General features: G+C 59.9%; 46 protein-coding genes, 2 tRNA genes and 4 rRNA genes (2 of these 52 cut by a window edge). 27 read left to right on the top strand and 25 right to left on the bottom strand.

The window, feature by feature from the left end; translation table 11 throughout:
- From JOE32_RS17995 to JOE32_RS17970, 6 genes are all read right to left on the bottom strand, one after another.
- A protein-coding gene (locus tag JOE32_RS17995) for an HlyD family secretion protein (RefSeq protein ID WP_209986991.1) crosses the window boundary here: on the bottom strand, positions 1–627 show its 5' portion. Its footprint begins 432 nt before the window's first position; 627 of the gene's 1,059 nt are visible here — the first part of the coding sequence; its start codon is at positions 625–627; its stop codon lies beyond the left edge, outside the window.
- A gap of 15 nt (positions 628–642) precedes the next feature.
- Complete coding sequence (locus JOE32_RS17990) at positions 643–2,178, bottom strand: MFS transporter (RefSeq protein WP_209986987.1); 1,536 nt, start codon at positions 2,176–2,178, stop codon at positions 643–645.
- A 143-nt stretch (positions 2,179–2,321) separates the two neighbouring features.
- Positions 2,322–3,242, bottom strand: a complete 921-nt coding sequence (locus JOE32_RS17985; RefSeq protein ID WP_209986984.1) for a LysR family transcriptional regulator — start codon at positions 3,240–3,242, stop codon at positions 2,322–2,324.
- A 60-nt stretch (positions 3,243–3,302) separates the two neighbouring features.
- On the bottom strand, positions 3,303–4,151 hold the full coding sequence (locus JOE32_RS17980; RefSeq protein ID WP_209986981.1) for an ABC transporter permease: 849 nt from the start codon (positions 4,149–4,151) through the stop codon (positions 3,303–3,305).
- 11 nt (positions 4,152–4,162) lie between these two features.
- The gene (locus JOE32_RS17975) at positions 4,163–5,014 is read right to left on the bottom strand and encodes an ABC transporter ATP-binding protein (RefSeq protein WP_209986978.1); all 852 of its coding nucleotides are present in this window, start codon (positions 5,012–5,014) and stop codon (positions 4,163–4,165) included.
- Positions 5,015–5,036: 22 nt separating this feature from the next.
- A complete protein-coding gene (locus JOE32_RS17970) occupies positions 5,037–5,930 on the bottom strand; it encodes a TauD/TfdA family dioxygenase (protein WP_209986975.1) in 894 nt (297 codons plus the stop codon).
- 323 nt (positions 5,931–6,253) lie between these two features.
- On the opposite strand from JOE32_RS17970, the gene JOE32_RS17965 reads away from it, so the two are divergent.
- From JOE32_RS17965 to JOE32_RS17945, 5 genes are all read left to right on the top strand, one after another.
- Positions 6,254–6,952, top strand: a complete 699-nt coding sequence (locus JOE32_RS17965) for a GntR family transcriptional regulator (protein ID WP_209986971.1) — start codon at positions 6,254–6,256, stop codon at positions 6,950–6,952.
- Positions 6,953–7,295: 343 nt separating this feature from the next.
- Positions 7,296–8,054 carry a DUF3050 domain-containing protein gene (locus JOE32_RS17960; protein ID WP_209986968.1) on the top strand — a complete coding sequence of 253 codons (759 nt, stop codon included), beginning with the start codon at positions 7,296–7,298 and terminating at the stop codon, positions 8,052–8,054.
- Positions 8,051–8,998 carry a diiron oxygenase gene (locus JOE32_RS17955; RefSeq protein WP_209986965.1) on the top strand — a complete coding sequence of 316 codons (948 nt, stop codon included), beginning with the start codon at positions 8,051–8,053 and terminating at the stop codon, positions 8,996–8,998. The genes JOE32_RS17960 and JOE32_RS17955 overlap by 4 nt, the downstream gene beginning before the upstream one ends.
- The gene (locus tag JOE32_RS17950) at positions 8,995–12,366 is read left to right on the top strand and encodes an amino acid adenylation domain-containing protein (RefSeq protein ID WP_209986961.1); all 3,372 of its coding nucleotides are present in this window, start codon (positions 8,995–8,997) and stop codon (positions 12,364–12,366) included. Before JOE32_RS17955 ends, JOE32_RS17950 begins: the two co-directional genes overlap by 4 nt.
- A gap of 22 nt (positions 12,367–12,388) precedes the next feature.
- Positions 12,389–12,847 carry an SRPBCC family protein gene (locus tag JOE32_RS17945; protein ID WP_209986959.1) on the top strand — a complete coding sequence of 153 codons (459 nt, stop codon included), beginning with the start codon at positions 12,389–12,391 and terminating at the stop codon, positions 12,845–12,847.
- A gap of 42 nt (positions 12,848–12,889) precedes the next feature.
- On the opposite strand, the gene JOE32_RS17940 is transcribed toward JOE32_RS17945, so the two are convergent.
- The 9 genes from JOE32_RS17940 to JOE32_RS17900 form a co-directional block, all read right to left on the bottom strand.
- Positions 12,890–14,770, bottom strand: a complete 1,881-nt coding sequence (locus JOE32_RS17940; protein ID WP_209986956.1) for a methyl-accepting chemotaxis protein — start codon at positions 14,768–14,770, stop codon at positions 12,890–12,892.
- Positions 14,771–15,068: 298 nt separating this feature from the next.
- Positions 15,069–15,184 (bottom strand): 5S ribosomal RNA (rrf, locus tag JOE32_RS17935).
- 108 nt (positions 15,185–15,292) lie between these two features.
- Positions 15,293–15,408 (bottom strand): 5S ribosomal RNA (gene rrf / locus JOE32_RS17930).
- A gap of 172 nt (positions 15,409–15,580) precedes the next feature.
- Positions 15,581–18,472, bottom strand: a 23S ribosomal RNA gene (locus JOE32_RS17925).
- A gap of 247 nt (positions 18,473–18,719) precedes the next feature.
- Positions 18,720–18,795 (bottom strand) — tRNA-Ala (locus tag JOE32_RS17920).
- Positions 18,796–18,825: 30 nt separating this feature from the next.
- Positions 18,826–18,902 (bottom strand) — tRNA-Ile (locus JOE32_RS17915).
- A gap of 82 nt (positions 18,903–18,984) precedes the next feature.
- Positions 18,985–20,521: ribosomal RNA gene (locus JOE32_RS17910) — 16S ribosomal RNA — on the bottom strand.
- Together the 16S, 23S and 5S rRNA genes with 2 tRNA genes alongside form the textbook arrangement of a ribosomal RNA operon.
- 621 nt (positions 20,522–21,142) lie before the next feature.
- The gene (locus JOE32_RS17905; protein WP_209986953.1) at positions 21,143–22,363 is read right to left on the bottom strand and encodes a CaiB/BaiF CoA-transferase family protein; all 1,221 of its coding nucleotides are present in this window, start codon (positions 22,361–22,363) and stop codon (positions 21,143–21,145) included.
- Between the two features lie 13 nt (positions 22,364–22,376).
- Complete coding sequence (locus tag JOE32_RS17900) at positions 22,377–23,558, bottom strand: acyl-CoA dehydrogenase (protein WP_209986950.1); 1,182 nt, start codon at positions 23,556–23,558, stop codon at positions 22,377–22,379.
- A 157-nt stretch (positions 23,559–23,715) separates the two neighbouring features.
- Between JOE32_RS17900 and JOE32_RS17895 the strand changes: the two genes are divergently transcribed.
- The 19 genes from JOE32_RS17895 to JOE32_RS17805 all read left to right on the top strand — a co-directional run bounded on the left by JOE32_RS17895 (position 23,716) and on the right by JOE32_RS17805 (position 43,965).
- A complete protein-coding gene (locus JOE32_RS17895) occupies positions 23,716–24,615 on the top strand; it encodes a LysR family transcriptional regulator (protein WP_209986947.1) in 900 nt (299 codons plus the stop codon).
- A gap of 451 nt (positions 24,616–25,066) precedes the next feature.
- A complete protein-coding gene (locus tag JOE32_RS17890) occupies positions 25,067–26,188 on the top strand; it encodes a Re/Si-specific NAD(P)(+) transhydrogenase subunit alpha (protein ID WP_209986943.1) in 1,122 nt (373 codons plus the stop codon).
- A gap of 15 nt (positions 26,189–26,203) precedes the next feature.
- Entirely contained in the window at positions 26,204–26,524 is a 321-nt protein-coding gene (locus tag JOE32_RS17885; RefSeq protein ID WP_209986941.1) for an NAD(P) transhydrogenase subunit alpha, read from the top strand.
- Positions 26,524–27,960 (top strand): NAD(P)(+) transhydrogenase (Re/Si-specific) subunit beta, encoded by a 1,437-nt coding sequence (locus tag JOE32_RS17880; RefSeq protein ID WP_209986938.1) that lies wholly within the window; start codon positions 26,524–26,526, stop codon positions 27,958–27,960. Before JOE32_RS17885 ends, JOE32_RS17880 begins: the two co-directional genes overlap by 1 nt.
- Before the next feature lie 177 nt (positions 27,961–28,137).
- On the top strand, positions 28,138–29,631 hold the full coding sequence (locus JOE32_RS17875; protein ID WP_209986935.1) for an acetyl-CoA hydrolase/transferase family protein: 1,494 nt from the start codon (positions 28,138–28,140) through the stop codon (positions 29,629–29,631).
- Positions 29,632–29,949: 318 nt separating this feature from the next.
- Entirely contained in the window at positions 29,950–30,165 is a 216-nt protein-coding gene (locus tag JOE32_RS17870; RefSeq protein ID WP_003233780.1) for a DUF1127 domain-containing protein, read from the top strand.
- A 337-nt stretch (positions 30,166–30,502) separates the two neighbouring features.
- On the top strand, positions 30,503–30,823 hold the full coding sequence (locus tag JOE32_RS17865; RefSeq protein WP_057006161.1) for a DUF2388 domain-containing protein: 321 nt from the start codon (positions 30,503–30,505) through the stop codon (positions 30,821–30,823).
- 109 nt (positions 30,824–30,932) lie between these two features.
- A complete protein-coding gene (locus JOE32_RS17860; RefSeq protein ID WP_209986932.1) occupies positions 30,933–31,250 on the top strand; it encodes a DUF2388 domain-containing protein in 318 nt (105 codons plus the stop codon).
- Positions 31,251–31,267: 17 nt separating this feature from the next.
- Complete coding sequence (locus tag JOE32_RS17855; RefSeq protein ID WP_209986930.1) at positions 31,268–31,588, top strand: DUF2388 domain-containing protein; 321 nt, start codon at positions 31,268–31,270, stop codon at positions 31,586–31,588.
- Positions 31,585–33,546 carry a DUF4105 domain-containing protein gene (locus tag JOE32_RS17850; RefSeq protein ID WP_209986927.1) on the top strand — a complete coding sequence of 654 codons (1,962 nt, stop codon included), beginning with the start codon at positions 31,585–31,587 and terminating at the stop codon, positions 33,544–33,546. The genes JOE32_RS17855 and JOE32_RS17850 overlap by 4 nt, the downstream gene beginning before the upstream one ends.
- Positions 33,547–33,869: 323 nt before the next feature.
- Positions 33,870–35,177 carry a CitMHS family transporter gene (locus JOE32_RS17845; RefSeq protein ID WP_209986922.1) on the top strand — a complete coding sequence of 436 codons (1,308 nt, stop codon included), beginning with the start codon at positions 33,870–33,872 and terminating at the stop codon, positions 35,175–35,177.
- 68 nt (positions 35,178–35,245) lie between these two features.
- Complete coding sequence (locus JOE32_RS17840; protein ID WP_057006164.1) at positions 35,246–36,013, top strand: TerC family protein; 768 nt, start codon at positions 35,246–35,248, stop codon at positions 36,011–36,013.
- Positions 36,014–36,210: 197 nt separating this feature from the next.
- Positions 36,211–37,869, top strand: coding sequence for a Na/Pi cotransporter family protein (locus JOE32_RS17835; RefSeq protein ID WP_209986919.1), 1,659 nt, complete (start codon positions 36,211–36,213; stop codon positions 37,867–37,869).
- 57 nt (positions 37,870–37,926) lie between these two features.
- Positions 37,927–39,312 carry a pitrilysin family protein gene (locus JOE32_RS17830; RefSeq protein WP_209986916.1) on the top strand — a complete coding sequence of 462 codons (1,386 nt, stop codon included), beginning with the start codon at positions 37,927–37,929 and terminating at the stop codon, positions 39,310–39,312.
- Between the two features lie 70 nt (positions 39,313–39,382).
- Entirely contained in the window at positions 39,383–40,414 is a 1,032-nt protein-coding gene (locus JOE32_RS17825; protein ID WP_209986913.1) for a DUF5924 family protein, read from the top strand.
- 54 nt (positions 40,415–40,468) lie between these two features.
- A complete protein-coding gene (locus JOE32_RS17820) occupies positions 40,469–41,617 on the top strand; it encodes an ABC transporter permease (protein WP_209986910.1) in 1,149 nt (382 codons plus the stop codon).
- The gene (locus tag JOE32_RS17815) at positions 41,614–42,417 is read left to right on the top strand and encodes an ABC transporter ATP-binding protein (RefSeq protein ID WP_209986907.1); all 804 of its coding nucleotides are present in this window, start codon (positions 41,614–41,616) and stop codon (positions 42,415–42,417) included. Before JOE32_RS17820 ends, JOE32_RS17815 begins: the two co-directional genes overlap by 4 nt.
- Position 42,418: 1 nt before the next feature.
- The gene (locus JOE32_RS17810) at positions 42,419–43,357 is read left to right on the top strand and encodes an MlaD family protein (RefSeq protein WP_209986904.1); all 939 of its coding nucleotides are present in this window, start codon (positions 42,419–42,421) and stop codon (positions 43,355–43,357) included.
- On the top strand, positions 43,354–43,965 hold the full coding sequence (locus JOE32_RS17805) for an ABC-type transport auxiliary lipoprotein family protein (protein ID WP_209986901.1): 612 nt from the start codon (positions 43,354–43,356) through the stop codon (positions 43,963–43,965). The genes JOE32_RS17810 and JOE32_RS17805 overlap by 4 nt, the downstream gene beginning before the upstream one ends.
- A gap of 94 nt (positions 43,966–44,059) precedes the next feature.
- Here the strand turns inward: JOE32_RS17805 and JOE32_RS17800 are convergent, their stop codons facing one another.
- The 5 genes from JOE32_RS17800 to JOE32_RS17780 all read right to left on the bottom strand — a co-directional run bounded on the left by JOE32_RS17800 (position 44,060) and on the right by JOE32_RS17780 (position 48,450).
- Positions 44,060–45,289, bottom strand: coding sequence for a spore maturation protein (locus JOE32_RS17800; RefSeq protein ID WP_209986898.1), 1,230 nt, complete (start codon positions 45,287–45,289; stop codon positions 44,060–44,062).
- 98 nt (positions 45,290–45,387) lie between these two features.
- Entirely contained in the window at positions 45,388–46,719 is a 1,332-nt protein-coding gene (gene gltP / locus JOE32_RS17795) for a glutamate/aspartate:proton symporter GltP (protein ID WP_209986893.1), read from the bottom strand.
- Between the two features lie 729 nt (positions 46,720–47,448).
- Positions 47,449–47,919 carry an inhibitor of vertebrate lysozyme family protein gene (locus JOE32_RS17790; RefSeq protein ID WP_057006174.1) on the bottom strand — a complete coding sequence of 157 codons (471 nt, stop codon included), beginning with the start codon at positions 47,917–47,919 and terminating at the stop codon, positions 47,449–47,451.
- Between the two features lie 2 nt (positions 47,920–47,921).
- Entirely contained in the window at positions 47,922–48,086 is a 165-nt protein-coding gene (locus JOE32_RS17785; protein ID WP_003187386.1) for a DUF1328 domain-containing protein, read from the bottom strand.
- A 79-nt stretch (positions 48,087–48,165) separates the two neighbouring features.
- Entirely contained in the window at positions 48,166–48,450 is a 285-nt protein-coding gene (locus tag JOE32_RS17780) for a hypothetical protein (protein ID WP_209986891.1), read from the bottom strand.
- A gap of 393 nt (positions 48,451–48,843) precedes the next feature.
- Here JOE32_RS17780 and algB point away from each other — a divergent pair, with 393 nt between their 5' ends.
- Entirely contained in the window at positions 48,844–50,190 is a 1,347-nt protein-coding gene (gene algB, locus JOE32_RS17775) for a sigma-54-dependent response regulator transcription factor AlgB (protein WP_003233753.1), read from the top strand.
- 10 nt (positions 50,191–50,200) lie between these two features.
- Positions 50,201–51,988: an ATP-binding protein gene (locus tag JOE32_RS17770; protein ID WP_209986889.1), complete on the top strand. Its 1,788-nt coding sequence runs from the start codon at positions 50,201–50,203 to the stop codon at positions 51,986–51,988.
- A 78-nt stretch (positions 51,989–52,066) separates the two neighbouring features.
- On the opposite strand, the gene JOE32_RS17765 is transcribed toward JOE32_RS17770, so the two are convergent.
- The 5 genes from JOE32_RS17765 to JOE32_RS17745 all read right to left on the bottom strand — a co-directional run bounded on the left by JOE32_RS17765 (position 52,067) and on the right by JOE32_RS17745 (position 57,247).
- Complete coding sequence (locus JOE32_RS17765) at positions 52,067–52,843, bottom strand: N-acetylmuramoyl-L-alanine amidase (RefSeq protein WP_209986884.1); 777 nt, start codon at positions 52,841–52,843, stop codon at positions 52,067–52,069.
- An 87-nt stretch (positions 52,844–52,930) separates the two neighbouring features.
- A complete protein-coding gene (locus JOE32_RS17760) occupies positions 52,931–54,946 on the bottom strand; it encodes a GGDEF domain-containing protein (RefSeq protein ID WP_209986881.1) in 2,016 nt (671 codons plus the stop codon).
- Positions 54,943–55,821, bottom strand: coding sequence for an endonuclease/exonuclease/phosphatase family protein (locus JOE32_RS17755; RefSeq protein WP_209986876.1), 879 nt, complete (start codon positions 55,819–55,821; stop codon positions 54,943–54,945). The genes JOE32_RS17760 and JOE32_RS17755 overlap by 4 nt, the downstream gene beginning before the upstream one ends.
- A 10-nt stretch (positions 55,822–55,831) precedes the next feature.
- Positions 55,832–56,467, bottom strand: a complete 636-nt coding sequence (gene dsbA / locus JOE32_RS17750) for a thiol:disulfide interchange protein DsbA (RefSeq protein ID WP_209986871.1) — start codon at positions 56,465–56,467, stop codon at positions 55,832–55,834.
- A gap of 168 nt (positions 56,468–56,635) precedes the next feature.
- Positions 56,636–57,247 (bottom strand): cytochrome c4, encoded by a 612-nt coding sequence (locus JOE32_RS17745; protein WP_209986867.1) that lies wholly within the window; start codon positions 57,245–57,247, stop codon positions 56,636–56,638.
- Positions 57,248–57,543: 296 nt separating this feature from the next.
- On the opposite strand from JOE32_RS17745, the gene yihA reads away from it, so the two are divergent.
- Positions 57,544–57,671: the 5' portion of a ribosome biogenesis GTP-binding protein YihA/YsxC gene (gene yihA / locus JOE32_RS17740; protein WP_015373414.1), read on the top strand. Its footprint extends 514 nt past the window's final position; the window shows 128 of its 642 coding nt (coding positions 1–128); the start codon lies at positions 57,544–57,546; the stop codon falls past the right edge of the window.

Below are 57,671 nucleotides of genomic sequence, written 5' to 3'. Positions count from 1 at the left end.
ATAGGACAGTTGATAGCTAGCCATTTCCAACGCCGCCTGGGCGCGCTTGAGCCCGCCTTCGGCCGCATCGAGCTGGGCACTGAGGATTTCCACCTGCTTGCGTTCGGCCGCCAGCACCGCGGTGGATTTGGCCAGGCGCGCGGTGGCCTGGTCGATGCGGGTTTTGGCTTGCTGGGCGTTCTGCACGGTGCCCGCGCCCACGCCGGCGAGGTGGTTGTAGCGGTTCAGCTCGTGCTCGGCGAACGCCACTTCGGCGCGGTCTGCCGCCACGGTGGCCTGGGCCTGGGCGATCACCGAGCTTTGGCGCTCCAGGGTGGCGCCGGCGTTTTTAAGCTGGGCTTGGGCGACCAACGCATCGGCATCGGCGGCCTGGGCGGCGGCGCGAAAATCGCGGTCGTCGATCAGCGCCAGCAGTTGGCCGGCCTTGACCTGCTGGTTGTCTTCCACCAGCACCTCTTTGATAAAGCCGGCCACACGCGGGGCGATCAGGGTGAAGTCGGCGGCGACGAAGGCATCGTTGGTGGTCTGACGCGCGTTGCCCAACAGGCCCGGCGTGACCAGATACACCAGCACGCCAACGGCAAATACAGCGATAACGGAGACGGCAATTTTGTCTTTGCGTTTCATGGGGAGTCCTTGAGGCTATGTCGGTGCGCGAGGCGGATAAATCCGCGTGGGCATCCAGAAAATCAGCAGGATCAACGCCACCGCGACACCGGCCATGACGACATACAGATCCGACGAGGTGAGCACCACGGCCTGTTCGTGCAGGCGGTGGGCCAGGCCCGGCGCATCGCCGTCGGCCAGGGGTGAGTTGCCCAGGCGATCCACCAGCATGGTGGAGTGGAAGTGTTCACGGCGGGTGGTCAGGGTTTCGAGCACTGCGGCGGCGATCACCGCAGACAGGCCTTTGATGGTGTTGAACCAGGCCGAAGCGAACGGCCCTTCAACGGGCTGGATGCTGCCGGTGGACAGCATCAGCAACGGCAGAACCGCCATCGGTTGCCCGATGATTTGCAGCAGGTACCAGCCATAGAAATCGTCGCGAATCCACGCCGAGGTCAGCTGCGAACTGCCCAGGCAACTGAGCACCAGAAGGCTCAAGCCGAGCCCCAGCACCCAACGGCAATCGACCCGACGCAGGTTGCACAGCGCCGCCACCAGCGGCAGCGCGATCAATTGCGGCAGGGCCATCAGCAACATCACCGGCGCGGTCTGCAGCGGCCTGTAGCCCTGCACCTGGGCGAGGAAGCTCGACGGGATGATGATCACCGAGGTCAGCACCATCAGCACGCCGGCCAGTACGATCAGGGCAAACGCCAGGTTGCGCAGACCGAGCATCTGCACGTTGAAAAACGGCAGCGGCTGCGACCACTCATTGAGCAGGAACAGCACCAGCAACAGGCTGCCGCCGCTGAGCAGGAAAGTGATCAGGCCGGACTCGAACCAGTCCAGGCGGTTGCCTTGCAGCAGGCCGATCACCAACATGCAGATCGCCGGAAAGCCCAGCAGCAGGCCGCGCCAGTTGAACTGCCTGAAGCGCTCCAGGCGCAGCGGGTCCTGCGGCAAACCGTAGGCCACCGCCGCCATGGCCAGCAGGCACGGCGCGACGATCTGCCAGAACGCCCACTGCCAGCCCACGTACTCGGTCCACAGCGCCGCCAGCGGCGTACCGAGGCTCGGGCCAAAGGTGGCGGTGAGCGCGTAGCCGGCCAGGCCATACAGCTTGATGTTGGCCGGCAGAAAGCGCAGCGCCACCGACATCAGCATCGGCGGCAATGCGCCGCCAGCCAGGCCTTGCGCGGTGCGCAGCAGCAGCAGGCTTTGGTAATTGGGCGCAAACGGGCAGAGGATGCCCAGCAGGGTGAACAGGCCGATGGCGCACAGGGTGAAACGGCGCAGGGAGAAAGTCACCGCACACCAGGGCGCGAAGGCCATGGCCGCCACGGAGGTGGCGGTGTAGGCCGCGACCAGCCAGGTGCCTTCGTCATAGCCGATGAACAGCGCGCCGCGGATATCGGCGAGGGCGATTTTGGTGACCATGTCGTTAAGGCCGGACACCAGCACCGCCAGCAGCACACCGACCAGGCCGATGATGATGCGCAGGCCGAACACCGGCGGATTGAGCGCGACAGGTTTGGCTGCGGCCTGCAGGGCGGGGGCAGCGAGGGAGGTCATGTACGGGTAACTCGGAATGATAGATACCCGAGCAGTTTAAGCAGCTACACACATGACAAAAAGTTACTTATTGGCAGGGTATAAGTGCACGCAACGCAATCTATGTGGCAGCAAGCCCCCTCCCACAGTTGATTGTGAAATGCTCAGGTGGGCTGGGCTTCGAGCCAGGTGGCCTGGAAGCTTTCGCGAAAGGTTTCGCGCAGCCATTTGTGCGCCGGGTCCTTGTCGAAACGCGGGTGCCAGGATTGGGTCAGCATCAGGGTCGGCAACGAGATCGGTAGGGCGAAGGCGCGCAGCGGCAGTTTCAGACGCTTGACACTCAGGAGGGCTTCCTTGGGCACCGGCAACAGCAGGTCGGAGTCGGGCAGCATGAACATTGCGCCGTGAAACCCAGGGGCGATCATCGCGACGCGGCGCTCCAGGCCCTGGGCGTTCAAAGCAGTGTCGATGGGCCCGCGCGCGATGCCACGGCGCGAGATGCTGATATGGGAATAACCGGCAAACCGTGCGGCGGTGATTTCCCCGTCGAACAACGGGTGGCCTTCGCGCGCCAGCCCGACGAAGGTGGTGGAGAACAGGTTCTGCACCTTTACCTCAGGGGTGACGGGCAGCGTGTTGCTCACCCGCAGGTCCAGGCGCCCTTCGCGCAGGGCTTCGTCGTCGGTGTCGCCTTCGGGCACGAAGTACAGCTCGCACAGTGGCGCCATGCGCTCCATGGTGTCGAACAGCCGGCCGCCATACACGCCGATGAAGAAGTCGTTGGCGCGCACGCTGAAGCGACGCCGCAAGGTGCTCAAGTCCACCTGGTCGGCCGAGCGAAACAGCAGCGCGGCCTGCTCCACCACGTTGCGCACCTGGCCTTGCAGTTGCAGCGCCTTGGGCGTGGGCACCAGGCCGCGTCCGGCGCGCACCAGAATCGGGTCGCCCACCGCCTCGCGGATGCGCGTGAGGGTGCGGCTCATGGCCGCCGGGCTGAGGTTCATCCGCCGTGCGGCGCCGACCACGCTGCCTTCATCGAGCAAAGCGTCGAGGGCGACCAGCAGGTTCATGTCCGGTAATTGCATGCCAGGCACTCGCGGTCGTAAAAGCGTGAATTGGCCGCAATCCTAACAGGGATGGCCGGCCTAGCGCTGCATGCCCCAGCGTTTCACCGTGAGCCGCTCGAAGGTGTCGAACACCAGGTTTTCCACCAGCAGGCCGATCAGAATCACCACGGCCAGGCCGGCGAATACCTTGTCGGTGTACAGCTCGTTGCGGTTCTGGAAGATGTACCAGCCCAGCCCGCCCTTGCCGCTGGTGGCGCCAAAGACCAGCTCGGCGGCGATCAAGGTACGCCAGGCAAAAGCCCAGCCGATTTTAAGGCCGGCGAGAATCGACGGCAGCGCAGCCGGGATCAGAATGAACAGCACGAAGCGCATGCCCTTGAGGCCATAGTTGCGACCGGCCATGCGCAGGGTTTCGGACACGCCAAGGAACCCCGAATAGGTATTGAGCGCCAGCGCCCACAGCACCGAATGCACCAGCACAAAGATCAGGCTGTTCTGGCCCAGGCCGAACCACAGCAGCGCCAGCGGCAGCAACGCAATCGCCGGCAGCGGGTTGAACATTGAGGTCAGCGTGCTCAACAAGTCGCGGCCCAGTTGGGTCGAGACGGCAAGCGTGGTCAGGGCAAAGGCCAGCACGATGCCGATCAGGTAGCCCTTGATCAGCACGGCCAGGGAGATGCTGACCTTGCTCAGCAGTTCGCCGCTGAGCAGGCCGTAGTAGAGCGCGTGGAAGGTCTGCAAAAAGCTCGGCAGCAGCAGGTCGTTGTTCTGATAGCGCGCCACCGACTCCCAAATGACTGCCAGCACGATCAGGATCAGGCCTTTGCGCAGCCAGCCTTGTTGCCACAGGCGCTGACGCAGCGGCAGTTCGCGTTCCACCGGCACGCTGAGCAGCGGTTCGAGGGTTATTTCGTATTCCTGGCGCATGGGGCGACCCTTTAGTAAGCGATGCGAATATCGGCGAAACCCAACTCACGTTCGGCCTCGGGGGCTTCATCGAACAGCAGGCGATGAATGCGCCGCGCCGAGGCCTGGAAGTCCACACCGCCGAGGCTGTGCAGGTCGTATTGATGGCTGTGGATTTCTGCGCGCACGCGCCCCGGGTGGGGCGACAGCAGGAGGATGCGGTTGCCGACCACCAGCGCCTCCTCGATGGAATGGGTGACGAACAGCAGGGTGAAGCGCACTTCTTCCCAGAGCCGCAGCAGCTCTTCCTGCATCTTGCGTCGGGTGAGGGCGTCCAGGGCGGCGAAGGGTTCGTCCATCAGCAGAATTTTGGGCTGCATGGCCAGGGCACGGGCGATGGCCACGCGAGCTTTCATGCCGCCGGACAAGGTGTGCGGGTAGGCATCGGCGAAGGCACTGAGGCCGACTTTGTCGAGGTAGTGCAGCGCGCGTTCTTCGGCTTCGCGGCGCTTGAGGGTTTTGGACGCCAGCAGGGGGAACATGACGTTCTGCTTGACGGTTTTCCAGGGCGGCAACTGGTCGAACTCCTGGAACACCACGATGCGATCCGGGCCAGGTTGTTCGACCTTTTGCCCCAGCAGGCGAATCTCCCCTTCACTGGGCTTGATAAACCCGGCGATGGACTTGAGCAACGTGGATTTGCCGCAGCCCGACGGGCCGAGCAACACGTAGCGGTCGGCCGGGTCGATCTCGAAGCTGACCTGGTGGGTGGCGCGTACTACTCGTTCGGGGGTGCGGTACTCAAGGCTAACGTTGTCCACCGCCAGCAACGGTTGGGCGGTGATCAGGTTGCTGGCCGCGTGGCCTGGCAAAGGCGCGTTCATTTCAACTCTCTTGCGATAGGGTTCAGAAAGGCGCATCGCCCTGGATGGTGGTGCGGAACAATTTGCGCCGCAGATGGCTGGGGCAACCGGCGGCGAGATGAATCAGCGAGCGGTTGTCCCAGAACACCATGTCGTGGGGTTGCCATTGGTGGCGGTAGATGTTTTCCGGCAGCACGCTGTGGGCATAGAGCTGGGCCAGCAGGTCGCGGCTTTCGTCTTCGGGCAGGCCGACGATGCGGGTGGTGAAACCTTCACTGACGAACAGCGCCTTGCGGCCGTTTTCCGGGTGGGTGCGCACGATGGGATGAACCACTTCGGCTACCTGGGCCAGCTGCTCCGGGGTGAGCGTCGGGCGCCAGTTACCTTCGAATTTGGTTTCGCTGTAGCGCGCCGTGTAGGAGTGCGCGGCGCTGCGGCCTTGCACGGCGTTGCGCAGGTGCTCGGGCAACTGGTCCCAGGCTTTATGCATGTCAGCGAACAGGGTGTCGCCGCCCTCGGAGGGCAGCTCCTGGGCATGCAGCATCGAACCCAGGCTCGGCAGTTCCTTGTAGGAGAGGTCCGAATGCCAGAATTTACCCGCATCTCCGAGGCCGATGGATTGACCGTTTTCCAGGATGTTGGAGACGATCAGGATTTCCGGGGGATTGGTCAGCAGAAACTGTTTGAGCACGTGAATCTGCAACACGCCGAAACGGCGGCTGAAGGCGATCTGCTGTGCAGGGGTGATGCGCTGGTCGCGGAACACCACGACGTGATAGTCCAGGTGCGCGCGGTGAATGCGCGCAAACTCTTCGTCGCTGACCGGGCGGGACAGGTCCAGGCCAATAACCTCGGCACCGACGCTGCCGGATAATGGGCGAATCTCGAATGCTTGTGGGGTAGCGGTCGCTGTTGGAACAGTAGAGGCGGCGGACATGAAGTGACTCCCGGTCGGACAGGAGAGTAACTTTATAGACATAAGAAGGTCAGTTTAAATACCATTAGTGAATATCTATAGACGTTAATGTGTTCATCAAGAGGCTGGACCGGCTACGCTGAGCGAGTAAGGAAAGGTGGCGAATCATTCAGTTGTTGCTGGCGTGTAAGACGTCGCAAAACCACGGTGTGGGCCTGGAGAACCCCGTGTTTAAGCACTTACAAGCCGAAAACCTTGTTCGTTTGACAAGCTTTTGAGCTGTCTCTAGTGTGCTTTGGATCCAATTAGCCATACTTATTTTAAAAAGGGAGGAGAGCGTAGCCGTGACGCAGAAGCCGAACCTGTTGAACAGCATTAAGGTCAGCGGACCTATCCCCGCTCATCTTGCTCGTTCCGTAATTGAAGAAACCTTGCGCAACGCCATTCTCGATGGCCGGTTGCCCTGCGGCACCGCCATGCGCCAGCAGGAACTGGCCAGCCTGTTCGGCGTCAGCCGCATGCCGGTGCGTGAGGCCTTGCGCCAGTTGGAAGCGCAGTCATTGCTGCATGTGGTGACGCACAAGGGCGCCGTGGTGGCGCCCCTGATCGAAGACAACTCGGCTGAAACCTACGCCTTGCGCATACTGCTGGAGTCCGAAGCCCTGCGCCTGTCGATCCCCTTGCTCACCGAGGCCGACATCGCCGAGGCCGAGACATTGATCAATGCCCTGGAGCGGGAAAAAGACTATACCGAGATCGGACGCCTGAACCGCCTGTTCCACATGGCGCTGTATGACAAGGCGCCCAATCAAAGGCTGCTCAAGCTGGTCGAACATGGCCTGAATGAAGAAGAGCGCTTCCTGCGCTTCAACCTGGAGGCGATGGGGCTCGGCGAGACGTCCCAGGAAGATCACCGCACACTGCTGAGCCTGGTGGCGCAGAAGAAGACCGATGAGAGCATTCTCACCCTGCGCAATCACCTCACGCGCGGGATGGAAGTGATATCTGCCTATCTCAACGGCCTTGAAGCGGCCGGCAAGTAAACCTCATGCCGTTCGGGGCCTCCTTTTTATCAGGGGGAAGCCCCCGCGCCGATACAACTTGATTAAGCCTGCGCAGGTTAAAGAAACTTCCCACACTTAAGCAATTAACTTACTCACAACATGTATTTTCTCGAAAAACTTTTAATACATTTGCAAGCTCATCCAAACGTTTAATCCGCTTATTATCCTGCGCCACTAAACCAGACACTCAAACCGGCCGCGCAATCCCTTGCCCAAGTGCGGCTACACGCTCGGCCCGGCAAAAATCCTGACTGTCCATTTCAAGCTTAATAACAGTCCTTCTGTCTTCAGCGCAGTCGCAACAAACTTATAGGCATCAACCATGCATCAAACTTTACTAGAGCAGAAAAAACTGCAACTGTGCAGTCATCCTTTATTTAATGAAATAACTTCACTCAGCAAGTTACAACTTTTTATGCAGAGCCATGTATTTGCTGTGTGGGACTTCATGAGTCTCACCAAACGCCTGCAACGGGACCTGGCCGGCACACAGGTGCCCTGGCTCCCCCCAACCGATCCTCAGGCCGCTCGGTTGATCAATGAGATCGTGCTGTGTGAGGAGTCGGATGAACGTCCAGGGGGTGGTCATTGCAGCCATTTCGAGTTGTACCGTGGGGGCATGCTTGAAACAGGTGCCAGTACTGTCGCCATCGATCGGTTCGTCATGCTGCAACGCCAGGGGGTAGACGCTCAGGTAGCGTTGCAAACGTTAGAGAGTCTGCCCGGCACGGCACGGTTTGTCGGCAGCACGCTGCACACCGTACTCGACGCACCTACCCACTGTGTTGCGGCGGCCTTCCTGCACGGCCGTGAGAGCGTCATACCGACCATGTTTGAACGCCTGTTGCAAGGCAGCGCAGCGTGGATCGGCCAGGCGCCGATGCTGCGCCATTACTTCAACCGACACATTCAATTGGACGCCGAGGACCATGAACCCGGCGCGCGGGCGATGCTTGAGCGCCTGATCGATGGGGACGTGCATCGCCGGCAACAGGCTGACGCGTTCGCCTTGAGCGCGGTTGAACAGCGCATCCATTTCTGGGACGACCTGCGAGCCTCGCTGCAGGAGGTGCACCCATGAGCATCACGGATTACTGCTCCATCGCCGACGACTGGGAGCGTCGCGCAACCATCCGCACGCGCCCGCGCCGTCTGCTGGAAGACGATGACAAATTGATCTTCCCGCTGTGCCGCCAGCCGCTGGTATTGAGTGCGACGTTTGTCGAACACTGTGCGCAATGGCGAGACTTTGTGCTGGTACAAAGCTTTTACAAATACATTAATGACGTGGTGATTTTCGAGACCGAAATTGTCGACAGGACCGCCCGCAGCATTGCCAAGAACCGCTTCACACTGCCCTTCCCCCTTGCCTGTCGCTACGACGCAATGTCCGTCGTGGTGGACGAGGATTACCACGCAATGGTGGCGTTGGACTTCCTGCATCAGACGGTGAGCATGACCGGCATCCAGCCCCTCGACCTGCCCAGGCAGATCGAACTCAGCCGCGCGCTGCCGGCAGCGCAGGCACAGGCGCCCACTCATCTGCGCGATGCCGTGGAGCTGATTGGCGTGGCGATTGCCGAAAACACCGTGACCCATGAGGTGGCGGCGTTTTCCAGGGACGACAGTGTCAAGTCGTCCATTCGCGGCATGATGGCCGATCACCTGTTTGACGAAGGCCGCCATGCCCGTTTCTGGACAAGTCTGGTACATCTGTATTGGCAGGCGGCCAGCCCGGCAGATCGCGACAGCATCGCTCAGGTGCTGCCGACGTTTCTGATGCACTACCTGACCAACGATCTGCAAAAAACCTTCGACCTGCAATTGATCGAACACCTGGGCGTAAGCGCGCGCATCCGTGAGGCCTTGAGAGACGAGGTGGAGGCACTGGCGTTTCCCATCACCCGCCAGCACCCTCTGATTGGCAACATCATGAAGTTTTTGCAGCACAGCGGTTTGCTCCAGACGCCAAGCGTGGCAGCGGCCATGAATGACTATCTGTCGCCGGCGGGGAGAGCGGCATGAGGTGCCTGACAGTGGGATGGGTCGGCACGAGCAAAGCGCTGACCGAAGTGCGGACGGAGCTCGAAGCATATGGTCATCGGTGCGCAGACGAGGACGCTGATCTGGTGATCGACGACGGCAGCCAGCCACTGCCGATACGTTGGGCCTGCACGCCGCGCCTGAGTCTGCGACTGGGGATCGGCTCAGCGACCGAGTCCGGATTGCCTGTGCTGCAATTGCGCAGCTATAACCATGAACATCGCCTGGTGGACGTGCTGGACGTGGCTGAAGAACCCAGCGGGAACGGCCAACACTTGTGCCGCCGGGCGACACGCGCGCTGGTGGAGTGGGTGGCTCTGCAGGTGAGTCGCTTTGCACGCGACCCGCAGTTATGTGTATCGCCTACCTTTGCCAACGACTGGCCTGACCTGGACTTGCAAAGCCTGGATGCGCTGGCCTACCTGCATCGGTTCAATTGCACGGCAGATCCTGAACTGCTGCGGGCGGCGCAAGTGCCGATTATCGAGCGACTGCAGACCAGCCTCATCACCTTCGCTGAGCGACCGGCGCTGAATGTAGCGGGCGAGGTTGTCACTTACCGGCAACTGCAGACGCACGCCTGGGCGATCCAGCAACGATTGTCGGCAGTGCTGGAGGGTGTTGAAGGTTCAGCGATCGTCGGAGTCTGCCTGGAAAAGTCTGCCGCGCTGTACGCGAGCATCCTGGCGATTCTCGGCTGCGGCGCAGTCTACCTGCCACTGGCTGCGCAGCTTCCTCTTCGGCGCCAGCAGGTCATGCTGGAAAGCGCAGGCGCCCGTGCTTTACTGGATGAGGGCAGCCACCCGCTGCGTGAACACTTCATGGCGCTGGATGTGCGTGGTGCCGATCGGCAAGACGCCTCGCAACCGCTGCCGCACCCTCGACCAGACCCGAGCGCACCGTGCGTCGTGCTCTTCACGTCCGGCACCAGTGGCAGACCAAAAGGCGTGCGGCTCAGCCAGGGCAACCTGGCGCACTTTACTGCCTGGTTCGGTGGCTGCATGGAATTGAGTGAACAGAGCCGCGTGCTGCAGTTCGCCGCATTGAACTTTGATGCTTCGCTGATGGATATTTTCCCGAGTCTGATTGCCGGCGCGCAGTTGATCATTCCCGGCGAGGCGCAGCGGCGTGACCCGCAGCAATTGGTGGAGTTGATTCGCCAACAGCACGTCACCCACGCGTTCCTGCCACCGGCGCTGCTCGGTATCCTGCCGCTGGATGAGCTGCTGGGCCTGACTCACCTGCTAACCGGTGGCGAAGCGTGCGAACCCCATGTCATCGAACGTCTGGCCGGCCAATGCCACCTGCACAACCTCTACGGCCCCACCGAAGCCACGGTACTGGTGACGCATCGCCTGCTGCAGCGCAAAGATGGCAACACCCGGGTGGGCCGGCCAATCGCCAACAGTCAGGCGCTGATCCTCGACGAGGACATGCAGCCGGTGGATGAGCAGGTAATGGGTGAGTTGTATATCGTCGGGCCTGGGGTGAGCCTGGGGTACTTGAGCACCGCGCCGGTACTCGACAGTCCCTTTGTCGAGCTGACACTGCCGGACGGTCAGGTTGTCAGGGCCTACCGCAGTGGCGACCTCGCGAAATGGACGGACGACGGTATAGAACTCGGTGGGCGCCGTGATGACCAGGTAAAGATCCGCGGGGTGCGGATCGAGCCGCAGGAGATCGAGCAGTGCCTGCGCGACAGTCGGCTGTTTCGTCAGGTTGCGGTGGTGATCGAGCGTGACGGCAAGATTCGTGGAGTTGTCGCCTATCCGGAGGCCGGTGCTACGCTGGCCGATCTCAAGCAACACGCGCGGCAGTGGTTGCCTGATTACCTGCAACCACAGGTGTGGGCCGAACTGTCTGCCCTGCCCTGCTCCGGCAGCGGGAAGATTGACCGTCAGGCCTTGCTGGCATTGCCGATTCAAGCCTCACTGGCTGGCAATGGCCGCACTGCGCATACGCCCCTTCAACGGCAACTGGCGCGGCTATGGAGTGAATTGTTGCGCGTGCCTGTGGATGATTTGAGGCTGGACGACAGCTTCTTCAACCTCGGTGGGCACTCCATTTTGCTGTCGACTTTGTTGCTGAGCATTCGTGAACAGTTCGGCCGCAGTGTACCGCTGAACCACTTCTTCGAGAGGCCGACGATCAGTACGCTCGCCTTGCTGATGCAGGACAGTGCGCTGCCAGACGCAGCGTACGGCCAGGCCGTGCGCGATGCTCAGCGTGAACAGGCACTGAGGGTGCTGCCCGAGACTCGAGCTGGTGATCGACGCAAGGTGATTGTGACGGGGGCCAACAGTTTTATCGGCGTACATGCCGTCGAGGCATTACTGGCAGGCGGTGCAACAGCGGTAGCGTGTCTGGTGCGTGAGTTGCCGGGTCAACCGGCAGCCAGCAGGTTCAGCGAGGCACTGAAGGAGTACCGCCTGGAACATCTGGACACGAGCCGGGTGCGGGTGTATCCGGCCGATGTCAGCCAGCCACGCCTGGGGCTGGCGTGCGAGGTGTATGACGCGCTCGCGAGGGACTTTGGCGTGCTGGTGCACAACGCTGCACAGGTCAATCATGTGATGGACTATGGGTCGCTGGTGCCGGACAACGTCGACCCCGTGCGGGAATGTTTGCGCCTGTGCGAGACCCACTGCAAAAAGGTTCTGAACTTCATCTCGACGCTGTCCGCCTGCAGCAGCATTGATGCCGAAGGCTACGTTCTGGAGTTACCGGCCGCGGCGACACTGCCGATCTACATCAAGAATGGCTACAACCTCTCCAAGTGGGTGGCCGAGCGGCTGTTGGGACGTGCGGTGGCGCAAGGCGCGTGGGTCAATATCCTGCGTCCGGGCAACATCAGTTTCAACAGCCGCAACGGTGTTTGCCAACCCCGGAAAAATCGCCTGATGCTGATGCTCAAGGGATCGCTGCAATTGGGTCTGATGCCCCGTCAGGAGGTGAACTTCGACCTGATGCCGGTGGACTTTTTTGCACGCTTTCTCGCGTTTCACTGTGGCCAGTTCGACAGCGAGCGCAGCGTTTTCAACCTGCACAACCCGCAGCCGCTGAGTTGGGACGACTACCTTAATGCGTTCAGCCAGGCGGGACATGCCTTCGACCGCGTCACTGTTGTGCAGTGGCAACAGGCCTTGCGCACAGTTGATCGCGACAACGCGTTGTTCGGGGTACTCGGGTTTTACATGGATGGGCCGGGCGAAGACATCGGCGACACTTCAATGATCCGTTTCGACAACGCACGTCATGGCGTGGAACAAATGGGCACGCACTACCCCGAGAAAAGTCCCGCCTTGTTGCGTCAGGGCTGCGACTACCTGAAGGCTGTGGGCTTTCTTTGAACTGCTTTTAAGGACCTTTCTCATGAAACCACTGCAACCCGATACGCTGATTCGCAATCCCTGTACCGCACCGGTGCAGGCCTGTGTCGTTGTCGAGTGCGAAGCGGCTCGCTTGTGGGCCGTAGTCGGTCACTTTGCAGGCTTTGATGCGTTCATTCCGGCCCTGTCACATATAGAAATGACCGGCACGGGTGTCGGAGCCTTGCGTACCAAGTTCTTCCACGATGGTCACTGCGTGGTGGAACAACTCAACAGCCGGGATGAAGACGCCATGTGCATGACCTGGACTACGGTCTACAACACCTTGGGCGTCGCGCGCCTGTGGGCGGCGATGAGTGTTGAGGCGGTTGACGCCGGCCGTGCCAGGGCGACCTGGACGATCATCGGCGAACCTGTCGGAGACACCCAGGTGGAATTTGATGCGTTTGCACAAGCGTTTGCCGACAGTGCGCTGGAGAATGTGCGCCGGATGCTTGGCTGAACGCAGGAGCGAGCGTGCTCGCTCCTGCTTTGCACTCAAAAGTCAGAGCTTGAAGCTGTCAACCAGCTGCTTCAATCGACTGGCCTGCTGGGAGAGCGCATCGCAGTCTCTCAGCGTTTCATTGAGGTTGACCACGCCTTGCTGGTTCAGCAGGTTGATCTGGTTGATATCCACGTTGAGGCTCTCAACCACGGCAGTCTGCTCCTCGGTAGCGGCAGCCACCGATTGGTTCATGCCGTCGATCTCGACAATCCGCTGCGTCACGCTGATCAGGCGCTCGCCGGCCTGGTTGGCCACTTCAACGCTCTCTTCGCTGGAGGCCTGGCTGGCGTTCATGGTAGTTACCGCTTCACGCGAGCCCACTTGCAGCGAGGTGATCATTTTATGGATCTCTTCAGCCGACTCCTGGGTGCGGTGAGCGAGGTTGCGCACTTCGTCAGCGACCACTGCAAAGCCACGACCTGCCTCGCCGGCCCGTGCCGCTTCGATCGCGGCATTGAGCGCGAGCAGGTTGGTTTGCTGAGAGATACCTTTGATCACATCGAGAATGTGGCCGATGTTGTCGGTACTGGCATTCAGCGTTTCGATCTGGGTGCAGGACAGGCTGATTTTTTGCGACAGCTCCGACATTGCCAGGATGGTTTGCTCAACCACTTTGCGTCCGCCATCCGCTTGCTCGCTGGCACCGCTGGCATGTTGCGAGGCGTCGGCCGCGTTACGTGCAATTTCCTGGGTGGCGGCGCCCAGCTCATTGATAGCGGCGGCTACGCTGTTGGTGCGCGCGCTCTGCTCGTCGGAGCCAACGATGGAGGCATTGGACGAGGCCATCACTCGCTGGGACAGATCGTGTACCTGGCGCGTCGCCGAGGACACTTCGGAAATGGACGCGTGGATTCGCTCGACGAATTGGTTGAAGGCACTGCCCACTTCGCCAAATTCGTCCTTGCTGGTCACATTGAGGCGACGAGTAAGGTCGCCTTCACCTTGGGCAATGTCCTTCATCGCCGCGCCCATGGTGGTCAAGGGCCGCAGCAATACTTGAATCAGCAGGCTCAAGAGCACGGCAATCGCTACCACGGCGATCAGCATGGCAATCAGCGCTGAAGTGCGGAATTTACCCAGTGGTGCGTAGGCTTTGTCTTTGTCGATCGACAGACCGATATACCAATCCGCGCCTGGCAAGCCGCTGATAGGCGTGAACGACAGGATGCGCTCCTGACCGTTGAGGACGACATCCTGGTTGACCTTGTCGATACGCAGGCTGATGCCTGGATAGATATCCTTGAGGTTCTTCATCACCTGGTCCTCGTCCGGACTAACGATGACCTGGCCATCGCCGCTGACCAGAAACCCGTGACCAATGCCCCCGAAGTCCACGGCATTGATGATCTTCACCAGGGTTTGCAGGCTCAGGTCTCCACCGACGACACCCAGCAGCTCACCGTTCCTCTTGACCGGCATGGCGATGGTAACGATCTGCCCACCTACTGCGGCCATGTAGGGCGGTGTAAGCATGGGCTTATCGGCAGCGACGGCTTGTTTGTACCAGGGACGCTGACGCGGGTCGTAGCCATCGGGCATCTTGGCGTCGGGGCGCTGCGTGAACACGCCGTTGGTTTGGCCAACGTAGGTGAATTGAAAATTTGAAGTGAGCGCAGGCTGATCAACCAGACCCGGAAGGTCGGCAGTTGCGCCTTGGTGTGCGATGTTCTGTGCCAGGTTCTCGAGGACCAGTACGCGGCCACTTAGCCAGTTCTGCACACTGCTGGCGGTGAGTTCACCTGACTGCTGGATGGACGACTCCAGATTTTGCTTGATCGTGCTGCGCTGCAGGTAGTCGTTGTAGAGCGTGAATAACGCGAAGGCCAGGACAACGACGCCTGACGCGGCCAGCAGGATTTTATGACTGAACTTCAGATTCATTTCGTCGACTTCTTTTGCCAAAGGGGATGAGCGTGCCGCGTGGAACATTCCATGTAGCGCTATAAGCAGGCTCTTCGGCCGCTCTATCTCGGGGCACGCGTGGCTCGTCAGGCTTTCGGCAGGGAGTGCGGAAATCTTGAGATGTATTCTCATCCCCTACAGGGCAGCCGACCAATGGTTATCGTACAAGTGCAAGCATGTAAGCGTGATATGGGACCAGGTAAGGCGAGCACCCTGTCCAAGTCCCTAAACGACAAAACCCCTGTCTGCGCTAGCAGACAGGGGTTCTGGAATTCAATCTTGACGATGACCTACTCTCACATGGGGAAACCCCACACTACCATCGGCGATGCATCGTTTCACTGCTGAGTTCGGGATGGGATCAGGTGGTTCCAATGCTCTATGGTCGTCAAGAAATTCTGTATACCAGAGCGTTGTTCAAACAACACGCCGGTGAAAATTCATGGACTTCTACAAAAACAAAACCCCATCTGCTTTCGCAAATGGGGTTTCGGAATTTAATCTTGACGATGACCTACTCTCACATGGGGAAACCCCACACTACCATCGGCGATGCATCGTTTCACTACTGAGTTCGGGATGGGATCAGGTGGTTCCAATGCTCTATGGTCGTCAAGAAATTCGGGTACTGAGTCGTGGCCAGACGGCCTCGCTTCAGCAAATTGGGTATGTGACAGCTGTCGGTGTTTTGTGAGCGTCGAACTTTCGGTTCATCTCGTCTTCACACACCGCAATCTGATGCTTCTACTTGTTTCCAAGTCAGGAGTAGTCAAATTGCTTGGGTGTTATATGGTCAAGCCTCACGGGCAATTAGTATTGGTTAGCTCAACGCCTCACAGCGCTTACACACCCAACCTATCAACGTCGTAGTCTTCGACGGCCCTTCAGGGAACTCAAGGTTCCAGTGAGATCTCATCTTGAGGCTAGTTTCCCGCTTAGATGCTTTCAGCGGTTATCTATTCCGAACATAGCTACCCGGCAATGCCACTGGCGTGACAACCGGAACACCAGAGGTTCGTCCACTCCGGTCCTCTCGTACTAGGAGCAGCCCCTCTCAAATCTCAAACGTCCACGGCAGATAGGGACCGAACTGTCTCACGACGTTCTAAACCCAGCTCGCGTACCACTTTAAATGGCGAACAGCCATACCCTTGGGACCGGCTTCAGCCCCAGGATGTGATGAGCCGACATCGAGGTGCCAAACACCGCCGTCGATATGAACTCTTGGGCGGTATCAGCCTGTTATCCCCGGAGTACCTTTTATCCGTTGAGCGATGGCCCTTCCATACAGAACCACCGGATCACTAAGACCTACTTTCGTACCTGCTCGACGTGTCTGTCTCGCAGTCAAGCGCGCTTTTGCCTTTATACTCTACGACCGATTTCCGACCGGTCTGAGCGCACCTTCGTACTCCTCCGTTACTCTTTAGGAGGAGACCGCCCCAGTCAAACTACCCACCATACACTGTCCTCGATCCGGATAACGGACCTGAGTTAGAACCTCAAAGTTGCCAGGGTGGTATTTCAAGGTTGGCTCCACGCAGACTGGCGTCCACGCTTCAAAGCCTCCCACCTATCCTACACAAGCAAATTCAAAGTCCAGTGCAAAGCTATAGTAAAGGTTCACGGGGTCTTTCCGTCTAGCCGCGGATACACTGCATCTTCACAGCGATTTCAATTTCACTGAGTCTCGGGTGGAGACAGCGCCGCCATCGTTACGCCATTCGTGCAGGTCGGAACTTACCCGACAAGGAATTTCGCTACCTTAGGACCGTTATAGTTACGGCCGCCGTTTACCGGGGCTTCGATCAAGAGCTTCGCGTTAGCTAACCCCATCAATTAACCTTCCGGCACCGGGCAGGCGTCACACCCTATACGTCCACTTTCGTGTTTGCAGAGTGCTGTGTTTTTAATAAACAGTCGCAGCGGCCTGGTATCTTCGACCGGCATGAGCTTACGGAGCAAGTCCTTCACCCTCACCGGCGCACCTTCTCCCGAAGTTACGGTGCCATTTTGCCTAGTTCCTTCACCCGAGTTCTCTCAAGCGCCTTGGTATTCTCTACCCAACCACCTGTGTCGGTTTGGGGTACGGTTCCTGGTTACCTGAAGCTTAGAAGCTTTTCTTGGAAGCATGGCATCAACCACTTCGTGTTCTAAAAGAACACTCGTCATCAGCTCTCGGCCTTAAGATCCCGGATTTACCTAAGATCTCAGCCTACCACCTTAAACTTGGACAACCAACGCCAAGCTGGCCTAGCCTTCTCCGTCCCTCCATCGCAATAACCAGAAGTACAGGAATATTAACCTGTTTTCCATCGACTACGCTTTTCAGCCTCGCCTTAGGGACCGACTAACCCTGCGTCGATTAACGTTGCGCAGGAAACCTTGGTCTTTCGGCGTGGGTGTTTTTCACACCCATTGTCGTTACTCATGTCAGCATTCGCACTTCTGATACCTCCAGCAAGCTTCTCAACTCACCTTCACAGGCTTACAGAACGCTCCTCTACCGCATCACTTACGTGATACCCGTAGCTTCGGTGTATGGTTTGAGCCCCGTTACATCTTCCGCGCAGGCCGACTCGACTAGTGAGCTATTACGCTTTCTTTAAAGGGTGGCTGCTTCTAAGCCAACCTCCTAGCTGTCTAAGCCTTCCCACATCGTTTCCCACTTAACCATAACTTTGGGACCTTAGCTGACGGTCTGGGTTGTTTCCCTTTTCACGACGGACGTTAGCACCCGCCGTGTGTCTCCCATGCTCGGCACTTGTAGGTATTCGGAGTTTGCATCGGTTTGGTAAGTCGGGATGACCCCCTAGCCGAAACAGTGCTCTACCCCCTACAGTGATACATGAGGCGCTACCTAAATAGCTTTCGAGGAGAACCAGCTATCTCCGAGCTTGATTAGCCTTTCACTCCGATCCACAGGTCATCCGCTAACTTTTCAACGGTAGTCGGTTCGGTCCTCCAGTTAGTGTTACCCAACCTTCAACCTGCCCATGGATAGATCGCCCGGTTTCGGGTCTATTCCCAGCGACTAGACGCCCTATTAAGACTCGCTTTCGCTACGCCTCCCCTATTCGGTTAAGCTCGCCACTGAAAATAAGTCGCTGACCCATTATACAAAAGGTACGCAGTCACCCAACAAAGTGGGCTCCCACTGCTTGTACGCATACGGTTTCAGGATCTATTTCACTCCCCTCTCCGGGGTTCTTTTCGCCTTTCCCTCACGGTACTAGTTCACTATCGGTCAGTCAGTAGTATTTAGCCTTGGAGGATGGTCCCCCCATATTCAGACAAAGTTTCTCGTGCTCCGTCCTACTCGATTTCATGACTAAGAGATTTTCGCGTACAGGGCTATCACCCACTATGGCCGCACTTTCCAGAGCGTTCCGCTAATCTCAAAGCCACTTAAGGGCTAGTCCCCGTTCGCTCGCCACTACTAAGGGAATCTCGGTTGATTTCTTTTCCTCAGGGTACTTAGATGTTTCAGTTCCCCTGGTTCGCCTCTTACGCCTATGTATTCAGCGTAAGATAACCATCTTATGATGGCTGGGTTCCCCCATTCAGACATCTCCGGATCAAAGTCTGTTTGCCGACTCCCCGAAGCTTTTCGCAGGCTACCACGTCTTTCATCGCCTCTGACTGCCAAGGCATCCACCGTATGCGCTTCTTCACTTGACCATATAACCCCAAGCAATCTGGTTATACTGTGAAGACAACATTCGCCGAAAATTCGAATTTCTCAGTTAAGAGAACTCACAAATTTTACCTTAGCCTGATCCGTTACCAGTGAAAGTAACGTTCAGTCTATCTTTCTATCACATACCCAAATTTTTAAAGAACGATCTAATCAAAGACTAGAAATCAACATTCACCATCATCACAATGGAATGCTCATTTCTAAGCTTTCATACAACAGAAGCAGTAGTGGTGGAGCCAAACGGGATCGAACCGTTGACCTCCTGCGTGCAAGGCAGGCGCTCTCCCAGCTGAGCTATGGCCCCGTATTTCTACAGGCGTTTCCCACACAAAATTGGTGGGTCTGGGCAGATTCGAACTGCCGACCTCACCCTTATCAGGGGTGCGCTCTAACCAACTGAGCTACAGACCCAATTTCGGGCTGCTTCTTATCGTCTTCTTCAATGAATCAAGCAATTCGTGTGGGAACTTATGGAGCAGCTGATGTCGTCGATTAAGGAGGTGATCCAGCCGCAGGTTCCCCTACGGCTACCTTGTTACGACTTCACCCCAGTCATGAATCACACCGTGGTAACCGTCCTCCCGAAGGTTAGACTAGCTACTTCTGGTGCAACCCACTCCCATGGTGTGACGGGCGGTGTGTACAAGGCCCGGGAACGTATTCACCGCGACATTCTGATTCGCGATTACTAGCGATTCCGACTTCACGCAGTCGAGTTGCAGACTGCGATCCGGACTACGATCGGTTTTGTGGGATTAGCTCCACCTCGCGGCTTGGCAACCCTCTGTACCGACCATTGTAGCACGTGTGTAGCCCAGGCCGTAAGGGCCATGATGACTTGACGTCATCCCCACCTTCCTCCGGTTTGTCACCGGCAGTCTCCTTAGAGTGCCCACCATTACGTGCTGGTAACTAAGGACAAGGGTTGCGCTCGTTACGGGACTTAACCCAACATCTCACGACACGAGCTGACGACAGCCATGCAGCACCTGTCTCAATGTTCCCGAAGGCACCAATCTATCTCTAGAAAGTTCATTGGATGTCAAGGCCTGGTAAGGTTCTTCGCGTTGCTTCGAATTAAACCACATGCTCCACCGCTTGTGCGGGCCCCCGTCAATTCATTTGAGTTTTAACCTTGCGGCCGTACTCCCCAGGCGGTCAACTTAATGCGTTAGCTGCGCCACTAAAAGCTCAAGGCTTCCAACGGCTAGTTGACATCGTTTACGGCGTGGACTACCAGGGTATCTAATCCTGTTTGCTCCCCACGCTTTCGCACCTCAGTGTCAGTATTAGTCCAGGTGGTCGCCTTCGCCACTGGTGTTCCTTCCTATATCTACGCATTTCACCGCTACACAGGAAATTCCACCACCCTCTACCATACTCTAGTCAGTCAGTTTTGAATGCAGTTCCCAGGTTGAGCCCGGGGATTTCACATCCAACTTAACAAACCACCTACGCGCGCTTTACGCCCAGTAATTCCGATTAACGCTTGCACCCTCTGTATTACCGCGGCTGCTGGCACAGAGTTAGCCGGTGCTTATTCTGTCGGTAACGTCAAAACAATCACGTATTAGGTAACTGCCCTTCCTCCCAACTTAAAGTGCTTTACAATCCGAAGACCTTCTTCACACACGCGGCATGGCTGGATCAGGCTTTCGCCCATTGTCCAATATTCCCCACTGCTGCCTCCCGTAGGAGTCTGGACCGTGTCTCAGTTCCAGTGTGACTGATCATCCTCTCAGACCAGTTACGGATCGTCGCCTTGGTGAGCCATTACCCCACCAACTAGCTAATCCGACCTAGGCTCATCTGATAGCGCAAGGCCCGAAGGTCCCCTGCTTTCTCCCGTAGGACGTATGCGGTATTAGCGTCCGTTTCCGAACGTTATCCCCCACTACCAGGCAGATTCCTAGGCATTACTCACCCGTCCGCCGCTCTCAAGAGAAGCAAGCTTCTCTCTACCGCTCGACTTGCATGTGTTAGGCCTGCCGCCAGCGTTCAATCTGAGCCATGATCAAACTCTTCAGTTCAAACATCTTTGGGTTTTTAAGAAACCCTAAACTTGGCTCAGCAATCGTTGGTTATTCTTTGATTTCTCGCGGAGTAACTTGTGATGCTGATAATCTTGTTGACTATCAGTCTGACTCCACAAGCACCCACACGAATTGCTTGATTCAGTTGTTAAAGAGCGGTTGGTTAAGATGTTTCGTCTCAACCGAGGCGCGCATTCTACAGCAGCCTCATTTTCTGTCAAGTGATTATTTTCAGAAGCTTTCGAAGAATTCTTCAACAACTTCAACCACTTGCGCTTCCGATCTCTCGTTAGCGGGAGGCGAATTCTACAGCGTTACACGCTGCTGTCAACACCTCTTTTTCTCCGCTTTCGACCGAGAAGATCGAAACGTTAATAGCGCCAGACAACACCGCACTATCAACTCCTTCTGGACTTCGATGAACTGAAGCAACTCGCTGTCGAATCTTGCATAACTACTTGTTTACCAAGGAGTTTTCCGTTTCGACTGCGCCGGAAGTGGGGCGAATTATAGACGTCCAGAATCTGCCGTCAACCCCTAAATTTGCATTCCCTATCAATTAGTTGAGGTTGATTAAAAAGTCATCAATTACCCACTCCTCTATATAGAAGAGAAAGGTCAGATAACGCCAGCCTCTTTCAGAACAGCGATTTTCTCAGGACTCATCCCCAACAAAGCCTGCAGCACCTGGGCCGTATGCTCCCCTAATAGAGGAGGGGGGCTGCGATATTCAACAGGCGTCTTGGACAGCCGCATCGGGCTGGCAACCTGAGGCACTCTCCCGGCCAGTACATGAGGCAGCTCCATCGCCAGACCACGCGACTTGACCTGCGGATCGGCAAACACCTGCGCAAGATCATTGATCGGCCCACACGGCACACCGACACGCTCCAGCGATGACACCCACTCGGCTGTCGTCTTGAAAACGGTGACTTGGCGAATCAACGGGATCAACTGCGCTCGGTTGGCCACCCGCATCTGGTTGGTGGCGAAACGCGCATCATCCGCCCACTGCGACTGCCCGGCAGCTTCAGCGAACTTGCGAAACTGCGCGTCATTACCCACCGTCAGGATAAAATCGCCGTCGGCCGTGGGGAAGTCCTGATACGGCACGATGTTCGGATGAGCATTACCCAGGCGTTTGGGCGAAACACCTGTGGTCAGGTAATTCATCGCCTGGTTGGCCAGGCAAGCCACCTGCACATCCAGTAACGCCATATCGATATGTTGTCCCCCACCGTCGTGGTCGCGGTGCGCCAGCGCCGCCAGGATCGCCACGCTTGAGTAAAGGCCCGTCAGAATGTCCGTCAACGCCACCCCAACCTTCAACGGCCCCGCCCCCTCATCATCCTCCGACCGGCCGGTCAGGCTCATGAGCCCACCCAACCCCTGGATCATGAAGTCATAGCCCGCGCGCGACGCATACGGCCCCGTCTGACCAAACCCCGTAATCGAGCAATAAATCAGCTCCGGGTTGATCGCCTTGAGCGACTCATAGTCCAGCCCATACGCGGCGAGGCCACCCACCTTGAAATTCTCGATCAGAATGTCGGACTTGGCCGCCAGCTCACGTACCAGCTTCTGCCCCTCCGGCCGGGTGAAGTCGATGGTCACCGACTCCTTATTGCGGTTAGCCGACAGGTAATACGCCGCCTCACTCGTGTTCTCGCCGTATGCGTCCTTAAGGAACGGAGGCCCCCACGCGCGGGTGTCATCACCCTTACCCGGCCGCTCAACCTTGATCACCTCAGCCCCAAGGTCCGCAAGAATCTGCCCAGCCCAAGGGCCTGCAAGCACTCGCGATAAATCCAGTACCCGTAAATGCGAAAGCGCGCCCATGCCCATGCTCCTATTAATAGAAAGCCTGGAGACCGGTTTGCGCACGCCCAAGAATCAGAGCGTGCACATCGTGGGTGCCTTCATAGGTGTTGACCACCTCAAGATTGACCAGGTGACGCGCCACCCCGAACTCATCGGAGATCCCGTTGCCGCCCAACATATCCCGCGCCATACGCGCGATATCCAGGGACTTGCCGCACGAGTTGCGCTTCATGATCGATGTGATCTCGACCGCAGCCGTGCCCTCGTCTTTCATCCGCCCCAGACGCAGGCAGCCTTGCAAGGCCAGGGTGATTTCGGTCTGCATGTCGGCCAGCTTCTTCTGAATCAACTGGGTGGCGGCCAACGGTCGCCCGAACTGCTGGCGATCAAGGGTGTATTGGCGAGCGGTGTGCCAACAGAATTCCGCGGCACCCAATGCGCCCCACGAAATGCCGTAACGCGCCGAGTTGAGGCACGTAAAAGGCCCTTTCAAACCGCGCACGTCGGGAAAAATGTTCTCTTCCGGCACAAATACGTTTTCCATCACGATCTCACCGGTGATGGAAGCCCGAAGCCCCACCTTGCCGTGAATCGCCGGAGCACTCAGGCCCTTCCAGCCTTTGTCCAATACAAATCCACGGATATCACCGGCATCGTCCTTGCCCCACACCACGAACACATCCGCGATCGGGCTATTGGTGATCCACATCTTGGCGCCGGTCAGGCTGTAGCCGCCTTCCACTTTGCGTGCACGGGTAATCATCGCGCCAGGGTCGGAACCATGGTCAGGTTCCGTCAGGCCAAAACAGCCGATCCACTCGCCGGACGCCAGCTTCGGCAGGTACTTCTGTTTCTGCGCCTCGGTGCCGAACTCATTGATCGGCACCATGACCAGTGACGATTGCACACTCATCATCGAGCGATAACCCGAATCGACACGCTCCACTTCGCGAGCAATCAACCCGTAGCTGACGTAATTCAAACCGCTGCCACCGTACTGCTCGGGAATCATTGCACCGAGCAATCCGGTCTCGCCCATTTCACGGAAGATGGCAGGGTCGGTCTTTTCATGGCGGAAGGCTTCAAGAACGCGCGGCGCCAGCTTGTCCTGCGCGAATTGCTCGGCCGTGTCGCGCACCATGCGCTCCTCTTCGGTGAGCTGTTGATCCAGCAGAAGCGGATCGATCCAGTTGAAGCTTGCCTTGCCAGCCATGAATAAGTCCTCGGTGAGAGATTCAGAAGTCGTGCATGCAGCGTAGGTCGGGCCAGAGGAGACGGCAAACGAGGTTTCCGCATAGCCTTGTGATAATTTGTCACTTCGTAATACTCAAGATCGCCGCAGACGCGCCTTTGATGTGAGAGCACGGTACATGCGCAGAAAAATCCCCAGCACCACCGCCCTCGTCAGTTTCGAAGCCGCGGCCCGTCACGAGAGCTTTACCAAGGCGGCCTACGAGCTTTCCATTACTCAGGGCGCCATTTGTCGACAGATTGCCAGCCTTGAAGAGTTTTTGAGTGTCGAGCTGTTTCGTCGCTCGCGACGCGGCGTCAAGTTAACGGAAGCCGGGCTGTCCTATAGCCGCAGAGTTGCCACGCAACTGGATGCCGTAGAACGCGACACTTTGTCGGTGATGGGCCAGCAGGGCACCAATGTCATCGAGCTGGCCGTGGTGCCGACTTTTGGTACGCAATGGCTGATCCCCCGCCTGAAGGACTTTCAGCACCAGCACCCGGAAGTCACCGTCAACCTGACAAACCGTACGCGCCCGTTCCTGTTTGCCGACACGGAATTCGACGCGGCCATCTACTTTGGCGACGCCGACTGGTCCGGTACCGAATCCCACAGGTTGATGGGCGAAAACCCCGTGCCGGTCTGCAGCCCAGGACTGCTCGGCACGCGCAAATGTTTCAGCCCGCAGGAAATAGCGGAACGGCCGCTGCTGCAACAGACCACGCGCCCTTATGCCTGGCGCCAGTGGTTCAACGCCCAACAGCTGAATGTACCTCGCGACATGACAGGCCCCCGTTACGAGCTGTTCTCGATGCTGTCCCAGGCAGCCATGCATGACATGGGCATCGCCCTGATTCCGCCCTTCCTTATCCAGCGAGAGCTTGAAGAACAGCGATTGGTGATCGCCAACCCTGAAGCGCTGGCCAGCACCAAAGCCTATTTCCTCATGATTCCCGAGAGAAAGGTCGGATCTGCCTCATTACACGCTTTCAGAGACTGGCTGATTGAGCAGTCACGGCGCTACAGCCCCAGCATTTAAAGGAAAACAGTAATTTACTGACCTTGTAGTCAAATACTTTAAAGCCCTACAGATATATTTATATGTCGCAATTAAGCCGACTGTATTCCCCATCCAAAAAAAGCTTCAACCTCATTATTTCCAAGGGTTGCAGCGACTCTCAATGTTCAATCCACGACGTTTCATAGCAGCCCTGACAAAACACGCTATAAACACAGTTACCCGTCTAACTATATGATGTTGAACGGGTTAATCCATCATATTGCGACAATCAGTCACACGGTGACTTGTAGTTAATTATTCGTCACCCGTCATAATCCCTTGAAGGCCGTAAAGTTCGCCTGCAAAATGCCGCGCCCCGCTGTCATTTCTGCGGGGTCGTGCTGATCGGCCGCCCCAGTTGCGCCACTCGCGGTGCACTGGCCTTTTTACAAAAAGATCAAAAGCAAAAAGATCATGCAGGAGATTTGACGTGCACATTGGTGTTCCTCTCGAAACCCAGACCGGTGAAACGCGGGTGGCTGCCACCCCGGAAACCATCAAGAAGCTGATCGGCCAGGGCCACAAGGTCACGGTGCAAAGCGGAGCAGGCGCCAAGGCCAGCATCGTCGACAGCGCCTATGAAACGGCCGGCGCAACCATTGGCAGTGCCAACGATGCCTTTGGCGCCGAGCTGATTCTCAAGGTCGTGGCACCCAGCGACAGCGAACTGGCGCTGATCAAAAGTGGCACCGTCCTGGTGGGCATGCTCAACCCGTTCAGCAACGAAACCATCGCCAGGCTCGCCGGGCACGGCATCACTGCCTTCGCCCTCGAAGCGGCGCCGCGTACATCACGCGCCCAAAGCCTCGACGTGCTGTCCTCCCAGGCCAACATCGCCGGTTACAAGGCCGTGTTGCTGGCCGCGCACCACTACCCGCGCTTCATGCCGATGCTGATGACCGCCGCAGGCACCGTGAAAGCGGCGCGCGTGTTGATCCTTGGCGCCGGCGTCGCAGGCCTGCAGGCCATCGCGACAGCGAAACGCCTGGGTGCGGTGATCGAAGCGTCCGACGTGCGTCCGGCAGTAAAAGAACAAATCGAGTCCCTCGGTGCCAAGTTCGTTGACGTGCCCTACGAAACTGATGAAGAACGCGAATGCGCGGTCGGTGTCGGCGGTTACGCCCGCCCGATGCCCGCCAGTTGGATGCAGCGTCAGGCCCTGGCCGTGCATGAACGCGCCAAACAGGCCGATATCGTCATCACCACCGCCCTGATCCCTGGCCGCAAGGCGCCAACCCTGCTCAGCGCCGAGACCGTTGCGCAGATGAAGCCTGGCTCGGTGGTTATCGACCTCGCCGCCGCCCAGGGTGGCAACTGCCCACTGACCGTCGCCGATCAGGTCGTCGTGGAAAACGGCGTGATCATCTGCGGCCCGACCAACCTCGCCGGCGCCGTGGCCGCCGACGCCTCGGCCCTGTACGCGCGCAACCTGCTGGACTTCCTGAAGCTGGTGTTCACCAAGGAAGGGCAGTTTGAAATCAATCTCGAAGACGACATCGTCGCCGCGTGCCTGATGTGCCGCGACGGCCAAGTCATCCGCAAAAACGCCTAAGCAGGGATTCAGACAATGGAAGAGCTTATCTCCCCGGGTATCTACAACCTGATCATCTTCGTGCTGGCGATTTATGTCGGTTACCACGTGGTCTGGAACGTTACACCCGCGCTGCACACGCCATTGATGGCGGTGACCAACGCGATTTCGGCAATCGTGATCGTCGGCGCCATGCTGGCCGCCGCCCTCACGGTGACGCCGCTGGGCAAGACCATGGGCACCCTGGCCGTGGCCCTGGCGGCGGTGAACGTATTCGGTGGTTTCCTGGTGACTCGTAGGATGCTTGAGATGTTCAAGAAGAAAGCGCCCAAGGGTAAAGAAGAGGTGCAGAAGTAATGAGTATGAATCTGGTGACGACGCTCTACCTGATCGCGTCGATCTGTTTCATCCAGGCCCTCAAAGGCCTGTCGCACCCCACCACGTCACGACGCGGCAACCTGTTCGGCATGCTCGGGATGGCGCTGGCGGTACTCACTACAGTGGGCCTCATCTATAAGCTCGGCGCTGAACTCGCGACGGCCGGCATCGGCTATGTGATCGTCGGCCTGCTGATCGGCGGCACCGCCGGCTCGATCATGGCCAAGCGCGTGGAAATGACCAAGATGCCAGAGCTGGTGGCGTTCATGCACAGCATGATTGGCCTGGCTGCGGTATTTATTGCAATTGCCGCTGTGGTCGAGCCGCAATCGCTGGGTATCGTCAAACAACTGGGTGACGCGATTCCTGCCGGTAACCGCCTGGAACTGTTCCTCGGCGCAGCCATCGGTGCCATCACCTTCTCCGGTTCGGTGATCGCCTTCGGCAAGCTGTCGGGCAAGTACAAATTCCGCCTGTTCCAGGGCGCGCCGGTACAGTTCGCCGGTCAGCATAAGCTGAACCTGGTGCTCGGTCTGACAACACTGGGCCTGGGCCTGCTGTTCATGCTCACCGGCAACCTCACAGCTTTCGCGCTGATGCTGGCCCTGGCGTTTGTACTGGGCGTGCTGATCATCATCCCCATCGGCGGCGCTGACATGCCGGTGGTGGTGTCGATGCTCAACAGCTATTCCGGCTGGGCGGCGGCAGGTATCGGCTTTTCGCTGAACAACTCGATGCTGATCATCTCCGGCTCGCTGGTCGGCTCCAGCGGCGCGATCCTGTCGTACATCATGTGCAAGGCCATGAACCGTTCCTTCTTTAATGTGCTGCTCGGCGGTTTCGGCAATGCGCCGGATGCCGGTGCGGCGGCAGGGTCGAAAGAAGCGCGCCCGGTGAAGTCCGGCTCGGCCGACGACGCGACGTTCCTGCTGACCAATGCCGACACCGTGATCATCGTCCCAGGCTACGGCCTGGCCGTGGCACGCGCGCAGCATGCGCTCAAGGAACTGACCGAGAAGCTCACCCACCGCGGCGTCACCGTGAAGTACGCGATCCACCCCGTGGCCGGCCGTATGCCAGGGCACATGAACGTACTGCTGGCCGAGGCGGAAGTGCCTTACGACCAGGTGTTCGAGATGGAGGACATCAACTCCGAGTTCGGCCAGGCCGACGTGGTGCTGGTGCTGGGCGCAAACGACGTGGTCAACCCGGCCGCCAAGAACGACCCGAATTCGCCGATTGCCGGCATGCCAATCCTCGAGGCATTCAAGGCCAAAACCATCATCGTCAACAAGCGCTCGATGGCCAGCGGCTATGCCGGGCTGGACAACGAGCTGTTCTACCTCGACAAGACCATGATGGTCTTTGGTGATGCCAAAAAAGTCATTGAAGATATGGTGAAGGCCGTCGAATAACCTGCTCCAGCGCAACACACCAAACCCCGGCCTGTCGTAGGCTGGGGTTTTTTAATGCGCGGGTAAACCGACCAAAGGCTCTACATCAAGCGTTGGCATGCGACCATGGTAGCGCGCCGAAACTTTTTGAAATGACTAAACTGCGCACCTTGCCTCCGTAGCCCGAGATAACTATCCATGTACCGTGATCGTATCCGCTTGCCTTCATTGATGAACAAGGTCATGAGCGCGGCCGACGCCGCCGCACTGATCGAGGACGGCATGACCGTCGGCATGAGCGGCTTCACCCGCGCCGGCGAAGCCAAGGCCGTGCCCCACGCCCTGGCCGAACGCGCCAGAATTTCACCGCTGAAAATCACCCTGATGACCGGCGCCAGCCTGGGCAACGACCTGGACAAGCAATTGACCGAAGCCGGTGTGCTGTCCCGCCGCATGCCGTTCCAGGTCGACAGCACCCTGCGCAAGGCGATCAACGCCGGCCAAGTGATGTTCATCGATCAGCACCTGTCGGAAACCGTCGAGCAATTACGCAACAACCAGCTCAAATTGCCGGACATTGCCGTGATCGAAGCGATCGCCATCACCGAGCAGGGGCATATCGTGCCCACCACGTCGGTGGGCAACTCGGCCAGCTTTGCGATTTTCGCCAAACAGGTAATCGTCGAGATCAACCTGGCGCACAACCCGAATCTGGAAGGGTTGCACGACATCTATATCCCGACTTACCGACCGACCCGCACACCGATCCCGCTGGTGAATGTCGACGATCGCATCGGCAGTACCGCGATTCCGATTCCACCGGAAAAGATCGTCGCCATCGTCATCACCAACCAGGCGGATTCGGCTTCGACCGTGACGCCACCGGACAGCGACACCCAGGGCATCGCCGATCACCTGATCAACTTCCTCAAGCAGGAAGTCGACGCCGGGCGCATGACCAACAGGCTCGGCCCGCTGCAGGCCGGCATCGGCAATATCGCCAACGCGGTGATGTGCGGCCTGATCGAATCGCCGTTCGAAGACCTGACCATGTATTCGGAAGTGTTGCAGGATTCGACATTCGACCTGATCGACGCCGGCAAGCTGAGCTTCGCCTCCGGCAGCTCCATCACTTTGTCGGAACGTCGCAATGCAGACGTATTCGGCAACCTGGAACACTACAAGGACAAGCTGATACTGCGCCCACAGGAGATTTCCAATCACCCTGAAGTGGTGCGGCGCCTGGGTATTATCGGTATCAACACGGCGCTGGAGTTCGACATCTACGGCAACGTCAACTCCACCCACGTTTGCGGCACGCGCATGATGAACGGCATCGGCGGCTCCGGCGACTTCGCGCGCAATGCGCACCTGGCGATCTTCGTCACCAAGTCGATTGCCAAGGATGGCGCGATTTCCAGTGTGGTGCCGATGGTCAGCCATGTGGACCACACCGAGCATGACGTCGATATCCTCGTGACCGAAGTCGGCCTGGCCGACCTGCGCGGCCTGGCGCCACGGGAAAGGGCGCGGGTGATCATCGACAACTGCGTGCACCCGGCGTACCGCGATGCCCTCAACCGTTACTTTGAAGCTGCCTGCGCTATCGGCGGGCATACGCCGCACATCCTGCGCGAAGCACTGAGCTGGCACATTAACCTGGAAGAAACCGGGCATATGCTCAAGGCGTGATGGACACAGATTCGAGCTGATGCAAACACAGTTTGCTCAGCTCGCAGCCAACGCCCGCACTTATTTAAAAAACTGTACTGCTGTACTGGTCATTTCCTACCGAAATATCCTACGCCTCAGCTCGAAATTACTTATTTCGCACTGTTTCAGTGCGTACAGGTACAGTTGCCCCATTTCCGTACAGTACAGCACCTTTAAACAGTTAACTGGGCCCTCACAATACAGGTGAACTGTATCTGGAGAGTCTTGCGCCCGAGGAGGATCATTGGCATCAGTTAAACCACTACCTAATCCCGCCATAAGCGGAAGGATGCAATCATGGAACGTACACTCAGTTCCGAACTGTTCTTCGAAGAAAAAGCTGTAAATAACCAGGCTTCCATGCCTTTGCGCGTTCTGGCCAACCTGATGTTGTGGCAGCGCCGCATCTCCAGCCGCCATCAACTGGCTCGCCTGGATTCGCGTCTGCTGGCTGACGCCGGTATCAGCGAAGCTCAACGCTACGAAGAGCTGAGCAAGCCGTTCTGGCGCTGATTGGCGCTCGCTGGCCCTGACCTTCCGGGTCCAACGCCAGCAATCTGATTTGTCAAAACAAAGCCCGCCCCGGGAGACCGGAGGCGGGTTTTGTTGTATTCGGCGTTTGGATCTGAAAACGATTTACTTCGAAAACAGTACAGTTCTTATAAAATAAAAAATCACCAGTACAATTCAAGCAGCGATATAAAATTACCCGAACACTCAAGCGGCAGCCTAATATCCCGCTACTACGTGGCGAACCGTGCAGAGCTGACGTCTGATTGCTCAATGGCAACATCGCCCACAGCGCAGAGGTCCTGCGCCACCTTGATTGTTCATCCACAGGAGTCACCCCATGTCCCGTCTTCGTCTGTTGAGCGCTGCCACGCTTCTCGTTGTGGCCGCCAATGCTCACGCCAGCAGCTTTATCGTCACCACCGATTCCATCGTCGGCGCGCTGAAAGCCACATCCGATGCAACCTCCGACGCCACGTCCTCCCTGCGCGACAACAAAGTCGTACGCGCCGCGCGTGACGACGCCGCCAGTTTTGTCGCCAGTGAAGGTGCTATCCGTGGCGTGAAGCTGGAGAGCGCCCTGGCGCAGATCCGCCAACAGGCGCCGCAGCTCAATACCGCAACCGATGCACAACTGGCCCAGGCGATCCTGGCTATCTGATAACCGCGGTGTAGGAAAAGGGAGCGCCAGCCGCTCCCAAACGCCGCTGCGCTGGCTCTCGCCGGGGCATTGCGCTAGCCTTGGCGCTCGTTTTCAAGCGTCGAGTCCCATGGCTTTTTCTTACCGCCTGTTCACTGTTGCCGCGTTGATGTGCGCTGGCTGGTCACCGTTGGCTTCGGCCTTTGACGTGACCGTGCAGAGCACCGTCGTCAGCGTGTACGCCACCAGCAAGGTGACGTCCGCCCCCTTCGACAGAAAAAGAGTAATGGCCGCACGGGATGATGCTGCCGCTTTCATTGCCACTGACGGCCAATGGCGGGGCGCACGCCTGGAGTCTGCGCTGGATTACCTGCGCCGCACCCGGCCAAAACTTCATGCAAGCGACCTTGAACTGGCGCAGGCAATTCTCGTCCAATCATCATCTTAATATTCTGGAGCCATTCCATGCGTAGCCCGCTGATCGTCGCCGTCCTCGGCCTGCTGTTCCTGGCGGATGTCGCCCAGGCGCAAACCCTCAAGGCCACCAGTAACATCGTCGTCCGTGCCTCAGCGCGCACCATCGACTTCACCTCGGACACCACCACCTCCATCCGCGACTCCAAAGTCGTGCGTGAAGCCCACGATGATGCTGCCAGTTTCGTCGCCACCCATGGCGAGATCCGCGGCGCACAACTCGAAGCCGCCTTCGACACCCTGCGCACCCGCGTGCCCGAAGCCCGCGACGCCACTGACCAGACCCTCGCCGAAGCTATTCTCGCTCTGTGAGGCGCCTGCTCGCCTGGCTCCTGGCCGGGACTGTGCTGCTGTGTAGCGGCGCAGCCCAGGCCAGCCTGCAACTGCGGCTCAAGACCGAAGGCCTGAGCCCCGCCGAACAGCAGGCCAGCCAGGCACTGCTCGATGAAGCGATGCGCGCCTTGCCGCCCCGTTTTATCGAGCAACTGGACCGCCGCATTGATGTCGGCTGGACCGACCAGATGCCCGAAAACGCTTACGGCCAGGCCTCGCTGGTGTCCGAGCTCGACCTCAACCGCAACCTGCTCGCCAGCCTCACCGACGGCAGCGCTGCCACCCGGAAGACCCAGCGCCCGCACGGCACCGTGCGCCGGGAAATGCTCGCCACCGTGCTGCATGAACTGACCCACATCTACGACCGTGCGCGCCTGTGGTCCAAAGACGAGCGCGCGCTGATCAACCGCTGCAGCCGCCAGAACAGCATCACCGGCCTGATCGGCCTGCCCGACCAATGCCGTGGTCAGAACAACCGCCGCTTCACCCTCAGCGATGATCCACGCCTGCTGGACATCGCTGGCTGGCCGCAATATGTGGGCCGTCGCGGCGAACGCGAACAACACAACCGCCAGATCGCGCGCAGCCCGGACATCTACGAAACCACCAGCCCGCTGGAGTTCGTGGCGGTCAACATGGAGTACTTCCTCCTCGACCCAAGCTACGCCTGCCGTCGCCCTTCGCTGTTCCGCTATTACAAAGAACACTTCGGCTGGGCGCCGCCCCAGCAGGACGCCTGCGAAAAGACCTACGCCTTCCTCAACGCCGGCAATGACTTTGCCAAAACGCCACTGGGCCACGTCGATCCCGAGCGCGTCTACGAAATCGACTACCTGCTCGCCGAAGCCAACCAGAATTTGGTCAGCCGCTGGGGTCATAGCATGTTGCGTCTGGTGATCTGCGCCCCCGGGCGCCCTCGTGGCCCGGATTGTCGGCTGGACCTGGACCAGCATCTGGTGTTGTCCTACCGCGCATTCGTCGGTGACGTACAACTGTCGAGCTGGGACGGCCTGGTGGGCAAGTACCCGTCACGCCTGTTCGTGCTGCCGCTGGCCCAGGTGATCGACGAGTACACCAAGACCGAGCTGCGCGGCCTGGCCTCCGTACCGTTGAAGCTGTCGCGCCAGGAGATCAACGACACCGTCGAACACGCCGCCGAGATGCACTGGAGCTACGACGGCAACTATTTCTTCATCTCCAACAACTGCGCCGTAGAAAGCCTCAAGCTGTTGCGCAGCGGCAGCGCCAACCCGCAACTGACCGGGCTGGACAACATCACCCCCAACGGCCTGCTCGAAGTGCTGCAAGCCCGGGGCCTGGCGGACACCAGCGTACTGGACGACAAACGCAAGGCATTGCGCCTGGGTTACCACTTCGACTCGTTCCGTGAGCGCTACCAGGCGATGTTCGATGTGCTGCGCAAATACCTGCCGATCAAGCAGACCGATGTCGAAGACTGGCTGTCGCTGAGTGCCCAGGAGCGCCGTCAATGGTTCGACCAGGCCGACCTGCGCACCAGCGCCGCGTTGCTGCTGCTGGAGCAGGCCAGCTTTCGCAGACAGTTGATGCTGGCGCAGGACGAAGTCAAACAACGCTACCTCGGTGCCCGCGAGTTGAAGAACGGTGGCATGGAGAAGGCCAACGCCACGCTGCAACAGATCCTCGCCAACAGCGGCTTCCTCAGCCGCCCGGCGGAGCTGCTTGGCAGCAGTGGTTACGGTCTGCCGCAGCCGTCGGAAGCCAAGCGTCTTGAATCGGAGAGCGCCGAACGCCAGAAACAACTGCAATCGCTGACTGGCGAGCTGGATAAAGAGGTGAGGGCGCTGCTGGAGCCATCCCGCGCCGCCGAGATCGCCGCGTGCGAGGCGAATCTCAAGCAAGTCGGCGAGCACCTGCGCAGCCTCCATAAAGCCGCTGGCGGCCTTGAACTGCCGTAGACCCTGTGTTGCACCACAATCCAGATCTGGGAGGGGGCTTGCTCCCTCCCACATAAAGCCAGGCTATATAAATTCAAGCAGTGTGAAATTTTTTACCGTGTGTCCCCCGTTTCCCCGGCGAAAGCTGGCTGAAAGCTTACGCGTCTAGGATCGCCCTCACTGTCGGCAACAGACCGACTGTTAACAACAACAATGGTGATCCCTGATGTCCGCTAGTAACCGCCTGCTTGCCCTCACTCCCCCCGTACGCCTCGTGCCTTTCGTTCTGCGCTGACCCCAACCGGTTCGCCATTCCCTAGCCGCGCTACGCCTGGAGTATCCCTATGCTGACTTTCCTTGGCTTTGCCATGGTCATCACGTTCATGTTCCTGATCATGACCAAGCGCCTGTCCGCGCTGATCGCCTTGATCATCGTGCCAATCCTGTTCGCGCTGTTCGGCGGTTTCGCACCGAAGATCGGCCCGATGATGCTCGAAGGCATCACCAAGCTTGCGCCGACCGGCGTGATGCTGATGTTCGCCATCCTCTACTTTGCCCTGATGATCGACTCCGGCCTGTTCGACCCGGCCGTGCGCAAGATCCTCAAGATGGTCAAGGGCGACCCGCTGAAAGTGTCCGTGGGCACCGCCGTGCTGGCGTTGGTTGTGTCACTCGACGGTGACGGCGCCACCACCTACATGATCTGCGTGGCGGCCATGCTGCCGCTGTACAAACGCATCGGCATGAGCCCGCGGATCATGGCCGGCCTGATCATCCTCGCCGGTGGCGTGATGAACATGACCCCCTGGGGTGGCCCGACCGCCCGTGCCGCCAGCGCGCTGCATGTGGACCCGTCCGACATCTTCGTACCCATGATTCCGGCCATGGCTGCCGGCATAGTGGCGATCCTGGTGATCGCCTATATGTACGGCAAGCGCGAACGTGCACGCCTGGGTGAGCTGCACCTGCAGGGCGACGACATCGACCATAGCGACATCAGCGTGTCGCAATTCCCCGACGCCCGCCGTCCCAAGCTGATCTGGTTCAACGGCGCGCTGACCCTGGGCCTGATGTGCACACTGATCGCCGGCCTGTTGCCGCTGCCGGTGCTGTTCATGGTGGCGTTCAGTATCGCCATGATCGTCAACTACCCGTGCCTGCAACAACAGAAAGACCGCGTCGCCGCCCATGCCGGCAGCGTATTGGCGGTGGTCGGGTTGATCTTCGCCGCCGGTATCTTCACCGGCATCCTGTCGGGCACCGGCATGGTCGACGCCATGTCCAAGAGCCTGCTGGCGGTCATCCCGGAAGCCCTGGGTCCTTACCTGGCAGTGATCACCGCGCTGGTGAGCATGCCGTTCACGTTCTTCATGTCCAACGACGCGTTCTACTATGGCGTGCTGCCCGTACTGGCCGAAGCCGCCAGCCACTACGGCATCACCGCCGTGGAAATGGCCCGCGCCTCGATCGTTGGCCAACCGGTGCACTTGCTCAGCCCGCTGGTGCCTTCGACGTACCTGCTGGTGGCTCTGGCCGGTATCGAATTCGGCGATCACCAGCGATTTACCCTGAAGTGGGCAGTGCTGGTATGCCTGTGCATAATGTTCGCCGCATTGCTGATGGGGATTTTTCCGCTGTTCAGCACTCTATAATCCTACCGACTCACTCACCGCGCGGCGCTGCAGCTTGCGCGGTTTAACATTTGCTCAAAGGAATACACATGGAATGGCTGACCAATCCGGAAATCTGGATTGCCTTCTTCACCCTGACGGCCCTCGAGATCGTCCTGGGCATCGATAACATCATCATGATTTCGATCCTGGTCAGTCGCATGCCCAAGCACATGCAGGCGCGCACCCGGATCTTCGGCCTGGCCCTGGCCATGGTCACGCGCATCCTGTTGCTGCTGTCGATCACCTGGGTCATGCAGCTCACGGCCGACCTGTTCGTGGTGTTCGGCCAGGGTATTTCCGGTCGCGACCTGATCCTGTTCTTCGGTGGCCTGTTCCTGCTGTGGAAAAGCTCCCAGGAGATGTACCACGCCCTCGAAGGTGAAGACGAATCCCAGGACGAACCCGGTGGCAAGGGTGGCAAGTTCATCTACACCATCATCCAGATCGCGATCATCGACATCGTGTTCTCCCTGGACTCGGTGATCACCGCCGTCGGCATGGTCTCCCATGTGCCGGTGATGGTCGCGGCGATTGTGGTCGCGGTGCTGGTGATGATGCTGGCGGCCGGCACCATCAGTGCGTTCATCGACAAGCACCCGTCGCTGAAGATGCTGGCGCTGTCGTTCCTGCTGGTGGTGGGTACCGTGCTGATCGCCGAATCCTTCGACGTGCACGTGCCAAAAGGCTACGTCTACTTCGCCATGGCGTTCTCACTGGCGGTGGAAGCGGTCAACATCAAGATGCGTACCGCCATCGCGAAAAAGAAGAAACAGCAGGACCCAGTGAAACTGCGCAAGGATGTTCCGGGTCAATAATCCCCGAGCCGCTGCTGAACGCTCCCACACTCCGCGTGGGAGCGCTCCTCATGACAGTTTTGTTTCAATCCCTGATGTAGCTATGCGATGCTGGCGCGGAGCCTATTCGCCAACTACAGCTTAAGTACAAGACGTAGAACGGCACGCGGCACCTTTCCTTCGCTCTTCATGGAGCACACCCACACGGGGGGCCGAGCATGCTGACCTTGCTCAATCTGCTTTCCGCCGTGACCCTGCTTATCTGGGGCACGCACATCGTCCGTACCGGCATTCTGCGGGTCTACGGTTCCAACTTGCGCCAAGTCATCGGACAGAACATGTCCAAACGCTGGCTGGCCTTCGTCGCCGGTATTCTGGTGACGGCCATGGTGCAAAGCAGCAACGCCACCGCGATGCTGGTGACGTCCTTTGTCGGCCAAGGCCTCATGGGGCTGGTGCCCGCACTGGCGACCATGCTCGGTGCCGACGTCGGTACGGCGCTGATGGCGCGGGTGCTGACCTTCGACCTGTCCTGGTTGTCACCGCTGCTGATTTTCCTCGGTGTTATTTTTTTCCTGTCGCGCAAACAGACGCGCGCCGGCCAACTGGGCCGCGTGGGCATCGGCCTCGGCCTGATCATCCTCGCCCTGCAATTGATCGTCGAAGCCGCCGGACCGATCACCCATGCTCAGGGCGTCAAAGTGATCTTCGCCTCGCTGACCGGCGACATCCTGCTCGACGCCCTGATCGGCGCGCTGTTCGCCATGATTTCCTACTCCAGCCTGGCCGCCGTGCTGCTTACCGCCACCCTGGCCGGTGCCGGCGTGATCGGCCTGCATGTGGCCATCGGCCTGGTGATCGGCGCCAATATCGGCAGCGGCATACTGGCCTTCCTCAGCACCAGCATGCAGAACGCCGCCGGGCGCCAGGTGGCGCTGGGCAGCCTGCTCTACAAACTGATCGGCCTGCTGCTGATCATCCCGGTGCTCGACCCGCTGGTGCTGTGGATGGACAGCCTGGACTACAGCGCCCAAGGCATGGTCATCAGCTTCCACCTGCTCTACAACGTCAGCCGCTGCCTGATCCTGCTGCCCACCATCGGCCCGATGGCGCGGCTGTGCGAGTGGTTGCTGCCGGAGCGCGAAGAGGTCAACGGCAAGGCCAAGCCGCGCCACCTGGACCCAGCCGCCCTCGCCACACCGAGCCTCGCCCTGGCCAACGCTGCGCGGGAAACCCTGCGCCTGGGTGACCTGATCGACAACATGCTGATGGCCATGCAGGAAGTGCTGCGCGGCAAACAAACCGCCATCACCCAGGAAATGCGCAGTCTCAGCGACGACGTCGAGGCGCTGTACAGCGCGATCAAGCTTTACCTGGCGCAGATGCCGCGCGAAGACCTGGGCGAACACGACAGCCGGCGCTGGGCCGAGATCATCGAGCTGTCGATCAACCTGAAGCTGGCCGGCGACCTGATCGAGCGCATGCTGCGCAAGGTGCAGCAGCAGAAGACCTCGCAGCGCCGCCAGTTTTCCGAGGTCGGCCTGGAGGAGCTTTCGGGCCTGCACAGCCAGTTGATCGCCAACCTGCGCCTGGGGCTGTCGGTGTTCCTGAGTGCCGACCCGGAAAGCGCCCGCCAGTTACTGCGCGAGAAACGCCGCTTCCGCGCCCAGGAGCGTCGCCTGGCTCACGCCCATGTCAGCCGGCTGCAACACAAGATCGTACAGAGCCTGGAGACCAGCTCCCTGCACCTGGAGCTGATTGCCGACATGAAGCGCCTCAACTCGCTGTTTTGCAGCAGCGCCTATGTCGTGCTGGAAACGTCCGACACCGGCGCACTCTCCTCCGACGATATTGCCGACATCACGCATTCACCCTGAACGGATGGTGGCCCGTGAAGTCAGTTAAAGCTGACCTCACTCGCCAGGAAGCTTGTTATGCGTCGCCTGTTGTTCGCCTGCCTGCTCATGGGCTCTGCCCATGCCTTTGCTTTTGACCGTTTGCAAGTCGAGGGCTACACCTTGCCCAACGGCCTGCAAGTGCTGCTCAAGCCAGGCACCGAACGCGGGCATGTGGCGATTCGCCTGGTGGTTGGCGTGGGCCTGGATGACTTCAGTTGTGAGCAAAAAGAGCTGCCGCACCTGCTCGAACACCTGTTGTTCAGCGGCATTGACGGTGGCGGCGAAGGTGATCTCGAAGACCGCATGCAAGCCCTGGGCGGCGAGTGGAACGCCTACACCAGCAATGCCGACACCACCTTTGTGATCGAGGCACCGGCACACAACCAGCGCAAGGTGCTCGACCTGCTGCTGGCCATCCTCACCCGCACCGAACTGACCGACGCCAATATCAATGCCGCCAAGCGCGTCGTCGAGCGCGAGGACGGCGGGCATTACTCGCACCTGCAGCGCCTGCTCGACCGCCAGGACCTGGGCCACACCGCCAGCAATCAACTGGCGGTCGAGCTGGGCCTCAAGTGCGCCGAACGGGCCGAGGTCGGTCAACTTACGCGCGATCAATTGGAGGCACTGCGCAAAAACTGGTACGCCCCCAACAACATGACCCTGATTATCGTCGGCGACCTCGACAAACTGCTGCCGGCCTACCTTGAGCGCACCTACGGCGAACTCGACCCGGTCGAGCCGACCGACCACCTGGCCCTGCCCGAAATCCAGCACGCCGCCGCTCATCGTCGCGACCTGATGCGCGGCTGGGTCGGCGACGGCGCCAAGCTGCACTGGCTGTTTCCCGAGCCGATGCTGGACGATCAGCACGACGAAACCTACGACCTGCTCAAGGATTACCTCGACTGGGCGTTGTATCGCGAACTGCGCCTCAGGCACGGTTTATCCTACGGCCCCTGGAGTGAGCGCGAAGTACTCGGCGGTGTCGGCTTCCTCAGCCTGAATGCCGATCTTGAACGCGAAGACCTCCCCGAGGCCCAACAGGTGCTGCAAGACCTCACAGCCAGGCTGCTCAAGGACGGCCTCGATCCGGCCGCCTTCGCCCGCCTGCAACAGGCCGCCGTCGCCCGCCAGGCCTGGGCCGTGCAGGGCAACAGCGCCTTGGCCGACTATTATTGGAGCGCGTCCGGCGAGTACGCCAACGGGCGCTTCAGCGACCCGGTCAAGCGCATCAAAGCGGTCAGCCTGGAACAGACCAACCAGGCCATGCGCCAGGTGTTCAAGCAACCGGGCTACTGGCGCATCGAAAAACCGCTGCTCAGCTACGACGCTCTGAACTGGATCGGCGCCGGCGTGCTCGGGCTGATCGCGATTGTGTTGATCGGCGTGCGCGGTTATCGCAAACGGATCGCGCAGTGAGCCACCGCACACGCGTACCGAGACGCTATTCTGTCCGGGATCTTTTCCTACACCTACTGCGAATCGCCGAATGCCAAACCTGAGTCACGTAATCCAGCGCATCCTCGAACTGATGAAGCGCTACCCAGGGGTGATCGCACTCGGCGGCTTCATCTCGGGTGTGGGCAGCTTCATTCTGGTGGACCGCCAGCAGGGCATGGCCAGCTGGATCGCGGTGATCATGCTGGTGAGCTGGTTGTGGCTGATGCTGGAAAACAGTTTCACCCAACTGTTCGCCAAGCTGTTCAAGCGGGAAATCCCCGAACCGCTGTTGCGCTATGCCACCCAGATGATTCACCAGGAAAGCCTGTTTTTCGTGCTGCCGTTTTTCTTCGTCACCACCGCCTGGAACAGCGGCCAATCGGTGTTTACCGGCCTGCTGGGCGCGGCGGCGCTGGTGTCGATCATCGACCCGCTGTACTACAAATGGCTGGCGCCCAAGCGCTCGCTGTTCCTGGCCCTGCACACCCTGACACTGTTTGCCGCGCTGCTCACCGCGCTGCCGATCATCCTGCACCTGACCACCGCCGAGAGTTACAAGCTGGCGCTCGGCGTGGCCATGGCGCTGTCGATCCCCAGCCTGGCGTTGAGCCTGCCGCTGCGTAGCCTCAGGGGCTGGGCGATGCTGCTGGGGGTCACGGCCGCCATCGGCTGCGCCGGCTGGTTCCTGCGCAGCTGGGTGCCGCCCGCCACGCTGTGGATGACCGAAGTGGCCATCAGCACGCAAATGCAGGATCGCACGCCCGGTGACGACCTCAAGGAAGTCAACGCTGCCCAGTTGCGCAGCGGCGGGCTTTACGCCTACACCGCCATCAACGCGCCGCGCGGGCTCGATGAGCGGATCTACCATGTGTGGAAATTCAACGGGAAAGAAGTCGACCGCATCGCCCTCGATATCCATGGCGGACGCAAGGAAGGCTACCGCGCCTGGACCCACAAACAGAACTTCCCCGGCGACGCCGTAGGGCGCTGGCAGGTGCAGGTGCTCACCGAAGACGGGCAGGTGATCGGCGTGCTGCGCTTCAAAGTGACGGACACCGCACAAACGGACAACCCAACGTAGACGGTAGTGTGCTATTACGTAGCCATTGCGAAATAGCAGACAAGCTCGGAGCTTATGACCAGCAGTCCCACGCCCGGCGCAGCCCACCTCGATACGTCCATCTCGCCGCCACAGTTGCGGATTACGGGGGACTGGACACTGGCCCACTACGCAAGCCTGCGCACACTGTCAGCCAGGCTCGACGGCCAGTACGACGCCGCCGCACGCATCGACCTCAACGGCCTCGGCGCGCTGGACACTGCCGGCGCGTCGCTGCTCGTGGAGTTGCTCGGCCCCACCCGCATCGAGCAATCGGCCGAACAGACCGATTGCAGTTTGTCCGCCGCCGACCGCGCGTTGCTCAAGACCGTCTACCGCTCCCTCAACGATTTCTGCGTGCCCGATAAAGGCCCGGAAGAGGCCACCGGCGTCCAGTTGCTGGCGCGTATCGGCCGGGCGGTGGACACCGTGTGGCAGGACAGCAAACAGCTGCTGGGCTTTATCGGCCTGATCCTTGAAACCTTCGCCCGCGGCATCCTGCGCCCCAAACGCTGGCGCCTCACGCCGATGGTCGCGCACCTGGAGCAGGTCGGCCTCGACGCGGCGCCCATTGTCGCCCTGCTGACCTTCCTGGTGGGCGCAGTGGTGGCGTTTCTGGGCGCCACGGTGCTCAAGAGCTTCGGCGCGACGATTTTCACCGTGGACTTGGTGGCGTTCTCTTTTCTGCGTGAATTCGGCGTATTGCTCACCGCCATCCTGATCGCCGGCCGCACGGCCAGCGCCTTTACCGCGCAGATCGGCTCGATGAAGGCCAACGAAGAAATCGACGCTATCCGCACCCTGGGCCTGGACCCGATGGAGCTGCTGGTGTTGCCGCGCGTCATGGCGCTGCTGGTGGCGCTGCCGATGCTGACGTTTCTGGCGATGCTCTCGGGCATTGTCGGCGGTGGCGTGGTGTGTGCCGTTGCCCTGGATATCTCGCCGGCAATGTTTCTGTCGCTGCTGCAATCGGACATCGGCGTGCAGCATTTTCTGGTGGGCCTGGTGAAGGCGCCGGTGTTCGCGTTTCTGATCGCGGCCATTGGCTGCCTGGAAGGTTTCAAGGTCAGCGGCAGTGCCGAGTCGGTGGGTGCCCACACCACCTCCAGCGTGGTGCAGTCGATTTTCGTGGTGATCGTGCTGGATGCGGTCGCCGCACTGTTCTTTATGGAGATGGGCTGGTGAGCCGTCCACTGCGTGCACCCGCCGAGGCGGTGATTGAAGTGCGTGGCTTGTGCAATCGCTTTGGCAGCCAGAGCGTGCACGAACACCTCGACCTGGATGTGTACAAGGGCGAGATCCTCGCCGTGGTCGGCGGCTCCGGCAGCGGCAAGTCGGTGCTGCTGCGCAGTATCGTCGGCCTGCGCCGGCCCAGCGCCGGCGAGGTGCGTGTGTTCGGCCAGAACCTGCCGAACCTGCCCGAGCACGAACGCTCCCTGGTGGAACGCCGCTTTGGCGTGCTGTTCCAGAAGGGCGCGCTGTTTTCGTCACTCACCGTCACCGAGAACGTCGCCCTGCCGCTGATCGAACACGCCGGCCTCAGCCGCGCCGACGCCGAGCACCTGGCGGCGGTCAAGCTGGCCCTGGCCGGCTTGCCGCTGTCGGCCGCCGACAAATACCCGGCATCGCTGTCCGGCGGCATGATCAAGCGCGCGGCCCTGGCCCGTGCCCTGGCACTGGACCCGGATATCCTGTTTCTCGACGAACCCACTGCCGGCCTCGACCCGATTGGTGCGGCGCAATTCGACCAACTGATCCTGACCCTGCGCGACGCGCTGGGCCTGAGCGTGTTTCTGGTCACACACGACCTGGACACGCTGTACACCATCACCGACCGCGTGGCGGTGCTGGCGCAGAAGAAAGTGCTGGTGGCCGACGCCATCGATGTCGTCTCGGAAACAGACGACCCCTGGATTCACGACTATTTCCACGGCCCACGGGGCCGCGCGGCATTGGATGCCGCTCAACCGCTCAACGAGGTATGACATGGAAACCCGCGCCCATCATGTGATGATCGGTCTGTTCAGCGTGATCGTGGTGGTCGGCGCGATGCTGTTTGGCCTGTGGCTGGCCAAATCCAGCGTCGACAGCGCCTTCCAGGATTACGAAGTGATCTTCAACGAGGCGGTCAGCGGCCTGTCCCAGGGCAGCTCGGTGCAGTACAGCGGGATCAAGGTGGGCGACGTCACCAGCCTGCGCCTGGACCCGAAAGACCCGCGCCGCGTGCTGGCGCGCATCCGCCTGGCCGGGCAGACACCGATCAAGGAAGACACCCAGGCCAAGCTCGCGCTGACCGGCATCACCGGCACCTCGATCATCCAGCTCAGCGGCGGCACGCCGCAAAGCCCCGAACTCAAGGGCAAGGATGGCGAGCTGCCGCTGATCATCGCCTCACCGTCGCCCATCGCGCGGCTGCTCAATAACAGCAATGACCTGATGACCGGCATCAACCTGCTGCTGCACAACGCCAACAATATGTTTTCTTCGCAGAACGTCGACCGCCTGAGCAAGACCCTCGACAACCTGCAGCAAACCACTGGCGCCATTGCCGATCAGCGCGGCGATATCAAGGTGGTGATGCAACAACTGATGCAGGTAAGCAAGCAGGCCACCGCTGCGCTCGAGCAGACCACCGTGCTGATGCGCAACGCCAATGGCTTGCTCAACGATCAGGGCAGACAGGCGTTCGGCAGCGCCGAGCAGGCAATGAAATCCCTGCAGCAAAGCACCGCCACCATCAACACCTTGCTCACCACAAATAAGGATTCGGTGAACAGCGGCATGCAGGGCCTCAACGAACTGGCGCCGGCCGTGCGCGAGCTGCGCGAAACCCTCGCGTCGCTGCGCGCCATTTCCCGGCGCCTGGAAGCCAACCCCAGCGGCTACCTGCTGGGCAGCGACAAAAACAAGGAGTTCACGCCATGAAGCGTGCTTGCCAACTGATCGTTCCACTGGCCCTGGCACTGCTGAGCGCGTGCTCGATCCTGCCCAAAGCGGACCCTTCGGACGTGTATCGCCTGACGGCAACGCCCGCCGACACGCAAGGCGCCCCGCTGAGCTGGTCGCTGCGCGTGACCAAGCCCCAGACCAGCGAGTTTCTCGACAGCCCGCGCATTGCCGTGGTGCCCAATGGCAACCTGATCAGCAGCTATGCCCACGCGCGCTGGAGCGACCCGGCGCCGGTGCTGCTGCGCAATCGCCTGCTCGACGGCTTCCAGCGCGATGGGCGGGTGACGCTGCTGAGTACCGACGAGACCAACCTGCAGGCCGACTATGAGCTGGGCGGACAGCTGCAGGCGTTTCAGAGCGAATACCAGGGCAGTGCGGTGCAGGTGGTGATTCGGTTGGATGCGCGGGTGGTGCGGGGCAGTGATCAGCGGATTATTGCCAGCCGGCGGTTTGAGGTAAGGCAGCCGGTGGCCGATACCAAGGTGCCGGCGGTAGTCGCCGGGTTTGGATTGGCGGGGGATCAGTTGAACAGGCAGGTGGTGGATTGGGTGGTTGAGCAGGGCAGTAGAGCAACGAATCGCTGAGGGCCTCATCGGGAGCAAGCCCCCTCCCACATTTTGACCTGTGGACGCTTTCAAAATGTGGGAGGGGGGCTCGCTCCCGATAGCGACTTCAGCCTCAGCCAAAGAACCAGTAACACACCGCAATCGCCGCAACCACACCGGCAAACTCCGCCAGCAACGCACACCCCACGGCATGCCTTGCCCGCTGAATCCCCACCGACCCAAAGTACACCGCCAATACATAAAACGTGGTCTCGGTGCTGCCCTGAATCGTCGCCGCCACCAACGCGGGGAAGCTGTCCACGCCCTGGGTCTGCATGGTCTCGATCAGCATCGCCCGCGCCGCGCTGCCTGAGAACGGCTTGACCATCGCGGTCGGCAAGGCATCGACAAACCGCGTGTCCATGCCGGTCCACGCCACCAGGTGACGGATGCCTTCCAGGCCGAAGTCCAGCGCCCCGGAAGCACGCAGCACACCGACTGCGCAGAGCATCGCCACCAGATAGGGCAGCAGGTTTTTCGCCACATCGAAGCCTTCCTTGGCCCCTTCGACAAACGCCTCGTATACCTTGACCTTGCGCAGCGCACCGATCAGCAGAAACAGCATGATCAACCCAAACAGCGTCAGGTTGCCGAGGATCGACGACAGCGCGGCCAGCGCCGTGGCAGACAGGGTGGCCAGCAACGCCATGAAACCACCCAGCACCAGCGCACCGGGAATCAGGTAGGCCAGCACCACCGGGTCCCACAACCGCAGGCGCTGCATCACCGCTACCGACAGCAGGCCCACCAGGGTCGAGGCGCTGGTGGCCAGCAGGATCGGCAGGAAGACCAGCGTCGGATCGGCGGCGCCTTGCTGGGCGCGGTACATGAAGATGGTCACCGGCAACAGCGTCAGCGACGAGGCGTTGAGCACCAGAAAAAGGATCTGCGCGTTACTGGCGGTGTTGGGGATGGGGTTGAGTTCCTGCAGCGCCTTCATGGCCTTCAGGCCGATGGGCGTCGCGGCGTTGTCCAGGCCCAGGCCATTGGCGGCGAAATTGAGGGTGATCAGGCCGATGGCCGGGTGGCCGGCGGGCACTTCGGGCATCAGCCGGCGAAACAGCGGCCCGAGGGCCTTGGCCAGCCAGTCGACGATCCCGGCTTTTTCGGCGATGCGCAAAAAGCCCAGCCATAAGGTCAGGGTGCCGAACAGCAGCACCATGACTTCCACCGACAATTTGGCCATGGCGAAAATGCTTTCGACCATCGCCGCGAAAATTCCGGCGTTACCGCCCACCAGCCATTGCGCCAGTGCTGACACCATTGCCACGACAAAGAAGCCAAGCCACAGGCCATTGAGCATCAGTTAAATCCCCCGAAAGATGGGGCGAATGATAACGGGGCTGACAGAAACGACAAACCCCGGAATTTTCCGGGGTTTGTTTCAGCGCCTGAGGGCGATCAGCCGCGAGTGGCCTGGGCGGTCGGCACTGCTGTGCGGGTGCGCCAGTGCGGCAGCGAGTTCCAGTAGCGCTCGCCTTTGGCATCGTCGTACATGCCTTCCCAACGAGAAATCACCAGCACGGCGAGGGCATTGCCGATCACGTTGAGCGCGGTACGCGCCATGTCCATGATGCGGTCGACACCGGCGATGAAGGCCAGGCCTTCCAGCGGAATACCCACGCTGCCCAGGGTGGCCAGCAGCACCACGAAGGACACGCCCGGCACGCCGGCAATCCCTTTGGAGGTGACCATCAGGGTCAGCACCAGCATCAGTTGCTGGCCGATCGACAGGTCGATGCCATACAACTGGGCGATAAAGATGGCGGCGATGCTCTGGTACAGGGTCGAGCCGTCGAGGTTGAATGAGTAACCGGTCGGCACCACAAAGCTGCAGATCGCCTTCGGCGCGCCGTAGGCTTCCATCTTCTCGATCACGCGCGGCAGCACGGTCTCGGAACTGGCGGTGGAGTAGGCCAGCACCAGTTCATCCTTGAAGATGCGCATCAGCTTGATCACCGAGAAGCCGAACAGGCGAGCGATCAGGCCCAGCACCACGAAGGCGAAGAACAGGATGGCGACGTAAACCAGGATCACCAGCTTGGCCAGCGGCAGCAGGGAAGCGAAGCCGAAGTTGGCGACGGTCACCGCGATCAGCGCGAAGACACCGATGGGGGCGTACTTCATGATCATATGGGTGACTTTGAACATGCTCTCGGACACGCCCTGGAACATGGTCACCAGCGGCTCGCGCAGCTCGGGCTTGAGGCTCGACAAGCCAAGGCCGAACAGCACCGAGAAGAAAATGATCGGCAGCATCTCGCCACGGGCGACGGCGGCGAAGATATTCGAGGGGATCAGGTTGAGGATGGTCTCGATGAACGCATGTTCATGCTGCACCTCGGCGGCAGTCGCCTGGTACTTGGAGATATCGACAGTGCCCAGGGTACTCATGTCGATGCCTGCGCCCGGATGGAACAGGTTGGCCAGCAACAGGCCGACAACAATGGCAATGGTGGTGACGATTTCGAAGTAAAGAATGGTTTTGACACCGATCCGACCCAGCTTTTTCGCGTCACCGACCCCGGCAATGCCGACGATCAGCGAAGAAATCACAATTGGGATCACGATCATCTTGATCAGGCGGATAAAGATATCGCCTGCCGGCTGCAAGACGTTGCTGATCCACCAGGCCTTTTCAGCACTGAAATGGTTGAGCACCGCACCGATTGCAATCCCCAGGACCAGACCGATGAGGATCTGCCAGGCGAGGCTTAGTTTTGCCTTCTTCATGTCATTACCCTTACTTCACGTGAACTTAAGGCGAATGCGCCAGCCGCAACGCTCGAGAGCGAAAAAGTGTGTGCACAAGCCTCCATGGAAGGTCACCGCCGCATGGCCGAAATGGCTTACTGGCAGGCGAAAAAAGGCGCAACTATTCCCATGCAAGGGCGCAACGTCTAATGCCGTAAACGCCTACCCTATGCCGAATCGGCATGGCTTTTTTGGAAAATAACTGTCCGAACGGTCAGTTCGATTACGCCAATCTGACGGGCAAACATGCCGTGAACCTGCCAATACAGGCTTGCTCAGAGAGACAGACGCGCGCTGAAGGGCTGGCACAAACACCCGTAAATTAACGGAGTACGTGTCAGAAATACCCTATGGAGGGGGCAAAACTTTCTCGATAGGTGGTCGCGACGACACAACCAGTAATGGTTGGTAAAGAGCGAAAACGAAATATTCGGCTAAGGCCGGTATGGGAAGCAGCCCATCAGAGCAACGAGCCCGCCGCAAGTTCAGCAAGCTTGAGGACTTGTGAACTTGCGTCGCAGCTTTTCACCTGACCCGGCCCTTGCGCAGGCACTCCCTGTACCCGTAGGTCACGCCGATCTCGATTGATCAGAGCAACCCGGCCCCCTGGTCATGCATCGCCCTTGGCGAGCGATGCAGACAGAAAAAAGCGACGGGCTTCTTTCTATGGACGCCGGCCCCGCAGACGCTGAGTGCGTCAAACGGAACCTAGTACCAATTCGGATCTTTCTTGAGCTGTTCCATCAACAGCTTTTGCATGCCTTCGTCCGGCTTACCGATAAACCGGTAATCGGCGTGCCGCGTCGGCGATTTGTCCTTCGGCAAACCGGCCGGAACTTCCACCAACAGGGCGTAGGCATCTTCCTTGTCAAAGCTGACGGCTACGATCAGACGCTTGTTCAGGCAGGTGTCTGCAGTCTCGCAAAGCGGCCCGACCAGGTATTTGTCGCCATCTTCTTCAACTGCGGTCATCTGTTGTTCGGCCGAGCCGGACAGGTTCATCACCCATTCCGGCAGGCGCTCTTCTTTCTTCACCACGTCTCGCCAGGTTTCACGGTACTGCGGGTCCGCACTGAGCAATTCGTTGGCTCGGGTCTGACCGTCATTGGCGGCCATCGCCAAACCGCTGCCGCCCAACAACAGGGCGACAGTAATGGCTTTAAAAGAAAGAGTGGTCATCTTCAGCCTCGGCCTTTACGACCAAAGAAGAACGAAGCGATGAACATCACCAGGAAGACAACGAACAGGATCTTGGCGATACCTGTGGCGGTGCCGGCGATGCCACCGAAGCCGAGGACTGCAGCCACAATGGCGATGATCAGAAACGTGATTGCCCAACTCAACATGGTGATTCTCCTTACGCTTTCATAGGGGGTAACAGCTGTAGTGCAGTGCGGTCGCTCAGTACGGCGCCCGATTTATTGCCTAGAACACCCAGCGCTCTTGCGTAGGCAGCGCGTCCAGGGTGGAATCCTGGTCGACCACACGCAATTGCGGGGCAGTCACATCGGCAGTCGCGCTGGCGATGGAACGAAAATGGTTTTGCGTCATGGCCGGACGGTCGAATTGCGGGACTTGCTGCTGACTCTGTTGCCAGTGCTGCAACTGCTGGCCGCCAATCAACGTGATCATCAGGGCCAGGCTGGCAAACAGACCCTGTTGCAGGCGCAGTGGCGATACACGCAATTGGCTGAGGCTTTGGCGAGTCATGCTGCATTTCTCCCGCATTCTGATTATTGGTTCATGACACTCTTGGGAGATGTATTGCAGAGCGCATGCCAGCTTTTTTTCAAAATAAATATTAATAAAATCAATGAGTTAAGATTGAACCAAATACAAACGCCCCAGCATCCTGCACGATGCCCCCTTGCAGGCCGTGCGAAATGCACGATGGCCAGTGGTCGGGTCAAGGGATAGAACCCGCCGCAGCGGTTGCCGAAGTGGCACGAAGGGCTAAAAACGCCACTAGCCTGGGGTGCTGTAAGAAGGTGCGCAGATAGCTGCGCGAAGTCGCCTTTTATCGATCAGAATAAACCATGCAACTTGCCCGATTATTCCGGGACTAATCACCATCATCATTTAAAGTTAAGGAGCGCGGGACAGATGGAATCAGCCAAGGAACTTCAAGGCCGCATTCTTTTAGTGGATGACGAATCCGCGATTCTCCGCACCTTCCGTTACTGCCTGGAAGACGAAGGCTACACCGTAGCTACCGCCAACAGCGCCGCCCAGGCCGATGCCCTGATGCAGCGTCAGGTGTTCGACCTGTGCTTCCTCGACCTGCGCCTGGGCGAAGACAATGGCCTGGACGTGCTGGCGCAGATGCGCATTCAGGCGCCGTGGATGCGCGTGGTGATCGTCACCGCGCATTCGGCCGTCGACACCGCCGTGGATGCGATCCAGGCCGGCGCGGCCGATTATCTGGTCAAGCCGTGCAGCCCGGACCAATTGCGTCTGGCCACCGCCAAACAGCTGGAAGTGCGCCAGCTCTCCGCGCGCCTGGAGGCGCTGGAGGGCGAAGTGCGCAAGCCCAAGGACGGCCTCGACTCCCATAGCCCGGCGATGATGGTGGTACTCGAAACCGCACGCCAGGTGGCCGGCACCGACGCCAACATCCTGATCCTGGGCGAATCCGGCACCGGTAAGGGTGAGCTGGCGCGGGCCATTCATGGCTGGAGCAAGCGCACCAAGAAATCCTGCGTCACCATCAACTGCCCGTCTCTCACGGCGGAACTGATGGAGAGCGAGTTGTTCGGCCACAGCCGCGGCGCCTTCACCGGGGCCAGCGAGAGCACGCTGGGTCGGGTCAACCAGGCGGACGGCGGCACGCTGTTTCTCGATGAGATCGGTGACTTTCCGCTGACCCTGCAGCCCAAGTTGCTGCGCTTTATCCAGGACAAGGAATACGAACGCGTCGGCGATCCGGTGACCCGCCGCGCCGATGTGCGCATCCTCGCGGCCACCAACCTGAACCTGGAAGACATGGTGCGTGACGGCCGCTTCCGTGAAGACCTGCTGTACCGTCTCAACGTCATCACCTTGCACCTGCCGCCGTTGCGCGAACGCAGTGAAGACATCCTGACCCTGGCGGACCGTTTCCTGGCGCGCTTCGTCAAGGACTACGCACGACCGGCGCGAGGTTTCAGCGACCAGGCTCGCGAAGCACTGCTCAACTACCGCTGGCCGGGCAATATCCGCGAACTGCGCAACGTCGTGGAACGCGCGAGCATTATCTGCCCCCAGGAAAAAGTCGAGATCAGCCACCTGGGGATGGCGGAACAGCCGACCAACAATGCGCCGCGCATCGGTGCGGCGTTGAGCCTGGATGAGCTGGAAAAAGCCCACATCGGCGCGGTACTGGCCACCAGCGACACCCTGGATCAGGCGGCCCGTACACTGGGTATCGACGCCTCGACGCTGTACCGCAAACGCAAACAGTACAACCTGTGAGCTTTACCTTATGAAGCTTGCGATGAAACTGCGCACTCGGTTATTCCTGAGCATCTCCGCACTGATCACCGTGGCCCTGTTGGGCCTGGTGCTGGGGCTGGTCAGCGTGATGCAAATGGCAAAGAGCCAGGAATCGCTGATCCGCAGCAACTTCATCACCCTGGACCTGGGGCTCAAGCTGCGTCAGAGCCTGGGGGACCAGTTGATCCTGATGCTGGAAGAGCAACCCGACGCCAAGGCCCTGGAGACGTCCAAGCAGCAATATTTTGCGTTGCTGGACGAAGGTATCGCCCATGAAAAGCGTGATGGACGAATCAACGGTTTCAGCCAGGCGCGCATCGACTACCTGGACTTTCTGAAAGCGTTCGACGAAGCCCAGCGATCGCCACTGGCGAACAAAAAAAATCAGAAACTGACCGATAGCTTCAACGCCTTGCGCAATGGCCTGATCGCCGAACACAAACAAGCCCTGGAAAACATCAACGCCAGCGAACACAAGTCGCGCAACCGTGCATTATTGATCGCTGCGGCGCTGGGGGTGGTTGGACTTGCCGTGCTGATTATCGGCTTCATCACCGCCCATGGCATCGCACGACGCTTTGGTGGGCCAATCGAAGCCCTGGCCAAGGCGGCCGACAAGATCGGGCAGGGCGATTTCGAGGTGACGCTGCCGATCTCGTCAGCGGCGGAAATGAACCAGCTGACCCGGCGCTTCGGCATCATGGCCGAGGCGCTGCGCCAGCATCAGGCAACCAATGTCGACGAACTTCTGGCCGGCCAGCAGCGCCTGCAGGCGGTGCTCGACAGCATCGACGACGGCCTGCTGATGATCGATCGCCAAGGCCGCCTTGAGCACCTCAACCCTGTGGCACAGCGTCAACTGGGCTGGGACGAGGAGCGCCTGGGGCAGGGACTGGGCGAAGCGCTGGTGCGCCCGGAACTGGATGAACAATTGCAGTTGGTGCTGCGCGGCGGCAACCTGGAGCGGGCGCCGGACGATCTGGAAGTGGAAGTCGAAGGCGAATTGCGCCTGCTGACCTACAGCCTTACGCCGGTGAGTCATACCCAGGGGCATATCCTCGGCGCGGTGATGGTGCTGCATGACGTCACCGAGCAGCGTGCCTTCGAGCGGGTGCGCAGCGAGTTCGTATTGCGCGCCTCACACGAGTTGCGCACGCCGGTGACCGGCATGCACATGGCGTTTGGTCTTTTTCGCGAGCGCGCGAAGTTTCCGGCAGAGTCCCGTGAGGCGGACCTGCTGGATACGGTCAACGAAGAGATGCAGCGCCTGATGCAGTTGATCAACGACTTGCTCAACTTCTCGCGCTACCAGAATGGCCTGCAGAAACTCACGCTGGGGCCATGCGACGTGACGGACCTGCTCGAGCATGCGCGCGCGCGCTTTGCCGAGACGGCAAACGCGCAACATATTGAATTGCTGGTGGAAGCCCAGGCCGACGTGCCACGGCTGTACGCCGATCAGGCGCAACTGGAGCGGGTGCTCGACAACCTGCTGGCCAACGCGCTGCGTCATACCGCCGAAGGCGGGCAAATCCACCTGCAGGCGCGACGCCATGGCGAGCGGGTGATTGTCAGCGTCGAAGACAATGGCGAAGGCATTGCCTATGGCCAGCAAGGGCGCATCTTCGAACCTTTTGTGCAGGTGGGCCGCAAGAAAGGTGGCGCAGGCCTGGGGCTGGCACTGTGCAAGGAAATCGTGCAATTGCACGGCGGACGCATGGGCGTGTACTCGCGGCCGGGGCAGGGCACGCAGTTTTATATGGCGTTGCCCCTGTAGTTCGCAGGCTTCGTCGGGAGCCCGCTGCCACAGAGGCCGCTCACCATAAAGGTCGCTCGCCACGCGCCCTCCTGGGGTTTAGCGTTGGTTCAGAGCACTCAGGATCGCGGCGCTTTCGGCGTCTGGCGTGCCGTCGAACAGCGACGCACGGAAGTGCATCTGAAACGCCGCGATCACATGCCGCGTGGCCACGTCCAGTTCGCCGGTCTGCGGCGTCGGGTAGCCCAACTTCGCCAACTCTTCCTGGAACCAGGTGATGCTCGGCAGCTGCGTTGCGTACTGCTGCCGGAAGCGGGCGACCGCCTGGGCGTCGGGCCACTGGCCCAGGCCTTCGTCGGCCAGACGCTTCCAGGGGAACAATGGACCAGGGTCGAGTTTGCGCAGCGGCGCGATGTCGCTGTGACCAATGATGTTCTTGGGATCGATGCCGTTGCGTTTACTGATGTCCTTGAGCAACACCACCAGGGACTTCACCTGGGCCTCTGAATAGGGGTACCACAAGCGACCGGTCGGCGTGTCCGTGTACCCGGGGTTGACGATTTCAATACCGATGGAGCTGGAGTTGAGCCACGTGCGGCCCGCCCACTGGCTTTCCCCGGCATGCCAGGCGCGCTGGCTCTCATCCACCAGCTTGTAGATGGTGGCGCTGGCGTCGTCGCCGATCAGGTAGTGGCTGCTGACCTGGCCGTGGGTGAGCAAGGCCAGCGAGCGCTCAAGGTTGGTGGAGGTGTAGTGGACGATCACGAACTGCACGCGATTGTCGTGGTTGACCGAGGGATGGTTGGTGTCAATGCGCGGACCACTGGCGCAGCCGGCGAGCAGAATGAACAGGAAGGCGAAGTACAGGGTTTTCATAGGGAGTGACGTCACGCTGAAGACGGTAATGCAACAGTGTAACGTAAGGTGTGTGACACAGCGCTCAAATCATGAAATGGAACATTTTTACGCCGCCTGCACCTGATTGCGCCCAGCGGCCTTGGCGCGATACAACGCCTCGTCGGCGCGTTTGAGCGCCACGTCGCTGCGCTCCCCCGGCTGGAACTGCGCCACGCCCATGGACAGCGTGATCGTCACCGGCTCGCCCTTGAAGTGGAAGGGGCAGGCCTCGATGGCCGACCGCAGCACTTCGCCCACAGCCAGCGCCTGAGTGAGTGAAGTGTCGGGCATCAGCAACACAAACTCTTCGCCGCCAAAGCGCGCAATAAAGTCGCGGCCATGCAGGTGCTTGCGCAGCACGTTGGCGATGATCTTCAACACCTTGTCGCCGGCCAGATGGCCGTAGCCGTCGTTGACGCGCTTGAAGTGATCCAGGTCCAGCATCGCCAGCGACAGGCTGTTGCCGCGCTGATGCCAGGCGTTGACCTCGTGGTCCAGACGCTCGCTCCACGCTGCGCGGTTGGGCAGGCGGGTCAGCGGGTCAATCAACGCCTTCTGACGCTGTACCTCCATATGTTCGCGATAGCCCAGCGCTTCCTGCTCCATGTGGGCGACGCGTTCGGCCAGCCCCTGGAGCCGCGCTGCCACTTCCTCTTCGCGCTGGTCCCGTTGCTGGCGGTGCTCGTCCATGGTGCCGAGCAAGCCTTCGATATGGCTTTCCAATACCTGCTTGAGGCTGTCCAGGTCGGCCGCTTCCTGCACGCTGCTTTGCAAGCCGTCGACCTGTTCGCGTATCTGCGTGTCAAGCTGGCGGGCGGCGGAGCGGCTGTCGAGGTGGTCATCGCTGGCCACCTGCAGATGGCCCTGGAACGCTTCAAGACGCTCGTTGAGGTGCTTGAGATAAGCCTCGAACTCATGCTGGCCGCTGTCGGTGACCGCCAGCATCAGCACCGCCAGGTCATCGAGAATCGGCAGCAGCTCGTACCAGTTCAAGCCATTGGCCAGGCGCTCGCGCATGGCTTCGGCCTGGGGCCGGTGGCGCTCTGGGAGGCTCAGGTCTTCCAGCAGGCCGAGCAAGGTGCTTTCGATATGCCGGGCCACGGAGCTGTAGGAAGGCTCCGGCGAGTCGGGCAGGGCATAGCCGCTTTCCCCGGGCTGCTCGTCGGCTTCTTCGTCCTCAAGAACGGGCGGCAGCGACAGGCTGCCGATGCTGGTCTCCTCCGGTGTATCAACCAGCACTTCGGGGGTTTCAATAAAGGCCGCGAGCGCGCTTTCGTTGGGCGGCTCTTCGGCTTCAGGTTCGGGTTCAGGATCAGCGGCAGGTTCGGCGACGGCGGTTTCTGCAAGTGCCGCTTCGACCTTGGGTTGTGCGGCGACTTCAACCGCAGGCGCTGCTGTCAGCGATTGCGGCAATGGCGCAGGGGTCGGCAAGACTTGGGGTGGCGGTTCGGCAGGTGCAGCGGCCTGCTCTTCAGTCACAGGCTCTGGAGCAACCGGTTTTGACGTCGGCTTTACCGGAGGCTCATCGGCCACCGTTTCGGGCGCGACCTCCTTGGCGCTCCCGAACAAGCGTTGCAGCAAACCTGGACCAGGCCGTGGAGTTTCGCCGTCAGCCTCCAGATTATTCAACGCCTGCCCCTGCAGGCTGCTCAATTCGCTGAGCAGCAGCGGAATCTCACGAGCCTGGCCCACGCGACTGTCCAGTTGCTTGGCGAAGGCTTTGAGCGGGCGCGCCACCTCGCGCGGCAGTGGCAATTGCTGCAGCTGGGCGACCAGGGCGGTGAGCGCGGTGCTGATCTGGTCGACACGGGTCTCGCGGCGCTGCTCTGAATCGAGCACGGCTTTTTCCAGGCGCGGCAGCAAGGCGGCGAGGGCGGCGTCCATGTCGTCGGTGCGCACCACATCGCGCATTTCCTTCATGCATTGGTCGACGGCGCGGTCGGTGCCTTCAGCGGCCAGCGTACTGCGCACCAGGCCCCGGCGCAGCAGGTCGAGGCGGGCGGCCCAACGGCGTTCGAGCTTGTCCTGCTGCTCGATGCTTAACAGGTATTTTTCTTTCCAGCGCTCGGCGTCGTCGCTCATGCAAGGGGTCCGCGAGGGCTGGTGCTCAACGCGGGCAATGCATCAACCGTGAGCGAACCCGGCAGACGAATCTCTACCGCGACGGGCAGGTGATCGGAAATGGGCTGCGCCAGGACCTGCACACTTTCCAGCGTGAGGGTCGGGCTGAGCAGGATATGGTCCAGGCAGCGCTGCGGGCGCCAGCTGGGAAACGTCGCTTCGACCTGCGGCGCCAGTAGCCCGAGGTCACGCAACGGTGAATTCAGAAGCAGGTCGTTGGCGTGGGTGTTCATGTCCCCCATCAACACCTGGTGCTTGTAGTTGCCGATCAGCTCGCGCACGTAGGCCAGTTGCAGGTTGCGCGTCCGCCCGCCGAGGGCAAGGTGCATCATCACCACTACCAGCGCTTCCGGGCCTTCGCCGAATCGCACGAGGATTGCGCCGCGCCCCTTCGGGCCTGGAAGCGGGTGATCCTCGATGGCCGTCGGCTTCAGGCGGCTGAGCACACCATTGCTGTGCTGCGCCAGACGCCCGAGGTTTCGATTGAGTTGCTGGTACCAGTAGGGGAAGCCGCCGAGCTGGGCCAGGTGTTCCACCTGGTTGATATAGCCCGAGCGCAGACTGCCGCCGTCAGCTTCCTGCAACGCGACCAGATCAAAGTCATTGAGCAGGGTGCCGATCTTCTGCAGGTTACCGGTGCGCCCTTTGTGGGGCAGCAGGTGCTGCCAGCCACGGGTCAGGTAGTGCCGATACTTCTCGGTACTGTTGCCCACCTGGATATTGAAGCTGAGCAAGCGCAGACGGCTGTCCGCCGGCAGGCCCGTTGACTCCAGGTGATGTTCATTGACCTGCGGTTCGTGCAGGCCAATGCCACGTTCGGTTCCCCAGCGGCGCATGACGAGCCCCTTACTTGGCTGCACGCTCTTTGGCGATCAGTTGGTCAGCGACATTGAGGGTCGCTTCAGGACCACCAGTGGAGCCCAGGTCGAAACGGTATTTGCCGTTGACGATCATGGTAGGCACGCCTTGCACCCCGTACTTCTGCGCGAGTTCCTTGGCCTGCTTGATCTGGCCCTGGATGGCGAAGGAGTTGAAGGTAGCGAGGAATTTTTCTTTGTCGACACCCTGGGTGGCCACGAAGTCAGCCATTTCGTCCGGCTTGGTCAGACGCTTGCCTTCCTTCTGGATGGCGTTGAATACGGCGTTATGCACCTTGTGCTCGACACCCATGGCTTCCAGGGTCAGGAACAATTGGCCGTGGGCATCCCAAGGGCCGCCGAACATGGCCGGGATGCGTTTGAAGTTCACGTCTTTGGGCAGTTTCTCGACCCAGGGATTGATGGTCGGTTCAAATGCGTAGCAATGCGGGCAGCCATACCAGAACAGCTCCACCACCTCGATCTTGCCTGGTACCGAAACCGGCACCGGGTTAGCCAGCTCGACGTAGGTTTTACCCGCTTCAAGCGGCACATCGGCGGCCTGTGCGGTCATGCCGAAAAGACTGGCAGTGACGAGAGCGGCGCTGAGGATCAGATTACGCATGCTTTACTCCTGGACAAATAAAGTCGCCTCACGCGACCTTTAGTTGTGACAGGTCTACGCGGACATGAGTTCGTTAGTGTAACGGCAGCGGCCACAAAAAAGGGCGGCCCGGGCCACCCTTTTTATGCTTGCATCGCGGGATTAATCGAGTGTTAACGTCGCGGCCCGTCAGTGCAGACCCTCGATGTAACTGGAGAGGGCCGCAATGTCCTCATCGCTGAGCTTGCGGGCGATGGTGCGCATGGTCATCGCCTCGCCATCGTTGGCCCGGCCTGCGTCTTCCTTGCGAAAATCAGTCAGTTGTTTGGCGGTGTACTGCGCGTACTGACCGCTCAACTGCGGAAAGCCCGCGGCAGCATTGCCCGTGCCATCGGGCGCGTGGCAACCGGTGCAGGCCGGCAGGCCCTTGCTCAGGTCACCGCCGCGGAACAGCTTTTCGCCACGGGCGACCAGCTTGGGGTCAGCGGCGCCCACGCTGCCTTTCTGGGCGGCAAAGTATGCCGCGAGGTCGGCGATGTCCTGGTCGCTGGAGTTGGCCAGCAAGCCGGTCATTTCCAGCACCGTACGCTTGCCGTCCTTGATATCGTGCATCTGCTTGGCCAGGTAGCGCTCGCCCTGACCTGCCAACTTGGGAAAATTCGGCACCGGGCTGTTGCCATCGGGCCCGTGGCAGGCCCCACATACGGCAATTTTGGTCTGGCCCGCCTTGGCGTCACCCGCAGCCTGGGCAACACCGGTGATGCCCAGGGCCAACAGCAGACTCACGATCAGTTTATTCATCAGCTAATCCAACTACTCATCCAACTGCGGCCAGAAGTTTTAAACGTTATCTACCGGGTTTACTCATCATCAACGGATCGACGACCTGGTGATCTCCAGCCTTGCGGCCCTGCATAAAACCACGCGCGGTATTGCCTTTGAACACAAACTCGGTTGTACAGCGCCTGGGGTTCCTGTGTAGCCTGAGCGCCATGAAAGCACACACAAAATCTGCGGCATCATATACTCGCGTTACTTAAACGGAAACGACACCGCTTGCCGCCCCCTTTTTCGGCACCGCTCACATCGGAAATCTCATGCAACTCAAGAATCCCATCCTCGGTCTGTGCCAACAGTCCACCTTCATGCTCAGCGCCGCCAAAGTGGACCAATGCCCCGATGACGAAGGCTTTGAAGTCGCCTTTGCCGGCCGCTCCAACGCTGG

The organism is Pseudomonas sp. PvP025 (assembly GCF_017832155.1).
In the GTDB taxonomy this organism is placed as follows: Bacteria; Pseudomonadota; Gammaproteobacteria; order Pseudomonadales; family Pseudomonadaceae; genus Aquipseudomonas.
The sequence above is the reverse complement of the archived record's forward strand: the minus strand, read 5'-3'. Positions and strand labels throughout refer to the sequence as shown.

Excerpts from the sequence above, each read along its gene's own strand:
- JOE32_RS17990 (WP_209986987.1), bottom strand. The coding sequence starts at position 2,178 with ATGACCTCCCTCGCTGCCCCCGCCCTGCAGGCCGCAGCCAAACCTGTC.
- JOE32_RS17955 (WP_209986965.1), top strand. The coding sequence starts at position 8,051 with ATGAGCATCACGGATTACTGCTCCATCGCCGACGACTGGGAGCGTCGC.
- JOE32_RS17940 (WP_209986956.1), bottom strand. The coding sequence starts at position 14,770 with ATGAATCTGAAGTTCAGTCATAAAATCCTGCTGGCCGCGTCAGGCGTC.
- JOE32_RS17945 (WP_209986959.1), top strand. The coding sequence starts at position 12,389 with ATGAAACCACTGCAACCCGATACGCTGATTCGCAATCCCTGTACCGCA.
- JOE32_RS17970 (WP_209986975.1), bottom strand. The coding sequence starts at position 5,930 with ATGTCCGCCGCCTCTACTGTTCCAACAGCGACCGCTACCCCACAAGCA.
- JOE32_RS17885 (WP_209986941.1), top strand. The coding sequence starts at position 26,204 with ATGGAAGAGCTTATCTCCCCGGGTATCTACAACCTGATCATCTTCGTG.
- JOE32_RS17840 (WP_057006164.1), top strand. The coding sequence starts at position 35,246 with ATGGAATGGCTGACCAATCCGGAAATCTGGATTGCCTTCTTCACCCTG.
- JOE32_RS17845 (WP_209986922.1), top strand. The coding sequence starts at position 33,870 with ATGCTGACTTTCCTTGGCTTTGCCATGGTCATCACGTTCATGTTCCTG.
- JOE32_RS17770 (WP_209986889.1), top strand. The coding sequence starts at position 50,201 with ATGAAGCTTGCGATGAAACTGCGCACTCGGTTATTCCTGAGCATCTCC.
- JOE32_RS17980 (WP_209986981.1), bottom strand. The coding sequence starts at position 4,151 with ATGCGCCAGGAATACGAAATAACCCTCGAACCGCTGCTCAGCGTGCCG.
- JOE32_RS17865 (WP_057006161.1), top strand. The coding sequence starts at position 30,503 with ATGTCCCGTCTTCGTCTGTTGAGCGCTGCCACGCTTCTCGTTGTGGCC.
- JOE32_RS17755 (WP_209986876.1), bottom strand. The coding sequence starts at position 55,821 with ATGCGCCGCTGGGGAACCGAACGTGGCATTGGCCTGCACGAACCGCAG.
- JOE32_RS17810 (WP_209986904.1), top strand. The coding sequence starts at position 42,419 with ATGGAAACCCGCGCCCATCATGTGATGATCGGTCTGTTCAGCGTGATC.
- JOE32_RS17805 (WP_209986901.1), top strand. The coding sequence starts at position 43,354 with ATGAAGCGTGCTTGCCAACTGATCGTTCCACTGGCCCTGGCACTGCTG.
- JOE32_RS17790 (WP_057006174.1), bottom strand. The coding sequence starts at position 47,919 with ATGACCACTCTTTCTTTTAAAGCCATTACTGTCGCCCTGTTGTTGGGC.
- JOE32_RS17800 (WP_209986898.1), bottom strand. The coding sequence starts at position 45,289 with ATGCTCAATGGCCTGTGGCTTGGCTTCTTTGTCGTGGCAATGGTGTCA.
- JOE32_RS17860 (WP_209986932.1), top strand. The coding sequence starts at position 30,933 with ATGGCTTTTTCTTACCGCCTGTTCACTGTTGCCGCGTTGATGTGCGCT.
- JOE32_RS17765 (WP_209986884.1), bottom strand. The coding sequence starts at position 52,843 with ATGAAAACCCTGTACTTCGCCTTCCTGTTCATTCTGCTCGCCGGCTGC.
- JOE32_RS17780 (WP_209986891.1), bottom strand. The coding sequence starts at position 48,450 with ATGACTCGCCAAAGCCTCAGCCAATTGCGTGTATCGCCACTGCGCCTG.
- JOE32_RS17880 (WP_209986938.1), top strand. The coding sequence starts at position 26,524 with ATGAGTATGAATCTGGTGACGACGCTCTACCTGATCGCGTCGATCTGT.
- JOE32_RS17760 (WP_209986881.1), bottom strand. The coding sequence starts at position 54,946 with ATGAGCGACGACGCCGAGCGCTGGAAAGAAAAATACCTGTTAAGCATC.
- JOE32_RS17905 (WP_209986953.1), bottom strand. The coding sequence starts at position 22,363 with ATGGGCGCGCTTTCGCATTTACGGGTACTGGATTTATCGCGAGTGCTT.
- JOE32_RS17985 (WP_209986984.1), bottom strand. The coding sequence starts at position 3,242 with ATGCAATTACCGGACATGAACCTGCTGGTCGCCCTCGACGCTTTGCTC.
- dsbA (WP_209986871.1), bottom strand. The coding sequence starts at position 56,467 with ATGCGTAATCTGATCCTCAGCGCCGCTCTCGTCACTGCCAGTCTTTTC.
- gltP (WP_209986893.1), bottom strand. The coding sequence starts at position 46,719 with ATGAAGAAGGCAAAACTAAGCCTCGCCTGGCAGATCCTCATCGGTCTG.
- JOE32_RS17950 (WP_209986961.1), top strand. The coding sequence starts at position 8,995 with ATGAGGTGCCTGACAGTGGGATGGGTCGGCACGAGCAAAGCGCTGACC.
- JOE32_RS17835 (WP_209986919.1), top strand. The coding sequence starts at position 36,211 with ATGCTGACCTTGCTCAATCTGCTTTCCGCCGTGACCCTGCTTATCTGG.
- JOE32_RS17960 (WP_209986968.1), top strand. The coding sequence starts at position 7,296 with ATGCATCAAACTTTACTAGAGCAGAAAAAACTGCAACTGTGCAGTCAT.
- JOE32_RS17830 (WP_209986916.1), top strand. The coding sequence starts at position 37,927 with ATGCGTCGCCTGTTGTTCGCCTGCCTGCTCATGGGCTCTGCCCATGCC.
- JOE32_RS17825 (WP_209986913.1), top strand. The coding sequence starts at position 39,383 with ATGCCAAACCTGAGTCACGTAATCCAGCGCATCCTCGAACTGATGAAG.
- JOE32_RS17900 (WP_209986950.1), bottom strand. The coding sequence starts at position 23,558 with ATGGCTGGCAAGGCAAGCTTCAACTGGATCGATCCGCTTCTGCTGGAT.
- JOE32_RS17875 (WP_209986935.1), top strand. The coding sequence starts at position 28,138 with ATGTACCGTGATCGTATCCGCTTGCCTTCATTGATGAACAAGGTCATG.
- JOE32_RS17975 (WP_209986978.1), bottom strand. The coding sequence starts at position 5,014 with ATGAACGCGCCTTTGCCAGGCCACGCGGCCAGCAACCTGATCACCGCC.
- JOE32_RS17870 (WP_003233780.1), top strand. The coding sequence starts at position 29,950 with ATGGAACGTACACTCAGTTCCGAACTGTTCTTCGAAGAAAAAGCTGTA.
- JOE32_RS17820 (WP_209986910.1), top strand. The coding sequence starts at position 40,469 with ATGACCAGCAGTCCCACGCCCGGCGCAGCCCACCTCGATACGTCCATC.
- JOE32_RS17745 (WP_209986867.1), bottom strand. The coding sequence starts at position 57,247 with ATGAATAAACTGATCGTGAGTCTGCTGTTGGCCCTGGGCATCACCGGT.
- JOE32_RS17895 (WP_209986947.1), top strand. The coding sequence starts at position 23,716 with ATGCGCAGAAAAATCCCCAGCACCACCGCCCTCGTCAGTTTCGAAGCC.
- algB (WP_003233753.1), top strand. The coding sequence starts at position 48,844 with ATGGAATCAGCCAAGGAACTTCAAGGCCGCATTCTTTTAGTGGATGAC.
- JOE32_RS17855 (WP_209986930.1), top strand. The coding sequence starts at position 31,268 with ATGCGTAGCCCGCTGATCGTCGCCGTCCTCGGCCTGCTGTTCCTGGCG.
- JOE32_RS17785 (WP_003187386.1), bottom strand. The coding sequence starts at position 48,086 with ATGTTGAGTTGGGCAATCACGTTTCTGATCATCGCCATTGTGGCTGCA.